General features: G+C 67.7%; 57 protein-coding genes and 3 pseudogenes (1 of these 60 only partly in view). 30 read left to right on the top strand and 30 right to left on the bottom strand.

Annotated elements, in window-relative coordinates:
- The 3 genes from ABD088_RS08395 to ABD088_RS08385 all read right to left on the bottom strand — a co-directional run.
- Positions 1 to 319: the 5' portion of a hypothetical protein gene (locus ABD088_RS08395; protein WP_343901440.1), read on the bottom strand. Its footprint begins 92 nt before the window's first position; 319 of the gene's 411 nt are visible here — the first part of the coding sequence; its start codon is at positions 317 to 319; its stop codon lies beyond the left edge, outside the window.
- A 146-nt stretch (positions 320 to 465) separates the two neighbouring features.
- Positions 466 to 966, bottom strand: coding sequence for a DUF456 domain-containing protein (locus tag ABD088_RS08390; RefSeq protein ID WP_343901438.1), 501 nt, complete (start codon positions 964 to 966; stop codon positions 466 to 468).
- Positions 967 to 1,010: 44 nt separating this feature from the next.
- Positions 1,011 to 1,784 carry a SurA N-terminal domain-containing protein gene (locus ABD088_RS08385; RefSeq protein ID WP_343901436.1) on the bottom strand — a complete coding sequence of 258 codons (774 nt, stop codon included), beginning with the start codon at positions 1,782 to 1,784 and terminating at the stop codon, positions 1,011 to 1,013.
- A 193-nt stretch (positions 1,785 to 1,977) separates the two neighbouring features.
- Between ABD088_RS08385 and ABD088_RS08380 the strand changes: the two genes are divergently transcribed.
- The 6 genes from ABD088_RS08380 (at position 1,978) to ABD088_RS08355 (ending at position 8,948) form a co-directional block, all read left to right on the top strand.
- Positions 1,978 to 2,814: a hypothetical protein gene (locus ABD088_RS08380; RefSeq protein ID WP_343901435.1), complete on the top strand. Its 837-nt coding sequence runs from the start codon at positions 1,978 to 1,980 to the stop codon at positions 2,812 to 2,814.
- Between the two features lie 73 nt (positions 2,815 to 2,887).
- Positions 2,888 to 3,646: a LamB/YcsF family protein gene (locus tag ABD088_RS08375; protein ID WP_343901433.1), complete on the top strand. Its 759-nt coding sequence runs from the start codon at positions 2,888 to 2,890 to the stop codon at positions 3,644 to 3,646.
- Entirely contained in the window at positions 3,643 to 5,262 is a 1,620-nt protein-coding gene (locus ABD088_RS08370) for a 5-oxoprolinase subunit B/C family protein (RefSeq protein ID WP_343901432.1), read from the top strand. The genes ABD088_RS08375 and ABD088_RS08370 overlap by 4 nt, the downstream gene beginning before the upstream one ends.
- The gene (locus tag ABD088_RS08365) at positions 5,259 to 7,016 is read left to right on the top strand and encodes an acetyl/propionyl/methylcrotonyl-CoA carboxylase subunit alpha (RefSeq protein WP_343901431.1); all 1,758 of its coding nucleotides are present in this window, start codon (positions 5,259 to 5,261) and stop codon (positions 7,014 to 7,016) included. Before ABD088_RS08370 ends, ABD088_RS08365 begins: the two co-directional genes overlap by 4 nt.
- Positions 7,017 to 7,063: 47 nt before the next feature.
- Positions 7,064 to 7,771 (top strand): GntR family transcriptional regulator, encoded by a 708-nt coding sequence (locus ABD088_RS08360; RefSeq protein WP_343901430.1) that lies wholly within the window; start codon positions 7,064 to 7,066, stop codon positions 7,769 to 7,771.
- A 13-nt stretch (positions 7,772 to 7,784) separates the two neighbouring features.
- On the top strand, positions 7,785 to 8,948 hold the full coding sequence (locus ABD088_RS08355) for a glucose-1-phosphate adenylyltransferase family protein (protein WP_343901427.1): 1,164 nt from the start codon (positions 7,785 to 7,787) through the stop codon (positions 8,946 to 8,948).
- A 28-nt stretch (positions 8,949 to 8,976) separates the two neighbouring features.
- On the opposite strand, the gene treZ is transcribed toward ABD088_RS08355, so the two are convergent.
- The 5 genes from treZ to ABD088_RS08330 all read right to left on the bottom strand — a co-directional run bounded on the left by treZ (position 8,977) and on the right by ABD088_RS08330 (position 17,594).
- Complete coding sequence (gene treZ, locus ABD088_RS08350) at positions 8,977 to 10,734, bottom strand: malto-oligosyltrehalose trehalohydrolase (RefSeq protein ID WP_343901426.1); 1,758 nt, start codon at positions 10,732 to 10,734, stop codon at positions 8,977 to 8,979.
- A 9-nt stretch (positions 10,735 to 10,743) separates the two neighbouring features.
- Positions 10,744 to 13,068 carry a malto-oligosyltrehalose synthase gene (gene treY, locus ABD088_RS08345; protein ID WP_343901424.1) on the bottom strand — a complete coding sequence of 775 codons (2,325 nt, stop codon included), beginning with the start codon at positions 13,066 to 13,068 and terminating at the stop codon, positions 10,744 to 10,746.
- 2 nt (positions 13,069 to 13,070) lie between these two features.
- The gene (gene glgX, locus ABD088_RS08340; protein ID WP_343901422.1) at positions 13,071 to 15,275 is read right to left on the bottom strand and encodes a glycogen debranching protein GlgX; all 2,205 of its coding nucleotides are present in this window, start codon (positions 15,273 to 15,275) and stop codon (positions 13,071 to 13,073) included.
- 253 nt (positions 15,276 to 15,528) lie between these two features.
- Entirely contained in the window at positions 15,529 to 16,371 is an 843-nt protein-coding gene (locus tag ABD088_RS08335; RefSeq protein WP_343901673.1) for a putative hydro-lyase, read from the bottom strand.
- A 5-nt stretch (positions 16,372 to 16,376) separates the two neighbouring features.
- Positions 16,377 to 17,594 (bottom strand): NRAMP family divalent metal transporter, encoded by a 1,218-nt coding sequence (locus ABD088_RS08330; protein ID WP_343901421.1) that lies wholly within the window; start codon positions 17,592 to 17,594, stop codon positions 16,377 to 16,379.
- Between the two features lie 156 nt (positions 17,595 to 17,750).
- Here ABD088_RS08330 and ABD088_RS08325 point away from each other — a divergent pair, with 156 nt between their 5' ends.
- The 5 genes and pseudogenes from ABD088_RS08325 to ABD088_RS08315 all read left to right on the top strand — a co-directional run bounded on the left by ABD088_RS08325 (position 17,751) and on the right by ABD088_RS08315 (position 20,835).
- Entirely contained in the window at positions 17,751 to 19,208 is a 1,458-nt protein-coding gene (locus tag ABD088_RS08325) for a GuaB1 family IMP dehydrogenase-related protein (protein ID WP_343901419.1), read from the top strand.
- A gap of 84 nt (positions 19,209 to 19,292) precedes the next feature.
- A pseudogene (locus tag ABD088_RS17250) lies at positions 19,293 to 19,451 on the top strand (ATP-binding cassette domain-containing protein); the annotation flags it as partial.
- Between the two features lie 19 nt (positions 19,452 to 19,470).
- A pseudogene (locus tag ABD088_RS17245) lies at positions 19,471 to 19,725 on the top strand (hypothetical protein); the annotation flags it as partial.
- A 67-nt stretch (positions 19,726 to 19,792) separates the two neighbouring features.
- The gene (locus ABD088_RS17240) at positions 19,793 to 20,104 is read left to right on the top strand and encodes an ATP-binding cassette domain-containing protein (RefSeq protein ID WP_372710945.1); all 312 of its coding nucleotides are present in this window, start codon (positions 19,793 to 19,795) and stop codon (positions 20,102 to 20,104) included.
- On the top strand, positions 20,101 to 20,835 hold the full coding sequence (locus tag ABD088_RS08315) for an ABC transporter permease (protein WP_343901418.1): 735 nt from the start codon (positions 20,101 to 20,103) through the stop codon (positions 20,833 to 20,835). Before ABD088_RS17240 ends, ABD088_RS08315 begins: the two co-directional genes overlap by 4 nt.
- Before the next feature lie 2 nt (positions 20,836 to 20,837).
- On the opposite strand, the gene ABD088_RS08310 is transcribed toward ABD088_RS08315, so the two are convergent.
- A complete protein-coding gene (locus tag ABD088_RS08310) occupies positions 20,838 to 22,259 on the bottom strand; it encodes an HNH endonuclease (protein ID WP_343901416.1) in 1,422 nt (473 codons plus the stop codon).
- 119 nt (positions 22,260 to 22,378) lie between these two features.
- Positions 22,379 to 22,870 carry an Lrp/AsnC family transcriptional regulator gene (locus tag ABD088_RS08305; RefSeq protein ID WP_343901414.1) on the bottom strand — a complete coding sequence of 164 codons (492 nt, stop codon included), beginning with the start codon at positions 22,868 to 22,870 and terminating at the stop codon, positions 22,379 to 22,381.
- A gap of 179 nt (positions 22,871 to 23,049) precedes the next feature.
- Between ABD088_RS08305 and ald the strand changes: the two genes are divergently transcribed.
- The gene (gene ald / locus ABD088_RS08300; protein ID WP_343901412.1) at positions 23,050 to 24,177 is read left to right on the top strand and encodes an alanine dehydrogenase; all 1,128 of its coding nucleotides are present in this window, start codon (positions 23,050 to 23,052) and stop codon (positions 24,175 to 24,177) included.
- 80 nt (positions 24,178 to 24,257) lie between these two features.
- Positions 24,258 to 24,809 carry a DUF421 domain-containing protein gene (locus tag ABD088_RS08295; RefSeq protein WP_343901411.1) on the top strand — a complete coding sequence of 184 codons (552 nt, stop codon included), beginning with the start codon at positions 24,258 to 24,260 and terminating at the stop codon, positions 24,807 to 24,809.
- Here the strand turns inward: ABD088_RS08295 and ABD088_RS08290 are convergent.
- A complete protein-coding gene (locus ABD088_RS08290) occupies positions 24,806 to 25,258 on the bottom strand; it encodes a DedA family protein (RefSeq protein ID WP_343901409.1) in 453 nt (150 codons plus the stop codon). The genes ABD088_RS08295 and ABD088_RS08290 overlap by 4 nt on opposite strands.
- A 62-nt stretch (positions 25,259 to 25,320) precedes the next feature.
- Entirely contained in the window at positions 25,321 to 26,559 is a 1,239-nt protein-coding gene (locus ABD088_RS08285) for an MFS transporter (protein ID WP_343901407.1), read from the bottom strand.
- Positions 26,560 to 26,727: 168 nt separating this feature from the next.
- On the opposite strand from ABD088_RS08285, the gene ABD088_RS08280 reads away from it, so the two are divergent.
- Complete coding sequence (locus tag ABD088_RS08280) at positions 26,728 to 27,648, top strand: NAD(P)H-binding protein (RefSeq protein WP_343901406.1); 921 nt, start codon at positions 26,728 to 26,730, stop codon at positions 27,646 to 27,648.
- On the opposite strand, the gene ABD088_RS08275 is transcribed toward ABD088_RS08280, so the two are convergent.
- Together ABD088_RS08275 and ABD088_RS08270 are read right to left on the bottom strand one after the other, a co-directional pair.
- The gene (locus ABD088_RS08275) at positions 27,645 to 27,902 is read right to left on the bottom strand and encodes a hypothetical protein (RefSeq protein ID WP_343901404.1); all 258 of its coding nucleotides are present in this window, start codon (positions 27,900 to 27,902) and stop codon (positions 27,645 to 27,647) included. The two genes, ABD088_RS08280 and ABD088_RS08275, sit on opposite strands and share 4 nt — an antisense overlap.
- 21 nt (positions 27,903 to 27,923) lie before the next feature.
- On the bottom strand, positions 27,924 to 28,901 hold the full coding sequence (locus ABD088_RS08270) for an aldo/keto reductase (protein ID WP_343901402.1): 978 nt from the start codon (positions 28,899 to 28,901) through the stop codon (positions 27,924 to 27,926).
- An 84-nt stretch (positions 28,902 to 28,985) separates the two neighbouring features.
- Here ABD088_RS08270 and ABD088_RS08265 point away from each other — a divergent pair, with 84 nt between their 5' ends.
- Together ABD088_RS08265 and ABD088_RS08260 are read left to right on the top strand one after the other, a co-directional pair.
- Positions 28,986 to 29,957 (top strand): D-2-hydroxyacid dehydrogenase family protein, encoded by a 972-nt coding sequence (locus ABD088_RS08265; RefSeq protein WP_343901400.1) that lies wholly within the window; start codon positions 28,986 to 28,988, stop codon positions 29,955 to 29,957.
- A 29-nt stretch (positions 29,958 to 29,986) separates the two neighbouring features.
- Positions 29,987 to 30,835: a hypothetical protein gene (locus ABD088_RS08260; RefSeq protein ID WP_343901398.1), complete on the top strand. Its 849-nt coding sequence runs from the start codon at positions 29,987 to 29,989 to the stop codon at positions 30,833 to 30,835.
- Here the strand turns inward: ABD088_RS08260 and ABD088_RS08255 are convergent.
- The 4 genes from ABD088_RS08255 to ABD088_RS08240 all read right to left on the bottom strand — a co-directional run bounded on the left by ABD088_RS08255 (position 30,818) and on the right by ABD088_RS08240 (position 34,852).
- The gene (locus tag ABD088_RS08255) at positions 30,818 to 31,162 is read right to left on the bottom strand and encodes a bifunctional 3-phenylpropionate/cinnamic acid dioxygenase ferredoxin subunit (protein WP_343901396.1); all 345 of its coding nucleotides are present in this window, start codon (positions 31,160 to 31,162) and stop codon (positions 30,818 to 30,820) included. The genes ABD088_RS08260 and ABD088_RS08255 overlap by 18 nt on opposite strands.
- 90 nt (positions 31,163 to 31,252) lie before the next feature.
- Complete coding sequence (gene solA / locus ABD088_RS08250; protein ID WP_343901394.1) at positions 31,253 to 32,410, bottom strand: N-methyl-L-tryptophan oxidase; 1,158 nt, start codon at positions 32,408 to 32,410, stop codon at positions 31,253 to 31,255.
- Between the two features lie 11 nt (positions 32,411 to 32,421).
- On the bottom strand, positions 32,422 to 34,230 hold the full coding sequence (locus tag ABD088_RS08245; protein WP_343901393.1) for an MDR family MFS transporter: 1,809 nt from the start codon (positions 34,228 to 34,230) through the stop codon (positions 32,422 to 32,424).
- Positions 34,217 to 34,852, bottom strand: a complete 636-nt coding sequence (locus ABD088_RS08240; protein ID WP_343901392.1) for a TetR/AcrR family transcriptional regulator — start codon at positions 34,850 to 34,852, stop codon at positions 34,217 to 34,219. Before ABD088_RS08240 ends, ABD088_RS08245 begins: the two co-directional genes overlap by 14 nt.
- 204 nt (positions 34,853 to 35,056) lie before the next feature.
- Between ABD088_RS08240 and ABD088_RS08235 the strand changes: the two genes are divergently transcribed.
- On the top strand, positions 35,057 to 36,820 hold the full coding sequence (locus ABD088_RS08235) for a bifunctional metallophosphatase/5'-nucleotidase (RefSeq protein ID WP_343901390.1): 1,764 nt from the start codon (positions 35,057 to 35,059) through the stop codon (positions 36,818 to 36,820).
- 42 nt (positions 36,821 to 36,862) lie between these two features.
- Here the strand turns inward: ABD088_RS08235 and ABD088_RS08230 are convergent, their stop codons facing one another.
- Positions 36,863 to 37,402 carry a flavin reductase family protein gene (locus ABD088_RS08230; RefSeq protein WP_343901388.1) on the bottom strand — a complete coding sequence of 180 codons (540 nt, stop codon included), beginning with the start codon at positions 37,400 to 37,402 and terminating at the stop codon, positions 36,863 to 36,865.
- Between the two features lie 74 nt (positions 37,403 to 37,476).
- Positions 37,477 to 37,929: a hypothetical protein gene (locus ABD088_RS08225; protein WP_343901386.1), complete on the bottom strand. Its 453-nt coding sequence runs from the start codon at positions 37,927 to 37,929 to the stop codon at positions 37,477 to 37,479.
- Positions 37,930 to 38,012: 83 nt separating this feature from the next.
- Between ABD088_RS08225 and ABD088_RS08220 the strand changes: the two genes are divergently transcribed.
- Positions 38,013 to 38,816 carry an IclR family transcriptional regulator gene (locus ABD088_RS08220; RefSeq protein ID WP_343901384.1) on the top strand — a complete coding sequence of 268 codons (804 nt, stop codon included), beginning with the start codon at positions 38,013 to 38,015 and terminating at the stop codon, positions 38,814 to 38,816.
- Between the two features lie 24 nt (positions 38,817 to 38,840).
- Here the strand turns inward: ABD088_RS08220 and ABD088_RS08215 are convergent, their stop codons facing one another.
- Positions 38,841 to 39,113 carry a recombinase family protein gene (locus ABD088_RS08215; protein ID WP_343901383.1) on the bottom strand — a complete coding sequence of 91 codons (273 nt, stop codon included), beginning with the start codon at positions 39,111 to 39,113 and terminating at the stop codon, positions 38,841 to 38,843.
- Between the two features lie 248 nt (positions 39,114 to 39,361).
- Here ABD088_RS08215 and ABD088_RS08210 point away from each other — a divergent pair, with 248 nt between their 5' ends.
- Positions 39,362 to 39,676 (top strand): hypothetical protein, encoded by a 315-nt coding sequence (locus ABD088_RS08210; RefSeq protein WP_343901381.1) that lies wholly within the window; start codon positions 39,362 to 39,364, stop codon positions 39,674 to 39,676.
- Positions 39,677 to 39,727: 51 nt separating this feature from the next.
- Here ABD088_RS08210 and ABD088_RS08205 read toward each other — a convergent pair whose 3' ends face one another.
- A complete protein-coding gene (locus ABD088_RS08205) occupies positions 39,728 to 40,099 on the bottom strand; it encodes a DUF6176 family protein (protein ID WP_343901379.1) in 372 nt (123 codons plus the stop codon).
- Positions 40,100 to 40,225: 126 nt separating this feature from the next.
- On the opposite strand from ABD088_RS08205, the gene cmtR reads away from it, so the two are divergent.
- The 3 genes from cmtR to ABD088_RS08185 all read left to right on the top strand — a co-directional run bounded on the left by cmtR (position 40,226) and on the right by ABD088_RS08185 (position 43,238).
- Positions 40,226 to 40,585, top strand: a complete 360-nt coding sequence (cmtR, locus tag ABD088_RS08200) for a Cd(II)/Pb(II)-sensing metalloregulatory transcriptional regulator CmtR (protein WP_061961091.1) — start codon at positions 40,226 to 40,228, stop codon at positions 40,583 to 40,585.
- A complete protein-coding gene (locus ABD088_RS08195) occupies positions 40,582 to 41,184 on the top strand; it encodes a cadmium resistance transporter (RefSeq protein ID WP_343901376.1) in 603 nt (200 codons plus the stop codon). The genes cmtR and ABD088_RS08195 overlap by 4 nt, the downstream gene beginning before the upstream one ends.
- A 650-nt stretch (positions 41,185 to 41,834) precedes the next feature.
- Positions 41,835 to 43,238, top strand: a complete 1,404-nt coding sequence (locus ABD088_RS08185; RefSeq protein WP_343901372.1) for an MBL fold metallo-hydrolase — start codon at positions 41,835 to 41,837, stop codon at positions 43,236 to 43,238.
- A gap of 210 nt (positions 43,239 to 43,448) precedes the next feature.
- On the opposite strand, the gene ABD088_RS08180 is transcribed toward ABD088_RS08185, so the two are convergent.
- On the bottom strand, positions 43,449 to 43,706 hold the full coding sequence (locus ABD088_RS08180; RefSeq protein ID WP_343901370.1) for a metal-sensitive transcriptional regulator: 258 nt from the start codon (positions 43,704 to 43,706) through the stop codon (positions 43,449 to 43,451).
- 122 nt (positions 43,707 to 43,828) lie between these two features.
- On the opposite strand from ABD088_RS08180, the gene ABD088_RS08175 reads away from it, so the two are divergent.
- The 3 genes from ABD088_RS08175 (at position 43,829) to ABD088_RS08165 (ending at position 45,777) form a co-directional block, all read left to right on the top strand.
- Positions 43,829 to 44,419, top strand: a complete 591-nt coding sequence (locus tag ABD088_RS08175) for a rhodanese-like domain-containing protein (protein ID WP_343901368.1) — start codon at positions 43,829 to 43,831, stop codon at positions 44,417 to 44,419.
- A gap of 116 nt (positions 44,420 to 44,535) precedes the next feature.
- Positions 44,536 to 44,832, top strand: coding sequence for a rhodanese-like domain-containing protein (locus ABD088_RS08170; protein ID WP_343901366.1), 297 nt, complete (start codon positions 44,536 to 44,538; stop codon positions 44,830 to 44,832).
- A 60-nt stretch (positions 44,833 to 44,892) separates the two neighbouring features.
- Entirely contained in the window at positions 44,893 to 45,777 is an 885-nt protein-coding gene (locus tag ABD088_RS08165; RefSeq protein WP_343901364.1) for a sulfite exporter TauE/SafE family protein, read from the top strand.
- A gap of 245 nt (positions 45,778 to 46,022) precedes the next feature.
- Here the strand turns inward: ABD088_RS08165 and ABD088_RS08160 are convergent, their stop codons facing one another.
- From ABD088_RS08160 to ABD088_RS08150, 3 genes are read right to left on the bottom strand one after another with little or no spacing between them, the layout of a single operon-like run.
- Positions 46,023 to 46,337, bottom strand: coding sequence for a carboxymuconolactone decarboxylase family protein (locus ABD088_RS08160; RefSeq protein WP_343901362.1), 315 nt, complete (start codon positions 46,335 to 46,337; stop codon positions 46,023 to 46,025).
- A 34-nt stretch (positions 46,338 to 46,371) separates the two neighbouring features.
- Complete coding sequence (locus tag ABD088_RS08155) at positions 46,372 to 46,785, bottom strand: (R)-mandelonitrile lyase (RefSeq protein ID WP_343901360.1); 414 nt, start codon at positions 46,783 to 46,785, stop codon at positions 46,372 to 46,374.
- An 8-nt stretch (positions 46,786 to 46,793) separates the two neighbouring features.
- Positions 46,794 to 47,672, bottom strand: a complete 879-nt coding sequence (locus ABD088_RS08150; RefSeq protein WP_343901358.1) for a helix-turn-helix transcriptional regulator — start codon at positions 47,670 to 47,672, stop codon at positions 46,794 to 46,796.
- Positions 47,673 to 47,772: 100 nt separating this feature from the next.
- Between ABD088_RS08150 and ABD088_RS08145 the strand changes: the two genes are divergently transcribed.
- The 4 genes from ABD088_RS08145 to ABD088_RS08130 all read left to right on the top strand — a co-directional run bounded on the left by ABD088_RS08145 (position 47,773) and on the right by ABD088_RS08130 (position 51,555).
- Complete coding sequence (locus ABD088_RS08145; RefSeq protein ID WP_343901356.1) at positions 47,773 to 49,188, top strand: MFS transporter; 1,416 nt, start codon at positions 47,773 to 47,775, stop codon at positions 49,186 to 49,188.
- A 23-nt stretch (positions 49,189 to 49,211) separates the two neighbouring features.
- Positions 49,212 to 50,060: an aldo/keto reductase gene (locus tag ABD088_RS08140; protein ID WP_343901354.1), complete on the top strand. Its 849-nt coding sequence runs from the start codon at positions 49,212 to 49,214 to the stop codon at positions 50,058 to 50,060.
- Between the two features lie 160 nt (positions 50,061 to 50,220).
- Complete coding sequence (locus ABD088_RS08135) at positions 50,221 to 50,760, top strand: flavodoxin (RefSeq protein WP_343901352.1); 540 nt, start codon at positions 50,221 to 50,223, stop codon at positions 50,758 to 50,760.
- A 66-nt stretch (positions 50,761 to 50,826) separates the two neighbouring features.
- The gene (locus ABD088_RS08130; protein WP_343901350.1) at positions 50,827 to 51,555 is read left to right on the top strand and encodes an SDR family oxidoreductase; all 729 of its coding nucleotides are present in this window, start codon (positions 50,827 to 50,829) and stop codon (positions 51,553 to 51,555) included.
- A 211-nt stretch (positions 51,556 to 51,766) separates the two neighbouring features.
- Here the strand turns inward: ABD088_RS08130 and ABD088_RS08125 are convergent, their stop codons facing one another.
- Together ABD088_RS08125 and ABD088_RS08120 are read right to left on the bottom strand one after the other, a co-directional pair.
- The gene (locus ABD088_RS08125) at positions 51,767 to 52,117 is read right to left on the bottom strand and encodes a ribbon-helix-helix protein, CopG family (RefSeq protein ID WP_343901348.1); all 351 of its coding nucleotides are present in this window, start codon (positions 52,115 to 52,117) and stop codon (positions 51,767 to 51,769) included.
- Entirely contained in the window at positions 52,117 to 52,383 is a 267-nt protein-coding gene (locus ABD088_RS08120) for a hypothetical protein (protein WP_343901347.1), read from the bottom strand. Before ABD088_RS08120 ends, ABD088_RS08125 begins: the two co-directional genes overlap by 1 nt.
- 81 nt (positions 52,384 to 52,464) lie before the next feature.
- On the opposite strand from ABD088_RS08120, the gene ABD088_RS08115 reads away from it, so the two are divergent.
- The gene (locus tag ABD088_RS08115; protein WP_343901346.1) at positions 52,465 to 53,004 is read left to right on the top strand and encodes a hypothetical protein; all 540 of its coding nucleotides are present in this window, start codon (positions 52,465 to 52,467) and stop codon (positions 53,002 to 53,004) included.
- A gap of 61 nt (positions 53,005 to 53,065) precedes the next feature.
- Here the strand turns inward: ABD088_RS08115 and ABD088_RS08110 are convergent, their stop codons facing one another.
- Both ABD088_RS08110 and ABD088_RS08105 read right to left on the bottom strand, forming a co-directional pair.
- Entirely contained in the window at positions 53,066 to 53,626 is a 561-nt protein-coding gene (locus ABD088_RS08110) for a hypothetical protein (protein ID WP_343901345.1), read from the bottom strand.
- Between the two features lie 567 nt (positions 53,627 to 54,193).
- Positions 54,194 to 54,732 (bottom strand): annotated as a pseudogene (locus tag ABD088_RS08105) (hypothetical protein); the annotation flags it as partial.

Below are 54,732 nucleotides of genomic sequence, written 5' to 3'. Positions count from 1 at the left end.
CGACTCCGCCCCACACGGCGCCGACCTTGGCCAGGAACCGGGCCTCGTCGCGCTTGATGGAGAGCTTGTCGGCCTTGAAATCGTCGCTGAGGCGCCCCAGCCGCGCGACCGGGGAATCGGTGATGCGCGGCGTCATGTCGACCAGCGAATTCGCCGCCCAGTCGGTGCGGCCACCGCGCAGGCGGGCGATGGTGATGTCGTGCTTGCGGTTCTGCAGGAGTTCGGTGATGCTCTCGCCGTGGCGCGCCAGCAGGATGTCCTCGCCCAGGTGTAGCGCCTTTTCCGACACCAGCCCCTGACGTGTAGGTGCTCCACGCATGACGACACTCCCTTCGGCGGAACCACCCGCACTTTGTGAAAACTTTCCCTTACAACCAAAATACGCCGGTTTGACGCAGTCGAACAGGGCAGGCGATGACGAAGCGGCCAATCTCACAGGGGGGTGTGGCCCGCACCGCCAGGGAATCAGCGGCTGGTGAAGTGCCAGATGACGCCGATGGTCCACACCGACCCGGCCAAGGCGGCGCACCCGAACTCGACGAGGATGCCGAGGCCCGTTGACTTCAGGGTCGCGGCACTGGCGCGCAGCGCGGAAGCCAGGTCCCGCCGTCGTGCAAATTCCGCCAGCAGCAGGCCCGCGCCGAATCCGACAAAGAGGCCCACCACGGGGATCAGGAACATGCCGGCGATGCCCGCGGCCACCGCGACGAGGATCGTTCCGCGGGGGATCTGCTGGCGTTTCATGCTGCGGCCGGTCAACACCGCGGAGGCCGACCACCCGACCACGGCCAGGGCCATGCCGATGCCGGCGCATACCCACGCCGCGGGGCTGCCCAGGATCCGCGCCCAGGCCAGCAAGGTGAGAATGGTCAGCAGGCTGCCGGGCAGCACGGGGTAGACCGTGCCAACCACGGCGACAACCAGCAAAAGGCCGGCGATGACGGAGACCAGGATCTGTGTGTCCACGACCCCAGTCTGCCAGCATCACCGGCCCCTGGAACGACGTGGGGTCAGAGGTTGACCTTGACGTCGCCTTGCTTCTTGAGCTTCTCGACCAGGGTCGCGGTGGCCTTGTTCTCCTTCTGCTGCTCGACCTGCTTCTTGAGCTGCGACTTCACTTCCTTGTACTTCGGCATGGCTGCTGCCGAACCGCCGCTGGCGCCACCCTGCTGCTTCTGGGCTTGCTCGGCCTGGGCGTAGGCGGCCTTCATTTCCTTCTCGCTGGCGGTGAAGGTGCCGAGTTCCTTCTTGATGACCCCTTCGACCTCGACCTGCTGCTTGAGCTGCTTGTCTACGGTCGCGCGATCCATGCCCTGCTTCTTCAGCGCGGCCAGGAACTCCTTGGAATTCATCTGATTGGTCTTCGCCGCGGCGGCCAGGGCCTTGTCCATATCTGCCTTGCTGGCCTTCAGCCCCGTCTTCTCGGCGTGCTGCACCAGCAGTTCGGACCCGACCATGCCCTCGACGGCCTGTTTCTTCATCTCGGTCTGGTCGGAGACGTCCTGGCCCGACATCTGGGCCTGCATCGCGGCCTGCTGGAACTGGCTCTTGTAGACGTCGGCGAACTCGTCCTTGGTGATGTCCTTGCCGTTGACCGTGGCCACCACGTCCGGGACGCCGTTCATGTCAGGCGAAGGCGCGGCGGCCTCCTGGCTACCAGCGGACTGCGAGGAGGGCGCCGGGGACGATCCGGCAGCCTCGTCGTTTCCACCGCTGCCGCATGCAGTGACCAGGGAAAGGGACCCCACCAATGCCAGTGCGGCCATCATCTTCTTCTTGTTCACGTGCTACCTCCTGAGGTATTCGAATCCCGACGAGGCTAGCAACATGACCTGAACGGAGTCTGGATACAGCACCCCAAAGCCCCGGATTACGCTCTCGGCCTACCCCGGAACCAGGTCCGGCCCCCACGAGTTGGGCAGACAAGACAGAGAGCCACGACCCGTACACCGATGGCACGATTCCAGGAGGACCACGATGGGCACGTTCAACAAGCTGGTGGACAAGGGCAAGCAGATGGCCGGGAAATACCTGCGCGAGCAGCTGGCAGAACACCAGGGCCAGCGTCCTGCCACGCCACGGGACCGGGGACCGCAGCAGGACCCGCATGCCGGGCGTCAGCGCACCCCGGATCCCCGGATGGGCACCGCCCCCGGCCGGACGGCGGGGCCCGCACCGACTGCTGACGAGGCGGCCATTGCGAAGTACAAGTACATGCTGCACACCGCGCCGCCTGAGGACATGGAGCGCGCGCACATTGAGGCCTTCTCACGCCTGACCCCGGCACAGCGCGATGCGTTGCAGGCCGGCCTGGGCGACGAACTGCCGGCCGGCGAGCGCCCGCGCTCCAACCGGCCCGAGGACCTGGCCCGTTCGGCCACCCGCGCCGAGGTGGCCCGCCCGGGTTTCATGGAACGGCTCCTCGGTGGCGGTGGGCGCTCCGGGGCACGGGGCACGAGCCGCGGCTTCGGGGGGCTGGCAGCCGGGGCCGCCGGAGGCATCGGCGCCGGGCTGATGGCCGGGGTGGCCGGCGGGTTCATCGGCAGCGCCATCGCCGGGCCGCTGCTGGACGGCTTCTCCGGGATCGGCGACGGCCTGGGCGGGGCCCTCGGCGACGTCACCGGCGGGCTCGGGGACACGGTCTCCGGCCTGGGTGACGCGGCGTCCGGACTGGGCGATACCGTGTCGGCCGGCGGAGAGGCGCTCTCCGGTGGCGGCCTGCTCGATGGGCTCCTGGGCGGCGGAGGCGAGGGCTTCCTGGGCCAGGGCGGCGACGGTTTCTTCGGCGGCGGGGCGAACGACTGGGAACTCTGACCACCACGGATTGTTGAACAATCCGCCATCTTGATGCATGCTGGGGGGACCAGCAAAAGAGACGGAGATCACGGTGAGCAGCATCGACCTGAACAGCGACGTGGGCGAGTCCTTCGGAAATTGGACCATGGGCGATGACGCGGCCATCTTCCAGTCCGTATCCAGCGCGAACGTGGCGTGCGGTTTCCACGCCGGGGACCCCTCCACCATGGGCCAGACCTGCCGCGACGCGGTGGCCGCCGGTGTGGTGATCGGCGCCCACGTGGCGTACCGCGATCTGGCAGGATTCGGCCGCCGCTTCCTGGACTGCTCCCCCACCGAGCTCGCCGACGACGTGCTGTACCAGCTCGGTGCACTCGACGCAGTGGCCCGGGCGGCCGGCGGTTCCATCCGCTACGTCAAACCCCACGGCGCGCTCTACAACACGATCGTCCACCACGAGGCACACGCCCAGGCCGTCGTCGACGCGGTGAAGGCCTTCGGCACCGACCTGCCGCTGCTGCTGCTCCCCGGCTCCGTTGCCCTGGCCCGCGCCGAGGCCGCCGGCTTGCGGGCGGTGGCCGAGGCCTTCGCCGACCGCGCCTACAACCCGGACGGCACACTGGTCTCCCGACGTGAGGAAGGCGCCGTCCTGCACGATCCCGACGTCGTGGCCGCGAACATGGTGCGCCTGGCGACCGAGGGCACGCTGCAGGCCCGTGACGGTTCCACCCTGTCCATGTCGGCCGAAAGCATCTGCCTGCACGGCGACACCGCCGGTGCGGTGGCCATGGCCGCCTCCGTCCGCCGGGGCCTGGAAGACGCAGGCGTCACCATCGGCTCCTTCGCATGAGTTCACCGGCGGTGCGCTGGGCAGGACCCCGCACCCTGCTGTTGCAGCTCGGCGCTCTCGAGGAGGTCCTCGCCCTGCACGCCCGGCTGATGCGCTCACCGCTTCCCGGGCAACTCGAGGTGCTGGCCGCCGCCGAAACCGTGATGCTCGCCTTCGATACCCGCGCCCACGCACTCGCCGCCCCGGCTGCGGTCCAACGGCTCGAGCACGCGGCGGACGCTGCTGCAGCCGGCCGCGAGATCACCCTGGATGTGGTGTACGACGGCGAGGACCTCGCCGAGGTGGGACGGCTCACCGGTCTGGGCGCCGAGGGCGTCATCGCCGCACACACCGGGCAGGTCTGGACCGCGGCGTTTGGCGGGTTCGCCCCCGGGTTCGCCTACCTCCACGGCGAGGACGAACGGCTGGCGGTGCCCCGTCGCGACAGCCCGCGCACCGCGGTGCCCGCGGGATCGGTCGCCCTGGCCGGACCGTTCTCGGCCGTCTATCCGGCCCGCTCCCCGGGCGGCTGGCAGCTGATCGGCCACACCGACGCCACCCTGTGGGATCTGGACCGCGAGCGCCCCGCCCTGGTGCGCCCCGGGGACACCGTGCGCCACCGCGCCGTCCGCGCGTTCATCGACGTGCGCACCGCCGGACAGGCCGTCGGACAGGCCACCGTCGAACAGCCCCCCGGATCCGGCACCGCACTGACCGTGGTCTCCCCCGGCCTCCAATCACTCATCCAGGACCTCGGCCGCCCCGGACTGGGCGACCTCGGGGTACCGGCGGCCGGTGCGGCCGACACGGCGTCCACCCGGCAGGCCAACCGCCTGGTCGGCAACCCGCCCGGCGATGCGGTGATCGAGACCCTCCTCGGCGGCCTGCAGGTCAGGGCCGTCGGGGCACTGGTGGCGGCCCTCACCGGTTCCGCGCAGAGCGCCTCCATCACCGGACCCCACGGCGACCGGAGCGCGCCCGCCCGCACCCCCTTCGCCCTGCACGACGGCGAAATCCTCACCCTGGATGCCCCGGGCACCGGGTTGCGCAGCTACCTCGCCGTCCGCGGCGGACTGGCAGTTCCCCCGGTACTGGGCAGCCGCTCCACCGACACGCTCTCGGGCATCGGCCCCACCCCGCTGGCCTCCGGCACCTCGCTGCCCGTCGGCCCCGCGGGCCACGGCCACGTGGTGGGCAACCCCGAACCGGAAGCCACCGGAACCCCGGTGGAGGGCACCCTCACCCTGCGCGTCACCCCCGGCCCCCGGGCCGACTGGTTCGACGACACAGCACTCACCTCCCTGTGCGATGCGCCCTGGAGGGCCGGCACGCAATCCAACCGCATCGGCGTCCGGCTCGAGGCCGGGGACGGCCAGTCCCCGCTGCAACGCACCCGCTCCGGGGAACTGGCCAGCGAGGGCACCGCGACCGGATCCCTGCAGGTCCCGCCCTCGGGCCTGCCGGTCCTCTTCCTCGCGGACCACCCGGTGACCGGCGGCTATCCGGTGATCGCCGTCGTCGTTCCCGAGGACCTCCCGGCCGCCGCCCAGGCCGCCCCCGGCACCACCCTCCACTTCCGTCTGGTCGACCCGGACACCCTCGAAACCCCAGCCACCATCGAAGGAACCCACCCATGAAAAAGGTCCTGATCGCCAACCGCGGGGAGATTGCCGTCCGCGTGGTCCGCGCCTGCGCCGACGCCTCGCTGGCCTCCGTCGCCGTCTACTCCGACCCCGACGCCGATGCCCTCCACGTCCGCCTGGCCGATGAGGCCTACGCGCTCAACGGCACCACCAGCTCCGAGTCCTACCTGGACGTGTCCAAGCTGCTCGGGGTCGCCGCTGCCTCCGGGGCCGACGCCGTGCACCCCGGCTACGGGTTCCTCTCCGAGAACGCCGACTTCGCGCAGTCGGTCATCGATGCCGGGCTGACGTGGATCGGCCCCACCCCGCAGGCCATCCGCGACCTGGGCAACAAGGTCACCGCGCGGGACATCGCCGTGCGCGCCGGGGCGCCGTTGGTCCCGGGCAGCGAGGGGACGCTTCAGGACGCGGCGGCGGTCCACGCCTTCGCCGCCGAGCACGGGGTCCCGGTGGCCATCAAGGCGGCCTTCGGCGGCGGCGGCCGCGGCATGAAGATCGCCCGCCGCATCGAGGACATCGACGACGCCTTCGAGTCGGCGGTCCGCGAATCCACCGCTGCGTTCGGCCGCGGCGAGTGCTTCGCTGAACGCTTCCTGGACCTGCCCCGCCACGTCGAGGCCCAGATCCTGGCCGACACCCACGGCAACGTCGTGGTCGTGGGCACCCGCGACTGCTCGCTGCAGCGGCGCAACCAGAAACTCGTGGAGGAGGCCCCCGCCCCGTTCCTCACCGACGACCAGCGCTCCCGCATCCACGAATCCGCCAAGGCCATCTGCCGCGAGGCCGGCTACACCGGTGCCGGGACCGTCGAATACCTGGTCTCCCCCGACGGGATCATCTCCTTCCTGGAGGTCAACACGCGCCTGCAGGTCGAGCACCCGGTCACCGAGGAGACCACCGGCGTGGACCTGGTCGCCGAGCAGTTCCGCATCGCCGACGGCCTGCCCCTCTCGTTCACGCAGGACCCGCAGCCCACCGGCCACGCCTTCGAGTTCCGGCTCAACTGCGAGGACCCCGCACGCGGCTTCCTGCCCTTCCCCGGCACCATCGACGCCTTCGAGGCACCCACCGGTGCGGGCGTCCGCGTCGACACCGGCGTCGGCTCCGGGTACACCGTGCCCACCCAGTACGACTCCCTGCTGGCCAAGCTGATCGTCCACGGCGCCGACCGCCAGCAGGCGCTGCGCCGCGCCCGGGCAGCCCTCGACGAACTGGTCATCTCCGGCCTGCCCACCGTCATCCCCTTCCACCAGGCAGTCGTCCGGCACCCCGATTTCACCGCCACCGACAGCTTCGGGGTCCACACCACCTGGATCGAGACCTCCTTCGCCGACGAACTGGCCGCCTCCCCGTACCTCGCCGCCGCCCAACCCGGCGCCGAACGCGAGCGGCTGACCATCGAACTCGACGGCAAGGCGGTCCAGCTCGGCCTGCCCGCTGCCCTGCTCGGCGCCCTGCGTGGCGGCGGAACAGTGCACGACGGCGGTGCCTCCTCCGCTGCCGCGGCACCCTCCGCCGGGGCCGGCACCGGCGACGGCACGGAACTCACGGCCCCCATGAACGGCAACCTGGTCAAGTGGGTCGCCGCCGACGGCGCCGAGGTCGCCGCAGGCGATCCGGTGCTGATCCTGGAGGCGATGAAGATGGAGACCACCGTCCCCGCCCACCGCACCGGCACCCTGCGCCGCGGGGGCACCGAGCCGGGCACCGCCGTCGTGCGCGGTGAAACGCTGGGATCCATCAACTGAACCGCACCCCGTCCGGGAGCAGCCACCCGGCCCGGTAGATTGGAGACATGTCAGTGAACGCCCTGCTGGAGGACCTCGACCCCGATATGTCGCGGCATGCCCACACCGGGGCGTGGATCGCCGCCGTGCTGCGCCGCCGGATCGCGCAGGGACTGCTGACGCCCGGCTCCAAGCTGTCCGAGCAGACACTGTCCGCCTCGCTGGGTGTCTCGCGCAATACGTTGCGCGAGGCGTTCAGCACGCTGGCCGGTGAATCGGTGGTGGAACGGATCCCCAACCGCGGGGTCTTCGTGGCCGCCCCCGGCGCGGAGGAGGTCCGCGAGATCTACCGGGTCAGGCGCCTGATCGAACCGGCAGCAGTACTCTGGGGCACCCCGAGCGAACGCGACCTCGACGAGATGGACACCATCGTCGCGCACGCCCAACAGGCGCGGGCGGCCGGCTCGGTCTCCGACATGGCCGATGCGAACCAGGCACTGCACCAGGCGGTCGTCGCGTTGACCGGCAGCTCGTCGCTCCAGGTGCTGATGGAGCAGGTGCTGGCCCAGATGCGGCTGGTCTTCCACGCCATGTCGGCAGCCCCCGACTTCCACACCCACTACGTCCAGCGCAACATCGACATCGTCGCCCGGCTCCGTGCGGGGCGGCCCGCCGAGGCCGCCGAGGTGCTGCGCAGCTACCTCGACGATGCCGAAGCCGAACTGCTCGGACACCTCGAGGCCCACGGCACGACGCCGGACCCGACCACCAACTAGCGAAGGACACCTCATGCGCATGCCCCGGATCCTGGGCCTGGTCCTCGCCGGAGGGCAGGGCTCCCGGCTGGGCGCGCTGACCGATGACCGGGCCAAACCGGTACTCCCCGTCGGTGGCACGTACCGGCTCATCGACATCGCGCTGTCCAACCTGGCGCATTCGCACATCAGCGACGTCTGGGTCATCCAGCAATACCTGCCCAACAGCCTCAACGAACACCTGGCCAACGGCCGGCCCTGGGACCTGGACCGCACCCATGGCGGGATGCGCGTCCTGCCGCCGTTCCAGGGCGCCGACGGTGCGGGATTCGCCCACGGGAACACCGATGCGCTGAACCGGCAGAAGGAACTGATCCGCGAGTTCGACCCGGAGCTGGTCCTGATGCTCAGCGCCGACCACCTGTACACCCTGGACTTCCAGGACCTCATCGACACCCATCGCGACCGGGACGCCGACCTGACCATGGTGACGACGATGGTCGATGAGAACCCCACCCGCTACAGCGTCGTGTCCACCGACGACGACGGCACCGTCACCGACTTCGCCTACAAGCCCCAGGACCCCCAGGGCCGGCTCGTGGCCACCGAGATCTTCCTCTTCGAGGCCTCCGCGCTGCTCACCGCGTTGGACGAGCTGGAAGCACGTGAGGGCGAACTGGGTGACTACGGCGAGGACCTGATGCCCTGGTTCATGGAGCACCGCCAGGTGGTGGAGCACCGCCACGAGGGCTACTGGCTGGATCTGGGCACGTTGCAGTCGTATTGGACGGCCCACCTGCAGCTGCTCGACGGCAACGGCGCCGACCTCGACAAACCCGATTGGCCGATCCTCACCGCCAAGCCCCAGCTGCTGCCCGCCCGCATCCACGCCACGGCTCAGGTGGCGGACTCCCTCATCGCTGCCGGCACCGACATCCGGGGCACCGTCGAGCACTGCGTCATCGGCCCGCGCACCGTCATCGAGGAGGGCGCCACGGTCCGCCACAGTGTGCTCCTCGACGGGGTGCATGTGGCCGCGGGCGTCACGCTGGAGAACGTCATCGTCAATGCAGGCGCCCATGTTTCCGGCGGCAACCGCCGCGGCACCAGCGGTGCCGTGACGCTCATCGACGACGATGGGCTGGTCAGCACCACCGAGGAATTCGACCGGACGGCCGTCCTGCCCCAGGGGTTCTGAGCACGACGGCGGCTGCCGGGCTCGGCGGTCAGGCCTGCGGCAACCGCAGGATCACTGCGGAAACCGCGTCCACCGTGATCCCGCCCTCCGTCCGTTCGACCCCGCCCGCGCCGGTGGACAGCAGGACCTCCCCGGGTTCCCCGGGCAGTGGCACGGTGGCATCGCGCTCCGCCAGGTTCACCGCCACGGCGATCACGCCCCGCCTCAGCAGCAGCCACCCTTCCGCCTCATGGAACTCGACCTGGGGCCAGGTGCCGGTATCGGCCAGATCCGGCTCGGCAGCGCGCAGGGCCAGCAGCCGGCGGTACAGCTCCAGCATCCGGGCGTGGACCGTTCCCGGCGCCTCCGCTTCGGACCAGTCGAGCTTCGAGTCCAGGAACGTCGACTCGGCCTGCGGGTTCGGAACCACGCCGGGGTCCCACCCCATGGCAGCGAACTCGGCCAGCCGGCCTTCCGCCGTCGCCTGCCCCAGTTCGGGCTCCGGGTGGGAGGTGAAGAACTGCCAGGGCGTCGACGCGGCGAACTCCTCGCCCATGAACAGCAGGGGGGTGAACGGGGCCGTCAGGTTCAGCACGGCCGCCAGCTCCAACCGGTCGGCCGTCAGGGTGGCGGTCAGCCGGTCCCCCGCGGCGCGGTTGCCGATCTGGTCATGGTTCTGCGTGCACACCACCAGCTGCCCGGGCGTCACCCGGTCCTGGTTGACGGGCCGCCCGTGGTGGCGTCCGCGGAACGACGAATAGCTGCCGTCGTGGAAGAACCCGCCGCGCAGGACCTGGGCGAGCGCCCCCACCGATTCGAAGTCCGCGTAATATCCGGCGGTCTCCCCCGTGAGGTTCACATGGACCGCATGGTGGAAGTCATCGCTCCACTGCCCACAGAGGCCATCGCCGTTGACATCGCGCGGCTGGATCAGCCGGTCGTTGTTCAGGTCCGATTCGGCGATGAGGAACAAGTCCTTGCCGAGCTGGTGCCCCAGCGCATCGGTGGCCGCCGCCAGCTCCTCCAGCAGCGGGGTGGCCCGCGTGTCCTTGAACGCGTGCACGGCATCCAGCCGCAGCCCATCGACGTGGTGGTCGCGCATCCACATCAGCGCGTTCTCCACGATGTAGCTGCGGACCTCATCCGAGTCCGGGCCGTCCAGGTTCACCGAGTCGCCCCACGTGTTGGCGTTGCCCGCCGTCAGGTAGGGGCCGAAACGTGGCAGGTAGTTCCCGCTGGGACCGAGGTGGTTGTAGACGACGTCCTGGATGACGCCGAGCCCGTGCTGGTGGGCGGCGTCGACGAAACGCTGGTAGGCGGCCGGACCGCCATAGGTTTCCTGGACCGCATACCAGAGCACGCCGTCATAGCCCCAGTTGTGCGTTCCGTTGAAGGCGTTGACGGGCAGCAGCTCGACGTGCTGGATCCCCAGTTCGGCCAGGTACCCCAGACGTGCCGCCGCGGCATCGAGGGTCCCCTCCGGGGTGAAGGTGCCCAGATGCAGTTCGTAGATGGCCCCACCGGCCAGCCCCGGCGATTCCCAGGACGCATCGCCCCAGCTGTGGGCACCGGGATCGAAGGTGCGCGAGAGCCCGTGGACCCCGTCGGGTTGGCGCCGCGAGCGTGGATCCGGCAGCGGGGTATCCTCGCCGTCGACCAGGTAGCCGTAGTCGAGTTCCCCGGGAGGGGGAACGACGGCGGGAGCCCACCACCCGCCGTCGTGCTGGTGCATGGCCACCCGCTGGCCCGCTACCAGCAGCTCCAGTGCGTGGGCCCGCGGGGCCCAGACGGCGAACGGCTTGTCCATGGTGTTCCCCTATTCCCCCGTGGGCACGAGCACGGCGCCCGGGTAGTCCGCGAAGACGTCGGCGGCCCGCAGGTGGCCGTCGCTGCTGTGCAGACGGCCGGTGATTTCGTCCCGGTAGGAGCCGGGGGCGACGTGCAGTTCGGTGTCCCGCCAGCCTCCGTCGGCACCAAGGCGGATGGGAAGGCGCGTCACCGCGGCGATGGCCCCGCCACGGTCGAAGGCGAAGAGGTGGTCGGCGGCCACCCCGGTGACGGCGACTGCCTCGTAGCCGGTGAACAGTTCCGGACGGTCACGGCGCAGCCGCAGGGTCCGGGAAACCATCAGCAGTTTCGCGGCACCGTCGGCGTCCAGCGGGGGGACCGACGCGGCCCCGTCCCCGCGGTGAAGTCCGGCCAGCACGGTGCGCCGTAGGGCGAAGTCCACCGGACGGCGGTTGTCCGGGTCCACCAGCGAGCGGTTCCAGAACTCGGTGCCCTGGTAGACGTCGGGAACGCCCGGCATGGCCAGTTGGAGCAGCTTGGCGCAGAAGCCGTTGGACCAGCCGGCCGCCCGGATGTGCCCGTCGACGCCGCGGACCATCCCGAGCAGCTCCGGGTGGTCGTACGCGGCATCCACCGCGGCGTGCAGGCGGGCCTCGAATTCCTCGTCGGGATCCGTCCACGTGGTGCTGTTTCCCGCCTCCCTGGCCGCCTTCTCGGCGTAGGCGTGCGCCCGCTCCCGGCTCGCCGGGTACGAGCCCACGGCCGCCTGCCACAACAGGTCGGCAAACGGCTCGTCGCCGAGCGGGACCAGCGCGTCGAGTCGTGCCATGGTCTGGGCCCAATATCCGGGCAGCTCCGAGAGCACGCTGATGCGGGCCCGGGTGTCCTCGCCCCGCTTGGTGTCGTGGGTGCTCAGCGTGGTCATCGCGTCGGGGGCCTCCAGTTGACGGGCGGCCAGCCGGGTGTGGAGTTCGAACGGTTCCACCGCGAAGATCGAGGGGTCTGCCCCGACCTCGTTCAAGGAGGTCAACCGGGTGAACCGGTAGAAGGCGGTGTCCTCCACGCCCTTGGCCATGACCATGCCGGAGGTCTGCTGGAAGCGGGTGGCCAGTTCGCCCAGCCCGCCCTCGCCTGCCGGATGGAGCAGCGGGTGCAGTGCAGTGATGGCCTCCGCGATGTCGGGTCGGTGGATGCGGGCGGCGATGACTGCCGCCTCCAGGTGGTCTGCGCCGTCGGGCAGGTAGCTGCGGTAGACCGGGAAGCAACTGAGGATCTCGGCGAGCGCGTCGATGGCGGCTTCCGCGTCCACCGCGGCATCCGCGGGGACCAGCCGCGCGAGCCGGAGGACCTCGGAGTGCAGCAGGCCGTCGGCGATGGCACGCTTCGTGTCGTGGATCATCGGGTGGTAGCCCTCCACGGGTGCCACCTCGCTGAGCACCTTCCGGCCCTCCGGGTCGACAAAGAGGCGGTCGATGTCCGCGAGGGCGTCATAGCCGGTGGTGCCTTCGCATTCCCAGCGCGCCGGCAGTTTCTCGCCGGGTTCGAGGATCTTCTCGACCAGCAGGTAGGCCCCTCCGGTGATCGCGCGCAGGCGTTCCAGGTAGCCGGCGGGATCGGCGAGGCCGTCGGGATGGTCGATGCGCAGCCCGTCGACCAGGCCGTCGTCGAACCAGCTGCGGATCTGGGCGTGGGATTCGTCGAAGACCCACGGCACCTCCACGCGCAGGCCGGCCAACGAGTTCACCCCGAAGAAGCGGCGGTAGTTCAGTTCGTTGTCGGCACGGCGCCAGTTGACCAGTTCATAGTGCTGGCGGTCGTGGACCGTGCGGGCATCCTCCCCGGCGGCGGCGGTTCCGGCTGCGACGGGGAAGGCATGTTCGTAATAGTGCAGCTCAAGCCCGTCCTCGGCCGGGACGAGCTGGAGCTGATCCAGTCCGTCGTCGCCCAGCACGGGTAGGCGGATCCGCCCGTTGGCCGCGTCCCAATCGACGTCGAAGGCCTCGGCATAGCGGGAGGACCGGCCCTCGCCGAGCAGCGAGAACCACCAGCGGTTGAGCTTCGGGGTGGCCACGCCCATGTGGTTGGGCACGATGTCCACCAGCACTCCCATTCCGGCGTCGTGGGCTGCCCGGGACAGCGCCTCGAGCCCCTCACGGCCACCGCGGGAGGCATCGACGGTCGCCGGATCCACGACGTCGTAGCCGTGGTCGGAACCCGTCTCCGCGGTGAGGATCGGGGACAGGTAGACCCAGTCGACCCCGAGGTCCCGCAGGTACGGGACCAGCTCGGCGGCGTCGTACAGGGTGAATCCGGGACGGATCTGCAGGCGGTAGGTCGAGCGCGGGATCCTCATGGCTATTCCACCGGCTCCCCTGCGTCCCCGCTGCCCGGTTCCCCGCGCGGCCCGGCCAACGCGGCCAGCGAGGCGGCCACCGAATGGTCCGTCTCCGCGGCCTTTTCGTAGGCGCGCAACACCAGCAGGGAGCGGGCCATCACCGTCGCGGTGCTGCCGGCCGCCACCTGGTCGGTGCTGGCATACTCGCCCGAGGTGTCCAGCACCGGTTCCCACTGGGTGCCATGCTCCTCGGCGGGAACGGTGAAGTCCACATCCTCGTGGTACGGGTTGAAGTACAGCAGGAAGTTCCGGTCACGGATCGCCTGGCCTCGTTCGTCGGCTCCGGCGATCCCGTACCCGTTGAGGAAGACCCCGAAGGATTGCGCCAGGTCGGCGTCCCAGTCCTTGGGGCTCATCGGCGTCCCGTCCTCGCGGAGCCACTCGATGTCCGGCAGGTCCTCGCCATCGGCGCGTTCGACCGGGCGGCCGTCGAAGAAGCGGCGGCGCCGGAACGTCGGATGTTCGGCGCGGAGCCGGTTGACGGCTGCGGTGAATTCCAACAGCGGCGCATCCGCGTGCTCCCAGTCGACCCAGGACAGCTCCGAGTCCTGCGCGTACGTGTTGTTGTTGCCCTGCTGGGTCCTGCCGAGCTCGTCGCCGTGGGAGATCATCGGCACCCCCTGCGAGAGCAGCAGGGTGGCGAGGTAGTTGCGTTGCTGGCGGGCCCGCAGGGTCTGGATCGCCGGGTCATCCGTGGGGCCCTCGACGCCACAGTTCCAGGACCGGTTGTTCGATTCGCCGTCGTTGTTGTCCTCGCCGTTGGCGTCGTTGTGCTTGTCGTTGTAGGAGACCAGGTCCCGCAGCGTGAACCCGTCGTGTGCGGTGACGAAGTTGATCGATGCCACGGGACGTCGGCCGGAATGCTCGTACAGGTCGGCCGAGCCGGAGAGCCGTGCGGCGAACTCGCCCAGGGTGGAGGGCACCCCCCGCCAGAAGTCGCGCACGGTGTCGCGGTATTGCCCGTTCCATTCGGTCCACTGCGGCGGGAAATTGCCGACCTGGTAACCACCGGGGCCGATGTCCCAGGGCTCGGCGATGAGCTTGACCTGCGAGACCACGGGGTCCTGCTGGATGAGCTCGAAGAAGGTCGAGAGCTTGTCGACGTCGTAGAATTCGCGGGCCAGCGTGGAGGCCAGGTCGAAGCGGAACCCATCGACATGCATCTCGGTGACCCAGTAGCGCAGCGAATCCATCAGCAGCTGCAGCGGGTGCGGGTTGCGCACGTTCAGCGAGTTTCCCGTGCCGGTGTAGTCCATGTAGTACTGCGGGTCGTCCTCGACCAGACGGTAGTAGGCGGCGTTGTCGATGCCGCGGAAGGACAGCGTGGGGCCCAGGTGGTTGCCTTCGGCGGTGTGGTTGTACACGACGTCGAGGATCACCTCGATGCCGGCCAGGTGCATGGCCTTGACCATCGCCTTGAACTCCTGGACCTGCTGGCCCTCGTCGCCGGTGGAGCAGTAGGTGTTCTGCGGGGCGAAGAAGCCGATGGTGTTGTAGCCCCAGTAGTTGGACAGGCCCTGGTCCTGCAACGTGGAATCGTTGACGAATTGGTGCACCGGCATCAGTTCGATGGCCGTGGCGCCGATCTTCTGCAGGTGGCTGATGATGGCCGGATGGGCCAGGCCGGCGTAGGTCCCACGTTGTTCCTCGGGGACCTCGGGATGTGACTGGGTGAGCCCCTTGACGTGGGCTTCGTAGATGACGCTCTGGTGGTAGGGCCGCTGGGGGCGCCGATCCCCGGCCCAGTCGAAGTAGGGGTTCACCACGACCCCGAGCATCATGTGGGCTGCGGAATCATCGTCGTTGACGGATTCCTCGTCGCCGAAGACATACCCGAAGAGCGAGGGATCCCAGTCGACCTCGCCGTGGACTGCCTTGGCATAGGGGTCCAACAGGAGCTTGTTCGGATTGCACCGCAGTCCGGCGGCAGGATCCGAGGGGCCGTGCACCCGGTAACCGTACTTCTGCCCCGGCATCGCCTGCGGCAGGTAGCAGTGCCAGACGAAACCATCCACCTCGGTGAGGTCGATGCGGGTCTCTGCACCGTCGTCGTCCAGCAGGCACAACTGCACCGCGTCGGCGACCTCGCTGTAGAGCGCGAAGTTGGTGCCGTTGCCGTCGTAGGTGGCGCCCAACGGGTAGGCGCTTCCGGGCCAAACGTCCATGTGTGCTCCTCCGAACGGGGTCGGACACCCGGTGCGGTGCCCTGCCGCTCACGATATAGGCAGCCGGGTCATTCCGCATCGTGTTCCGCGTCTCGTGACGACGCCGCCGGCACGCGGTGATGTGGCGGCCACTCCCCCCTGGGAGGGAGTAGCCGCCACATCACGGGAACCGGAACTGGGGATTCCTGTTCCCGCGGCGTGCGGGGAGACCCTGGGGAGGCCTCGGTCCGCACGGGGTGCACCATCGCGCCGGTCAGGGCACGAGGTAGTCGATGTCCCGGGCGTCGGTGACGAGCATGTGCCCGGGCGCATGTCCGATGGCGAGCGGCGGACGCGATTCCATGACCGCTGCCTGCGGGGTGACCCCACAGGCCCAGAACACGGGCAGGTGGCCGTCGGGGACGTCCACCGGGTCGCCGAAGTCCGGCCGGGACAGGTCATCGATGCCCAGCTCCGCGGGGTTGCCGATGTGGACCGGTGCTCCGTGGACGGCCGGGTAGCGGGAGGTGATCCGCACCGCGTCGGCGACCTGGGAGGCCGGGAAGGGCCGCATCGAGACGACCAGCGGGCCGGACAGGGTCCCGGCTCCCGCGCAGCGCACCGTCGTCCGGTACATCGGCACGTTCACGCCCTGCTCGATGTGGGCCACCGGGAGACCGCCGTCCAGCAGCGCCGCTTCGAAGGTGAAGGAGCAGCCGACGATGAACGTCACCAGGTCATCGCGCCAGTGGGCGGTGAGGTCGGTGGGCTCGGCCACGGGTCGTCCATCCTCGTAGACGATGTACTTCGGCACGTCGGTGCGGATGTCCCCGCCGGCCAGCAGCGGTCCCGTGGTCTCCCCGGCGTCGAGGACGCCCAGGATCGGGCAGGACTTGGGGTTCCGTTGGGCGAAGAGCAGCACGTCGAAGGCCTGGGCCTTCGGGACGATGATCAGGTTCGCCTGGGCATAACCGCGGGACATGCCGGCCGTCGGTGCCACCAGCCCGTCGCGGAAAGCGGCCCGGGCCTGCGCGGGGGTCCAGGCTCCCCGCGCCACGGTGGGATCCGGGCCAGGCCCGGGCACCGCCGTCGTGCCCTGTCCTGCGGTCGGGGTCATCGCACTCACGCCCACAGCTGGCCGAGGCCGGAGAGCGACATCCAGCCCAGGTAGAGGGTCAGCAACCAGGCCAGCACGCCGACGATGAGCAGCCAGAGGGGATACTTGTAGCCCTGCAGCAGGTCCCTGCGGCGCCAGGCGACCCACAGGATGACCGCGAACCCGATGGGCAGGATCAGCCCGTTGAAGGCCCCGGCGAAGATCAGCAGCGTCTGCGGGGCCTGCCCGAGCAGCAGGAACGCGGCGGCACAGAAGGCGATGAACGCGACGGTGATGAGGTTGCGGGTGCGCTCGGAGGTCCTGGAGGTGGTGATGAAGGAGACCGAGGTGTAGGCGGCGCCGACCACCGAGGTCAGCGCGGCGCTCCAGAGCACGACGCCGAACATGCGCAGGCCGATTTCGCCTGCCGCGTGCTGGAAGGCCTCGGCTGCCATGTTGTTTCCGGCGAGGGTGACGCCGCCGGCGACGACGCCGAAGATCGCCAGGAAGAGCAGCACGCGCATGATCCCGGTGACGATGACGCCGAGCACCGAGCTCTGCGTGATGGCCTTGACGTTGTCCGGTCCGGTGGCGCCGGAGTCCAGCATGCGGTGGGCGCCGGCATAGGTGATGTAGCCGCCGACGGTGCCGCCGATGAGCGTGGTGATGATCAGGAAGTCGACCTTTTCCGGCAGGACCGTGTTCTTCAACGCCTCGCCGATCGGCGGTGCGGCGACGATGGCCACGTAGATCATCAGCAGGATCATGACGGCCCCGAGGAGCACGACGATCCGGTCCAGTGCCATGCCGGCGCGCTTGGAGAGGAAGATCAGGATGGCCACGACGGCGGAAATGGCACCACCGATCTTCGGGTCCAGGCCGAGCATCGCGTTCATGCCCAGGCCGGTTCCGGCGATGTTGCCGATATTGAACACCACCCCGCCGATGAAGACCAGGACGGCCAAGACCCATCCGACACCGGGGAGGACCTTGTTGCCCAGTTCCTGGGCGCGCATCCCGGAGATCCCGACGACTCGCCAGACGTTGAGCTGGACGGCGATGTCAACGAGGATGGAAATCAGGATCGCGAAGGCGAACGCGGCGCGCAGCTGGACCGTGAAGACGGTGGTCTGCGTGATGAAGCCGGGGCCGATGGCGCTGGTGGCCATCAGGAACATGGCTCCCAGCAGGGCGGTCCGCCGGGCGGCCGGGCTCAAGCCCTTCTTGGTGGGTGTCTCGGACATGGGATGGTCCATCCTGTCGACGGTGACCGGGGTCACATGAGCGGTTGCTGTCTCGAAGCCTACAGGTTGTTGAACAATCCTGACAAGATATTGTTCAACAATTCTTGGCCGGAGGTCCCGGCCTAGGGACAAGTGACGCACGCTACCCTGAGGTACGTGAAGTTTCTCAATGACGTGACCCCGCAATATGACCTGACCTACAACGACACCTTCATGGTGCCGTCCCGCTCCGCGGTGGCCTCCAGGACGAGCGTCGACCTGACGACGCCCGACGGCATCGGCACCTCGATCCCCTTGGTGGTCTCCAACATGACCGCCGTGGCCGGCCGGCGCATGGCGGAGACCGTCGCCCGTCGGGGCGGCATCACCATCCTGCCGCAGGACATCAGCAGGGACGCCGTCAACGACATGGTGGGGCAGGTCAAGCGCGCCCACCCCGTGCTGGAAACCCCCATCACCGTCCAGACCACGGACGCCGTGGCGACCGCCCTGTCACTGCTGGGGAAGCGCTCCCATGGAGCCGCCGTCGTCCTCAACGGCGACGAGCCGGTCGGGATCGTGACCCTGGGGGATTGCCAGGAGGTCGACCGCTTCGCCCGCATCTCCGAGGTCATGAGCGAGAACATCGTCACCGCATCGGTGGACGACGAGTCGCGCTCGGTCTTCGAGACCATCGCCGAACGCCACCTGACCATGGTGCCGGTGCTCGACGGCGGACACCTCGCCGGGGTGCTCACGCGCAAGGGCATCCTGCGCTCCGCCATCTATTCCCCCGCCGTCGATCCCCAGGGCCGGCTCATGGTCGGCGGTGCCGTGGGCATCAACGGCGATGTCCGCGCCAAGACCACCGGGCTGCTCGAGGCGGGCGTGGACGTCCTCGTCGTCGACACGGCACATGGCCACCAGGAAAAGATGATCGAGGCGCTGCCGCTGGTGAGAGCCGCACGCGACGAATTCGCCCAGCGCACCGGACGCCGCCTGCAGGTGGTCGCCGGAAACGTCGTCTCCCCCGCAGGCGTCACGGATCTGGTCGCGGCAGGCGCGGACATCCTCAAGGTAGGCGTCGGCCCGGGGGCCATGTGCACCACGCGCATGATGACCGGTGTGGGACGCCCCCAATTCTCCGCGGTCCTCGAATGCGCCGCCGCGGCCCACGAGTCCGGCGCGGAGGTCTGGGCCGATGGCGGCGTGAAGTACCCGCGCGACGTGGCCCTGGCCCTGGCCGCCGGTGCCGCCAGCGTGATGATCGGTTCCTGGTTCGCCGGAACCCACGAATCCGCTGGCGACCTGGTACTCGATTCGGACGGCCGCGCCTACAAGGAGAGCTTCGGCATGGCCTCGGCGCGCGCCGTGCAGAACCGCACGAAGCACCAATCCGCCTTTGACCGGGCGCGCTCCGCGCTGTTCGAGGAGGGCATTTCGCACTCGCGCATGTACCTGGATCCCGCACGTCCGGGCGTCGAGGACCTCCTCGACTCGATCATCTCCGGCGTGCGCTCCTCCTTCACCTACGCGGGCGCCAATTCGATCGCCGAGTTCCGCGATCGGGCTGTTGTCGGCGTGCAGTCCAGTGCCGGCTACGAAGAAGGCCGCCCGCGCGAGACCTCCTGGTAGGACGAAGGTGGCCCGGTCAGCCGGCCGGTCCACCTGGACTGGAGGCAGTTGACCCGACGCCGCGACGGGTCTTTGATTCATCACATGGTGAATGAATCGATGGCCCTTGAAGTCGACGGGCTGACGGTCCGCCGGGGCAAGGCCACAGTGCTGGAGGATCTGTCCTTCGGCGTGCGCGCCGGCGCCGTCGTGGGGCTACTGGGGCCCAGCGGTTGCGGCAAATCGACGCTGATGCGCAGCATCGTCGGCACGCAGGTGGTCCATGGCGGCTCGATCCGGGTGTTCGGCGAACCGGCCGGGTCTGCGGCGCTCCGTCGCCGGGTCTGCGGCGCTCCGTCGCCGGGTCGGCTACATGACCCAGTCCGTCAGCGTCTACGACGACTTGACCGTTCGCCAGAACCTCGACTACTTCCGCAAGGTCCTCGGGGCACGGCCCCAGATGGTCGACCGCGTCCTGGAGCTGACGGATCTCTCAGCTACCGCGGCACAACTGGTGGAGAACCTATCCGGGGGCCAGCGCAGCCGCGTCTCCCTGGCGGTCGCGCTGTTGGGCGAGCCGGATCTGCTGGTGCTCGACGCCGACAGTGGGGCTGGACCCCGTCCTGCGGGCAGACCTCTGGGCGCTCTTTCGTCGACTCGCTGCCGCGGGAGCCACACTCCTGGTATCCAGCCACGTCATGGACGAGGCCACGCGTTGCGACCGTCTGCTCTTGATGCGCGAAGGCGAAATCATCGCCGATGATTCCCCCGACGGCCTGCTCGCCTCGACGGGAACACACACTGCGGAGGAGGCGTTCCTGGTCCTGATCTCCTGTCGGGCAATGGCGGCCACCCCCACGTCCACCCGCGCCCGCCATCGACGGGGACCGGATGCCGGGGGCGGGGAAAAACCATGAACGCCGTAGCGACTTTCGCCACTGCCGGGCGGGTCCTGGCCCAGATCAGGCATGATCCGCGGACCGTCGCCCTGTTGTTGATCGTTCCCAGCCTGCTCATCGGCCTGGTGGCGTGGATCTTCACCGAAACCCCGGTCTTCGCCACCATCGGTCCCGCAATCATCGCCCTGTTCCCGTTCATCGTCATGTTCCTGGTGGCCAGCATCAGTACCTTGCGGGAGCGACGGTCCGGGACCCTCGAACGACTCCTGACCATGCCCCTGGGTAAGGGATCGTTCATCCTGGGCTATGCGCTGGCCTTCGGGCTGCTGTCGATCGTGCAGACGGCCATCGCGGTGACGTTCTCGGTCTGGGCATGCGGCTTGGAGATCTCGGGGCAGTTCTGGCAACTTTTTCTGGTTGCGGTCGCCGACGCGCTACTGGGGACGGCCTTGGGCCTGCTGGCGAGCGCGTTTGCGCGCAGCGAGTTCCAGGTGGTCCAGTTCATGCCGGCCTTCGTCTTCCCGCAGATCCTCCTGGGTGGCCTTTTCCTGCCACGCGATCAACTGCCGGATGTCCTGCGGACGATCGGTGACTGGCTTCCGCTCTCGCATGCCATGGATGCCCTCAATGCCGTCGCCACGGGACAGGAGGACAGTTCCTACATCATGCTGCGCATCATGTTCATCTGCGCCTGGATCGTCGGGGCGATCGCTCTGGGGTCGGTCACGTTGCGTCGCCGGACCCCCTGAGGTCAGGGTGCGGTACCGGGGAGGGCTGGAGCCTGGGACCGGTAGGTGTGGCCCGTAGGTGTGGTGACTTCGATGGCATGCCGGTCACCGGGAACCACCCGCGAGTTCCACCCACGGGCTTCCTTCGTGTGATTGCAGGCCGAACACGTACCTGCACCGTTATCCGCCGAGGTCTGCCCGCCGGCGGCATAGGCGACCACGTGGTCCCGCTCCCTGATGGGGGCGTCGCACCATGGACGGGAACACACCTGGTCCCTCACGCCGATGAATCGGCGCAACCCGTCGGGAAACAACCGGGCCTTCGAGTCCATCCCGACCAATGCCCCGGTGCCGGGAGCGGTATACAACCGACGCAGCCACACCAGTTCCTGGTCGGTGCCACCGTCAGGCCATCCACGCCCGACTGCGGCGGGGCCGCCAACGTCCTGGGATGGTTCGAGATCCGGGGGACGGGTTGCGTCCCGAATCAGATCCCGGGCAATCTGCGCGGGAACCACTCCGTACCCTTGGAGGTAGGCCGGCTCGACGTCCCCCTTGAACAAGGTCCGGTCCGTCATCACCAGCTCGACCTCAACGCGCACATTCGCAGCCCGCGCCTGTCCCGTCACCCGTTCGACCAGGGTGTCGGCCATGACCTGCCCCCGACTGCGCACGTCCCCCTGGGAAGTGGCAAGGTCAGCGGCACGCGATAGCGCCTTGAAGACGGACACCGCCTGGGCCACGGGAAGGACCCCGGTCAGGACGGCCATCGTGTCGGGGGCGGGGCGCAGACTCACGTGACGGTCGCCCACGGCCTTCCGAGCGCGCCGCACGAGTGCTGCTGCATCGAATTGGTCGGCGAGCTGGCGGGCCATCGCGGCCACACGCCGGTCCCCCGCCCCCTCGGTGGTACGCGGGTCGGCCATCAACGCTTCGTCGACCTTCTGGCGGTCCTCCAAGGACAGGCACGCCGTCTCCTTGACCAGGACCATTGCCCGCGATTCGCTGATATGTCCCGCCCTGAAAGCCTGGTGAGTGTGGGGCATCTCGGTGACCACCGCACGGCAGAACCCCATCCATTGCCCGCCCCGGGATGGCGCTTCGCGGCGCGCCAAGGCCAGTTGGGCGCCGGCCGCCGCCCCCAGATCGGCCTCCGCGACCCCGGAAGCACGTTCCCGCTCGACGATGCGCGCCCGCAATTGGACGGCGGCCCGCGCTTGGTACGCCGCCGCAGCAGCCTTGGCGCCCTCCAGCTCACGCAGCAGGTCCACCAGCGCATCCTCCGACAGGTCCGAGCGCCCAAACGCGAATTGGCCCACTATTGAAGACACCGCGGCGATGACCCCGGCATCCGATTCCACCGCGCCCCGGGCATCCGGCGCAGTCGGAACCACGCCGGGAGGATCACCTGCCTCGACGCCCGTCTCCACAAATTCTTCGAACATGTATTCGAGTCTAGTTTCATGCAAGGACGGACCGGGAGGTTGCCGCCCACCTGTGGATGACCACCCCGGCCAGCCCCGCACGAGCCGCCTGTGGAGGGGAAGTCGGGCTCGGGCACCGGCTAGAGCCAGGGCACCGCTCCGCGCGTGTGCTCGAAGACCAGCGACGTCTGCGTCGAGGCCACCGCGGGGTTTGCCGAAAGGTTGTCCAGGACGAACTGGCGCACGTCATTGGAATCCTTGACCGCAACATGGATCAGGAAGTCGTCGGTGCCGCCCAGGAAGAACAGCTGGACAACACCCGTCTTGCCGCGGATCTCGTCGGCGAAGCTTGACATCAGGTGCCGCGCACCCGGGCGGATGCGCACAAAGATCAGCGCCTCCAGCGCATGGCCCAGCACTTCCGGGTCCAGGTCCAGGGTGAACTTGCGGATGACCCCGGACTCCCGCAGCGCATTCATGCGTGCCAGGCAGGTCGAGGGGGCGATCCCCAGTTCCTCGGCCAGCGAGTTGTTGGTGCGTCGGGCGTTTTCCGTGAGCATCCGCAGCAACCCGCGGTCAATGTCGTCGAGCTCATACGGCCGCTTGCCCCGAAGATCTTTCGCTGTGGCCACGATCACACCTTTATGGATTGATGGAAACTGCAGATATTCGCGATCCTACCGGAGAAAATTCTGCAGAACGCGCAGACCTCCGCAGAAAAACTACGCTTTAATCACCACAGCTCATCTGGCTGGAACCGGGAATGGGAGCCCGGCGCCGGCACACTGACATCAACACCAAGGAGTACCCCATGATCATCGGCGTTCCCCGCGAAATCAAGAACAACGAATTCCGCGTTGCCATCACCCCGGCCGGTGTGTCCGAGTTCGTCGAGCGCGGCCATGACGTCGTGGTCGAAACCGGCGCGGGCGTGGGTTCCGGCATTCCCGACAACGAGTATGTCGCTGCAGGTGCCCGCATCGGTGCAGATGCCGACGCCACCTGGGCCGAAGCCGACATGATCCTGAAGGTCAAGGAACCCATCGCGGACGAGTACCACCGCATCCGTCGTGGCCAGATCCTGTTCACCTATCTCCACCTGGCAGCCTCCCGCGAGTGCACCCAGGCCATTCTCGACGCGGGTGCCACGGCCATCGCCTACGAGACCGTCACCAGCGGACGCAGCCTGCCACTGCTCGCCCCGATGTCCGAGGTCGCCGGTCGGCTCGCGGCCCAGGTCGGCGCCTACCAGCTCCAGCAGCCCAACGGCGGATCCGGCGTGCTCATGGGCGGCGTCCCCGGGACCCGGCCGGCCAAGGTCGTCGTCATCGGTGGCGGTGTCGCCGGGGAGAACGCCGCGGCGATCTCCGCGGGCATGGGCGCCGACGTCACCATCATCGACATCAACCTGGCCCGGTTGAAGGACATCGACGTCGCCTACAACGGACGCATCAAGACCCTCGCCTCCTCCAAGTTCACCATCGCCGGCGAGGTCGCCGCCGCGGATCTGGTCATCGGGTCCGTGCTGATCCCCGGGGCAGCTGCGCCGAAGCTGGTCACCCAGGACATGGTCGCCCACATGCGTCCCGGCTCCGTGCTCGTGGACATCGCCATCGACCAGGGCGGCTGCTTCGAGGGCTCGCACGCCACCACGCACGCCGACCCCACCTTCACGGTCCACGACGCCGTCTACTACTGCGTGGCGAACATGCCCGGAGCGGTCCCCCAGACCTCGACGGCGGCCCTGACCAACGCGACCCTGCCCTACGCCCTGCGCATCGCCAGCCAGGGCTGGCGCGCGGCACTGCAAGCGGATCCGGGGCTGGCCAACGGCCTGAACGTGCACGATGGCCGCGTGACCTTCGCGCCGGTCGCCGAGGCACTGGGCCTCGAGTACACCCCGACGGCCGCGGTGCTCAACGGCACCCCCGTCGGCTGAGCCCGCCCGTCGCATGGCCCGGCCCGCCCCGGCTGAAACCAGGGCGGGTCTAGGCTGGGTCCAGACAGAAAGGGGCCCGAATGTGGCATGAATACGGCCTGAGCTGGGCGGATGCAGGGCGGGTCATCGTCTCTGCCGTCGTGCTCTATGTCCTGGTCCTGGCGCTGATCCGCGTCATGGGGCAACGGACCATGGCCAGCCTCTCCAGCTTCGACCTGGCGGCTGCCGTGGCACTCGGCGCCGTCGTCGGACGCGCCATCCTCGGCTACACACCCACCCTCGCCGCAGGAGCCCTGGGACTGGTGACGCTGCTGGTCCTGCAGGCGTTGACGGGGCAGCTACGGCGTTTTCGCCCAGCCGCGGGAGTGATCAGCAACCGCCCTTACCTGCTCATGGCGGGGACCGAGGCGATCCACGAGAACCTTCGACGCACCCACGTCTCGGTCCCGGAACTGACTGCGCGCTTGCGCCTGGCCGGAGTGCGCGACCGCACCGAAGTAGCATGCGTGATCCTGGAGTCGACCGGCCAGATCAGCGTGTTGCGTGCCGGCGTTCCGATCGAGCCGGCCCTGTTGGACGGCGTCGTCGGAGCCGAGCAGCTCCCGTCGTCGTACCGTCGCCCGGACAACTAGCCGTTGCGCCGCCGGTAACGGATCCACAGCAGCGCCGCGGCCACGATGAGGACCACCCCCAGCGCGATCCACCACCAGCCCACGGCCAGCGCCGCGTAGACCACTGCCATGCCGACAGTCGCGTAGATCAGCGCCCACATCAGGCAGCCGGCCACCACGGCGGGCAGATAGCGGGACAGCGGCATCCGGGACATCCCGGCGCTGGCGTTCACCGCGGTCTGGATGCCGACGGTCAGGAAGGACAGCGGCACGGCCAGGATCCCCCAGCGGGCCACGAACCTGCGGGCGCGCAGGTAGATCGGGCCCTCGAGGAAACGCTCGAACCGCGAATGGCTGACCCCGGCAACCACGCCGCGGCCGATCCAATACGTCGTGTTGGCGCGCGCCATCGCCAGCAGGAAAAGGAACAGGTACGCCCAGCCAAAGGGTGCATCGCGTAACCAGTCCATTCCGCCAGATTACCGCGTGCGCGGGACCGGGTACGACGACGGGGCAGGACCGGGCGCCCGGGCTACGGCACCGATTTGATGCGGTAGACCAGCACCGCTGCCGCCAGCCCGATGATGGCCGCGAGGACGAACAGGGCCATGTACCCGCCCAGGAACTTCACCGCGACCAGCGCCAGCGCGGGGGCGATCATCTGGGGCAATGCCGCGGCGATGTTCACCACCCCCATGTCCTTGCCGCGTGCGGCGGCGGAGGGCAGCACCTGGGTGAGCAGGGCGAAGTCGACGGCCAGGTAGGCGCCGAATCCGACGCCCAGGACGGCGGCCCCGACCATCGCCGCGGGCCAGACCTGGAAGAACGCCATGATCAGCGCGGCACACGCGATGATCGCCGAGGCCCCGGCAACGAAGACCTTGCGCTTGCCCACCCGGTCGCTCCACCGGCCGGCGATGACGCTGGTGATGACCACCATGATGGCGTAGAGCCCGGTGAGCACCAGGACCCCGCCGGCTGGGTTCGGGTGGTGGATCACGTCGGTCAGGAAGAACAACAGGTACACGATGACCAGCTGGTTGCCCACGAACATCAGGAACCGGGTCAGCCACGCCCACCCGAAGTCCGGATGGAGGGCCGGGTTGATCCAGAATCCGCGCACGAAGACGCCGATCCTGAAGGGTTCGTGGCTTCCGCCGGGCAGGACCGGGTCGTTGCGGTGGGTGAGGTAGGGGATGACGCCCACCGCCAGGGCCGCGGCGCAGATCCAATAGCCGACGGCGACGTTGCCGGAGATCACGAACCCGACCACCGAGCCACCGAGGATGCCGAGGGTCTGCCCCATGGCGGCCAGCCCGCCGACGGTGGCACGCTGGGCCAGCGGCACCCGGTCGGGAACTGCTGCGGTGATGGTCGAATACATGGCGTTGCAGCCGGCCTGGACCAGGCACCAGCCGATGACCAGGGCGGCGATCGTCGTCGCCCCGGAGAGGAAGAGCATGGCAGCGGTACCCAGCACCGCCCCGCCGAGGATCCACGGCGAACGACGCCCCCAGCGGGAGGTGGTGCGGTCCGAGAGCGCGCCGGTCACCGGGTTCGCCACCAGCGCCACGCCGGCCCCGCACGCTGTCACGAGCGTGAGGATGGCCTCCTTGTTGGCGGGGTCGATCCCGGTGGCCTGCAACCCGATGAGGATGTTGATCGGCGCGAAGAACGCGACGTTGATGACGACGTTGACCAGGACGGCGCCCAGGACCCAGCGCCCCCTGACCTGCCGGGTCGGCTCGGCCAGCGCCTCGACGGCGCTCACAGGATCCCCTGGAGCAGACCGGCCCCCGCGGTGCCGATGAGGGCGATGATCAGCAGCCACGTCAGCGGCTTGGCAAGGGCGCGGGTTTTGTCCATGATGCGACCATCGTATTCCGCCGCGGGCCAAAGTCCTTCACGGTCGGCCGCACCCGCGGCGTACGGTGGTCATATGAACCCTGCAGAAACGCCCAGCACCCCCCTGATCGCGATCACCGGAGCGACCGGCGCAGTGGGTTCGCGGGTGGCCCGCCGGCTGGCCGGCACCGCCCGGCTGCGGCTGTTCTCCCGCGACGCTGCGCGTGCCGCTGCCGTGGCCGCCGACCTGCCCAGCACGACGGCGGCTTCCGCAGTCCAGTCCGCGGCCCTGGACTTTGCCGATGAAGCAGGTGCCGCGGGCGCCCTGGCGGGCGCCGACGTCGTGCTCATGGTCTCCGCTGCCGAGACGGATCACCGGCTGGCCGACCATGCTTCCTTCATCCGGGCCGCAGCTGCCGCCGGGGCGGGGCATCTGGTGTACACGTCGTTCTTGGCCGCTGCGCCGGATGCCGTGTTCACCCTGGCGCGCGACCACCACGCCACCGAGGAACTGCTGGCGGCATCGGGGTTGTCCTACACAATCCTGCGCGACAACTTCTACCAGGACGTCTTCCCGCTCTTCACCGGCGGGGACGGCGTGCTGCGCGGCCCCGCCGGGGACGGCCGGGTCTCCGCGGTGGCGCGTGACGACGTGGCAGCGGTGGCAGCCGTCGTACTGGCCGAGGCCGCCGTGGCCCTCGTCGCCGGGCGGGCGTCTGGGCATGCAGGAGCCACCTACGACCTGACCGGCCCCGAGGCGTTCAGCCTCGAGGAGGCGGCCGCGACGATCACCGAGGTGACCGGCCGCGACGTGAGGTTTCTCGACGAGACAGTGGCCGAGGCGCGCGCCTCCCGGGCCGGATACGGGGCGCCCGACTGGCAGTTGGATGCCTGGGTGAGCACCTACACGGCCATCGCCTCGGGCGATCTGGCCGCGGTCTCCGAGGACGTGCCGCAGCTGCTCGGCCGTCCCGCGCAGACGTTGCGGCAGACCCTGGAGCGGTTGGCCCGCTAGGCAGCGGCGGCCGGGCGCCGCATCCGCCCCACGAGGAGGACCAGGCTGGAGAACCACCAGTAGGGGGCCACGTGGGCGCGGATGCTGCGCAGGCCCAGGAGCGCGAGCGTGATGGAGGCCGCGGCGATGACGCCCAGGGTGAGCAGGTGCCGGCCGAATCCCGACTCGGGGTCCGCGGGGCCCAGCTCGAACAGCCGCCATCCCCCGGCCATGAGGGCCAGTGCCGCGAGCTGGAGTACATATCCCCTGCGCACAGCCTACGGCCGGCCGGGCGTTTACGGCAGGGGTTCCCCGCGGGCGGTGATCCAGAGGGCATACCAGTCGTCGGAGTCCATCCGGGCGGCGACTGCCTCCGCGTCCGCACAGGCCGCGATGCGTGCGGGGTTCGTGGTGCCGACGACCGGCCGGATGCCCGCCGGGTGGCGCATCAGCCAGCCCAGCACGATCGCCTCCGGTGTGGCCTGGAGGTCCCGGGCCAACCGGGCGACCAGCGCCGCCGCCTCCCGGTCGGCGTCCGGGGCCGCGTCGACCCCAGACGTGTAGCGCCCGCGGTCCATCGACCCCCAGGCCTGCAGTTCCACCTGGTGCTCGGCGCAGTATTCCAGCGTGCCATGGGGGAAGGAAGCGGCGTCGGCTCCCGGCCCGCCGGGCTCTGCGCCGGGGGCGACGTTGACCAGGACCGAGGATTCCAGCCAGCCGCGGTGCCCCAGGCTGAGCTGCAGCTGGTTCACCGCCAGCGGTTCGTCCAGCACCGATTGCAGCCGGGCCATCTGCGCCGCCGAATGGTTGGAGACCCCGAAACGGCCAACCTTGCCCGCGGAGTGCAAAGCGGCCAACGCGGCGGCGATGCCTTCCGGGGGTGCCAGCGGGTCGGGACGGTGGATGAGCAGCGTGTCGATCCGCTCGACGCCGAGCCGGGCCAGCGAGTCCTCGACCCGGGCGGTGAGGGTGGTGGCCGCTGAGTCGTAACGGCCCGGGGCCTGGTCGGTGCCGAGCACGATCCCGCATTTGGTCTGCAGGTGCAGCGCATCGGCCAATTCCGGGCGGTCGGCCAGTACCCTTCCGAAGACCTCCTCGGCCTTGCCGTGGCGGTAGATGTCGGCGTGGTCGAACACGGTGATGCCGGCGTGAAGTGCAGCGTCGATGGCCGCGTGGGCCGCCGCGACATCGGCTGCCTCGATCGGGCCGCGGTCCCAGCCACCGCCCAATCCCATGCATCCGAACAACAGGCGGGATCCGGCGTCGTGCATCATCGGTGGGCTCCTTCTCGGTGCTGTTGCAACCCAGCCTACGGGCATAGGGTTCAGGGGACACGACCCGCACCGGAAGGGGCCCCCATGGCCAGCACCGACCGACCGGCCCACCGGCTGGCCATCCTCGACGACTACCAGGATGTGGCGCTCGATTTCGCGCCCTGGGACACGCTGGGCGACGTGGAGGTGGTGGTCTTCCACGACCCGCTGCCGGGCTCCGAGGAGGCAGTGCGGGCGCTGGCCGGGTTCGACATCATCGTGGCGATGCGCGAGCGCACGGTCTTCGGCGCCGACGTGCTCGCCGGGCTGCCGGGATTGCGGCTGCTGGTCACCACGGGCATGGCCAACGCGTCGATCGACCTCGCCGCGGCGTCGGCGGCGGGCATCACGGTGTGCGGGACCCCGGGTTCACCCACCGCAGCACCGGAGCTGACGTGGGCGCTGCTGATGGCGTGGATGCGCGACATCCCGGCGCAGCAGGCGTCGCTGCGGGCCGGGACGTGGCAGACGGGCGTGGGGACGGAGCTGGCCGGCAAGACCCTCGGCGTGCTGGGGCTGGGCAGGATCGGCACGCGGATCGCCGGGTACGGCGCTGCGTTCGGGATGGACGTCATCGCGTGGAGCCAGAACCTGGAAGCGGACCGCGCCGCCGCTGCCGGGGCCCGGCTGGTGGGCCGGGAGGAGCTGTTCGCCGCCGCCGATGTGCTCAGCGTGCACCTGCGCCTGTCGGATCGCACGCGCGGGCTGGTCGATGAGGCCGAACTGCGGCTGCTGGGCCCCCACGGCCTGCTGGTCAACACGTCGCGCGCGCCCATCGTGGACCAGGAGGCGATGTTGCGCGGGCTGCACGAGGGCTGGCTCGGCGGGGCGGCGCTGGACGTCTTCGACACCGAACCGCTGCCCGCCGGCCACCCGCTGCTGGCCGCGCCCCGCACCGTGTTGACCCCGCACCTGGGGTACGTCTCCGATGCCAGCTACCGCCAATTCCACGGCGGGGCGTTCGAGGATGTCGCCGCGTGGCTCGCCGGCGCCCCGCTGCGCGTGCTGACCAGTTGAAATGCAACGTCCACCGATAAGCTGAAGCCATGTCAGCCGCCCCGTCCCCCGCGCCCCGCTGGGCTCCCCGGCACCGGGGGTGGAAGCTGGCGCACCATCTGGTTCCGGCCCTCGTCATGGCGGCGTTCCTCATCGGGTTGGGCGTCGGGGCGCTGGTGTTGCAGTCGTGGCTGTTCGGCATCCCACTGCTCGCGTTCGGCATCGGCACCGTCGTGTCGCTGGTGCGCGAATTCCGGCTTGACCCCGACCCCCTGGACCCCGATCTGGCGCCGGTGACCACCAGCAACGGGGTGCGCGCCGCCACCCGTTTTGCCGTCCGGCGCAATTCACCGGCGTTCGCCGCGGGCACCGTCGGGCTCGGGGTGATCGGGCTGGTGGCCGCGCTGGCCGCCGTGGGGCGGTTCGTGCTGCTGCACTCCGGGTTCGAACGGTACTGGACCATCGCCGGGGCGCTGGCCCTGGGAGTCATCGGGTTCCTCATCCTGCGCGAGGGGTTGCGCCTGCTGCGCATCGCCTCCGCCGACCAGGCGCCGGGCGTCTACCTGACACGCAGCCGGGTGGTAGTCTTCGGGCCGCTGGGCCTGGATGAGATGTACTGGCGCGACCTGGAATCGATCAGTGCGGCCAACCCGCGCGGAAGGACCCCGCTGGGACGCCGGGGTCCGGCCCTGATCATCCTCCGCGGCCGACGCCGGCAGGAGGTCGAGGCACCCGGGAACGACGGCGATGCCCCCCACGAGATGCTGGTGCAGGTCGCGTTCCTGCTCGCGGACCCGAATGTCCTGCACGCCGCGCTGCTGCATTACCTGGCAGAGGCCGCCGACCGTCCGGAGTTGGGAACGGTGGCGGCGCTGGAACGGCTAGGCGCCGGCCGGTGAAACGCCGGGGTACAACAGGACCTCGCCGTCGCGGACCTCGACCTTGTGGGTCCGCGCGTTGACGGTCGCCGGAAGGCACAGCGCCTCCCCGGTCTTCAGGCAGAAACGCGCCGAGTGGACGGGGCATTCGACCTCGTTGCCCTCGATCCAGCCGTCCGCCAGCGACGCGGTCTCGTGCGTGCATTCGTCGTCGAGCGCGTAGAAGCCACCCTCTTCGCTGTGGAAGACAGCGATATCCGATCCGGTGCCGGTATCGTCGGCGTCGATGACCTTGGCCTCGCCCGCTTCGATCTCGTCGGCCGGGCCCACATGGATGGGTTCGCTCACGGTGTCACTCCTTGGTTGGCGCAGCGGGACTCCGGACGGGTCCCTGCCTTCCAGTGTTGTGCACGGTGCGACGGCGTGCAATTCCGTGCCTCACACCCCGAAGCGGGAGGGCCTGACGAAGTCCAGCGCGTAGGGCTGCGGTTCCCCGGCGACGTCACGCGCCAGGATCTCACCGATGGCCAGGCAGTGCTTGAACGCATGCCCGCTGTCTCCCCCGGCCACCAGCACCCGCGGCGAGGCGGCGGTGGGTCCGATGACGAACTGGTGGTCCGGGGACAACGTGATCATGCACGGTTCCACGCGGGCCGGCGTGGGGTCCAGCCCGGGGACGGCCTGCCGGACCACGGCCGAGAGCCTGCGCCATTCGGCGGAGTCGATCCCGCGGTCCACCGTGGACGGATCGATGCGCGGCGGCCGCTCACCCCAGATGTCCCCCAGGCCGAGCTTGACCAGCCCGGAGTCAATGGCCCCGTGGCCCCACAACACGGTGTCCGGATCGATCTGGCGCACGACGACGGGGAATTCCTCCACGCCGAATCCGGCTTCCGCGCTCCTTTCCTGGGCGGGGGCGAACCAGTGCAGGGGCGTGCGGATGGGCACCAGTTCGAGCTCGGGGATGAACGGTGGCAGCCAGGCCCCGGCGGCGATGATGACCGTGTCGGCCACGTAGTCGCGCCCACCGGCGGTGATCGCCACGCCGTCGCCTGAGGCCACCACGGATTCGACCCGTGTGTCCGCGTGGACGTCGGCGCCGATCCGCGCCGCCTCGGTGACGGCAGCGGTCACGGTGGCCTCGGGGTTGATGGCACCAGATCCGGGATCGAAGACGCCCACGTCGGCGGCCGTCAGCCCGGAGAGCTGCGGGAGCCGGTTGGTCAGCTCCCGGTGGTCGAGCAGCTCATGGGGCAAGCCGTTGGCCTCGGCAGCCCGGATGGTGCCGGCAACGACGTCGGAGTCCGCGGCGCCGACCAGGTAGCCACCCGTGATCCGCAGCAGGCCATCCCCCGAAACCTGCTCCAGCTGACGGAACAGCGCACGGCTTTCGGCGGCCATCGGCCCCAGTCCCGAGTGCTCCAGGCAGGCCTCGCGGAACAGCCGGGTTTGCCCGTGGGAGGACCCCAGGGCGTGGCCGATCCCGAATTGTTCGAAGCCGATGACCTCGACGCCGCAGGCGGCCAGCCGCCACAGGGCTGCGGAACCAAGGGCCCCCAACCCGATGACGGCGGCCTGTATGCGACGCGGTGCCATGTGGTGTCCTCCTACAGGGCCGGGCCGTCGGCGCGGTGTGCTGCCCGGCGGGGGCGTACTTCCGCGGCGGTCTCCGGATCGGATACGGCGTCCCGGGCGGGGACCGGGTCCATCGAGGGAACGCTGCCGCGTTCGGCAGCGGCGTCCACCGAAGATCCCGCGGCGGAAACGCTCACCGTTTCACGCGCTGCCTCCGCTGGGGTCCGGTGTGCCGCGGAAGCCCGGCCGGTGGAGTGGTCATCGACGTGGGCCATCTGGCCGGTTCCCAGCGACTCGGAGGGGATGTCGCGCTCGATCTTGGTGGCCAGCGCCTTCTCGGTCATGAAGCACAGGGCAACGGCCGCGGCAATCGCCAGCGGAACCATCCAGAGGAAGAGCGGCACCAGCGCCTCGTTGTAGGAGCCGACGATGATGTTGCGGATCGGATCCGGCAACGAGGTGACCAGTTGCGGTGTCAGCGAGTTGGCGCTCGGACCGCCCGAGGACGCGGCCCCGGCCGGCATCCTGTCCTTGAGCAGGTCGGTCAAACGGCTGGCAAAGAGCGAACCGACGACGGCGGAGCCCAGGGTGGCGCCGACCTGGCGGAAGTAGTTCTGTCCGGCGGTTGCGGTGCCCACGTAGCGCAGCGGGAAGGAGTTCTGGGCGACCAGCGTGAGCATCTGCATGCACATACCCAGGCCCAGGCCCATCACGCCGAGGAAGATGCAGATCAGGTAGACCGGTGAATCGGCGTGGATGGTGGAGAGCAGGAACAGCCCGAGGCCGAGCACCAGGGTGCCGACGATCATGACGATCTTGTAGCGGCCGGACGCTGAGACCTGGCGGCCGACGATGACCGAGGTGATGAGCAGGCAGCCCATCATCGGGATCATCAGCAGGCCGGCCTCGGTGGGTCCGTACCCGGTGACCATCTGCAGGTAGGTCGGCATGTAGCCGATGGCACCGAACATGGCGATGCCGATCATCAACCCGGAGAACGTGGTCAGCACGAAGTTGCGGTTCTTGAACAGCATCAGCGGCAGGACCGGCTCCGAGGCCTTCGATTCCACCAGGACGAAGAAGGCAGCGGCGACGACGGCCGTCGCGAACAATCCGAGGATGGTCGGCGAATCCCAGGCGTAGGTGTTGCCGCCCCAGGTTCCGGCCAGCACCAGCGCGGTGGTGGCGATGGCCAGCAGGGCCATGCCCAGCACGTCGATCCTGGGCCGGGTCTCGTTGGTCTTCTTCGGGATGTGCAGCAGGAAGATGACCGCCAGTACGGCGATCAAGCCCAGCGGCAGGTTCAGCCAGAAGGCATAGCGCCAGCCGGGGCCCTCGGTCAGCCAGCCGCCCAGCAGCGGGCCGGCGACGGAGGAAACGGCGAAGACGCCGCCCATGACGCCCATGTACTTGCCACGCTCACGGGCGGGGATGACGTCCGCGATGATGGCCTGCGAGAGGATCATCAGGCCGCCGCCACCGAGCCCCTGGATGACACGGGCGATGATGACCGCGTTCATGGTGCCGGACAGCGCCCCCCAGATGGAGCCGGTCATGAAGACGAGGATCGCGAAGATCAGCAGCGGCTTGCGGCCGAACATGTCGCCGAGCTTGCCGTAGACGGGCATCATCACGGTGGAGGCCAGGATGAACGACGTGATGATCCACGCCATGTGCTCGACGCCATTGAGCTCACCGACCATGGTCGGCAGGGCGGCCGAGAGGACCGTCTGGTTCAGCGACGCCATGAGCATCGTGACCATCAGTGCGGAGAAGAGCAACAGGATGTGGCTCTTGCTGCCGTGCTCCGGCTTGGTTCGGGTGGGTTTAAACGTTGTCATGGGTGGTGTGCATTACCTCTCGGAAGATGGTGACGGCTGAGTCGATGTGCCCGTCGATGTCGGCGACGGTTCCCTCGGGGTCGGAACTGTAGGCGAAGCGGGTGATGGTCCCGGCGAGCATGAGCAGGGCCCGTGCGGAGTCCTCCCCCGCGGGAAGCTGGCCGAGGGCCTCCTCGGCTTCGCCGCCCTGCATCCGCTCGCGCAGGATCTCGTCCACGAGTTTCTCGGCGTCGGTGATGTGCTGCATGACGCGGCCCTTGAGCTCGGGATAGCGGGTGACGATCCTGCGGCGCATCTGGTAGGAGTCCCCACGCCCCAGGCTGGTGCGCATCACGCCGGTGAGGATCCGGACGATGCGGGTCAGCAGGTCGGCCTCGCTGGTGCGGAACTGCTCCAGCAGTTCTTCCGGCACGCACGGTGCGCGGGTGCCCAGGATCGCGTCTTCCTTCGTGGGGAAGTAGTTGAAGAACGTCCGCTTCGAGACCCCGGCCCGGGTGACGATGGCTTCGATGGTGACCGCAACGGGTCCGTCCTCCAGCGCCATGGCGGCCGCGGCATCGTGCACGGCGTTCCAGGTGTCGAGTCGATTCCGCTCGCGTTGGGACATGGGGACTTCTTGCATGGGTACAGTTTATGCACTCGTGCAATTCTTGCACAACTGCAAATATTGTCGGATGGGCCGCAAGCGCAAACCCGGGACATTCACGCAGATGTCGCCCGGACGCCATGCCCCAGCCATTGACACCGCTTCGGCGCTCGGTAGGATCGCCGATGTGCCGCGCCGTGGATGTGCGGCATATCACTCATTGCACCCGGGAGTCATGACATGAACCCACAAAAACACCGGATCCAGCGGGCCGGCCTCGTTGCAGCGGGAATCGCACTTGCCGCCACGTCGCTGGCGGGCCCAGCGCAGGCCGCTCCGCCCACCGTCCCGCAGGGCAAGCACCAGGGCGGTGGCCATCACGGAGGAGGGCACCAACAGCCGCACACCAGCACGATCCAGTTGCTGGGCATCAACGACTTCCACGGGCGGCTGGAGGCGAACGGCACCTCAGCGGGGGCAGCGGTGCTGGCCGGCGCCGTGGACGAGCTCAGCGGGAAGAAGAAGGACAACACGCTGTTCGTCTCGGCAGGCGACAACATCGGCGCCTCGACCTTCACCTCGTTCTCGCAGCAGGACACCCCCACCATCGATGCGCTCCGGGCCGGGGGGCTGGATGTATCGGCAGTGGGCAACCACGAATTCGACCGCGGTTTCGCTGACCTGAAGGATCGCGTCATCCCGCGCTACGGCAACGGCAGCGCGAAGCGTGGAGCCGATTACGCCCTGGGCGCCAACGTCTACTACCAGGGCACCCAGAAGCCGGCCCTGAAGGAATACGCGCTGCGCAAGGTCCAGGGCGTGACCGTCGGCTTCATCGGCGTCGTCACCGAGCAGACCGAGTCCCTGGTCACCCCGGCGGGCATCAGCCAGCTGGACTTCGGCAACCAGCTCGAGGCGGCCAACCGGGTTGCCAAGAAGCTCTCCGACGGCAGGAAGTCCAACGGCGAGGCGGACGTCATCGTCCTGTTGGCCCACGACGGCTCAGCCGGGACCGATTGCTCGGCCATCGCCACCGAGGACACAGCCTACGGCGAGCTGGTCCGCGGGGCATCGGCCAACATCGACGCCATCTACTCCGGCCACACCCACCAGGGCTACGCCTGCTCGTACCCGGTGAAGGGATGGCCGAAGTCCATGAAGCGCCCGGTCGTGCAGGCCCATGAGTACGGGACCACACTGGACCGCGTGCAGATCACCGTCGACCGCCGGACCAAGTCACCGGTCGCGTTGGCGGGCTCGCTGCTGCCGTTGACCACCACGGACGACGCCGGTGCCACGGTTCCTGCCTTCGGCGCGGATCCGCGGGTGGCCAGCATCGTGACGAAGGCCGCCGAACAGGCAGAGGTCGTCGGTGCCCAACCCATCGGCAAGATCAGCGCTGACATCCTGCGCGGCGGGGCCGAGCCGGGCTCCGATCGCGGCGTCGAGTCCTCCCTGGGCAACCTCGTGGCCGACATGCAGTTGTGGGCGACCTCCAACGAGGACTTCGGCGGTGAGCCGGCGCAGATCGCGCTGATGAACCCGGGCGGCCTGCGGGCGGACCTGCTCTACGGGGCCGATGGCACCGTCACCTACAAGGATGTGGCGAGCGTGCAGCCGTTCGGCAACACGCTGTGGACCGAGGATCTCACGGGAGCGCAGCTCAAGGCGGTCCTGGAGGAACAGTGGCAGCCGGAGGGCTCCAGTCGTCCGAAACTGCACTTGGGCATCTCCCAAGGCCTGAGCTACACCTACACCGAGAACGCGGCCCGTGGCTCGCACATCACGTCGATGTCATTCAACGGCGAACCCATTGCCGATTCCGACGTGTTCAAGGTGGCGATGAACTCGTTCCTTGCCGCCGGTGGTGACAACTTCACCACCCTGGCCGAGGGAACGAACGCCGCGGACACGGGCCAGAGCGACCTGGTCGCGGCGATCAACTACTTCGAGGCACACGACGTCGTTGATCCCGCACCGCTTGGACGCGCGATCGTCCAGTAACCCGCTCGTCGCACCGGGGGAGCTCCCCGGTGCGGCGACGGCTCAACCCTCGATGCGGTGGTATCCGCGGAGGTAGTGCACCAGTGGCACCGGCCGGGGTTCCGCCGACGTGCCCGGATTGAGGATGTCGGTGACCTGCGCCGCCACGAGCGTCGACCCGGCCACCGGGGTGCGTGAGAGGACCCGGCAGCGCAGGATGGGACCTTGCATGGCGAGCAACGGCTCGCCCGTCGGCGCCGCGCTCCACCCGATGCCGGGACCAAAACGGTCGACTCCTGCGGCGCTGAAGCGACGGGCCAGCTCCTCGTCGGCGGACGTCAGCAGGTGAACCGCCACTTGGCTGGAGGCGAGCAGTGCGCCGACCGATCCACGGGACGAGGACAGCGAGAAGGCCAGCACCGGCGGTGACACGGCCACGGAGATCACCGAGGACGCCGTCAGGCCCACGGGGCCGCGCGGACCGGCACCGGTGATCACCGCGACTCCCGATGGATGCGCGGCGAAGGCCTCGCGGAACGCATCCGCCAGATCGGCACGGCCCCGTGCGCCCCGGGCCGCCTGGGCACCCACGATTCGGTCCACCGCTGCCCTCCTGTCGGATGCGGCTGTTGCCTTCCACCGTAGGTCTGCCGCGCGATGGGCACCACCCCCTGCGCTCAGCCCATCCGCGCATGCGCCAGCACGATGCCGATCGGCGCCGAGACCAGCAGGAAGACGATCATGGCCCGGAACAGGTAGAGCAGCCACTGGTGCCGACTTCCGCAGCCGCGGGACGCCCAGATGAACAGCGTCATGGCCACGACGATCAGGGCGGCGCCGATCCAGGTCAGCACCACCATCGAGGTCAGTGAGCCGACCAGGACCGCGGCGTTGGCCAGATTGAAGGCCAGCACCTCGGCGGCCACCAGGCCGGCACCCGGGCGGCGGACCGCCAGCTGGTCCTGGCCGATGCCCAGCAGCAGCTGGGCGAATCCGACGACGAGCACCAGATAGGCAACGGCCCAGGAGGCCAGGTAACTGGGCGCGGAGGCGCTGACGGCCGAAAGGAAGCCACCGGCCAGGATGCCCAGGGACCCGATGATGAGGAAGGGTGCTGCCGTTCTGTTCACTCTCCCAGTTTAAGGAACCGGGATGGCCGGGGAACAGCGTCGGGGGTTGGACGGGATCGGGGCTTGCGCATAGCGTAAGTCCCATGTCAGCCGCGCCCGCCGTCCCGAAGACCACCGGCAACACCCTGTTGGTGCTCGGGAAGATCACCGCCATCCTCGATGCGTTTTCCCTCACCCGCCCGGTCCTCACGCTCGGCGACATCCGGGAGGCCACCGACCTGCCGATGTCGACTGTCCAGCGGCTCGTGGCCAACCTGGCAGGCCAGGGTTTCCTCGACCGCGAAGGCGACGGCTACCGGATCGGACTGAAAATGGCGTACTGGGCGGCACCGGCCACCCGCGGCAAGGCCATGCTCGACGTCGTTGCTCCCTTGTTGGCGGATCTGCGAGACACCGTCGGCGAGACCGCCTGCTTCTTCACCGCCGAACAGAACCACCGCGTCTGCGTGGCGATGGCCGAGACCCGCCACGCGCTGCGTCGCGAAATGCACGTCGGCAAGATCCTGCCCTTGCATGCCGGTTCCGCCAGCCGCGTGCTGTTGGCCTGGGACGCCGAACTGCTCCAGTCGCTGCTGCGCAACCCGCTGGAATCGATCACCGACTTCACCATCACCGAATCCGAGGCGCTGCAGCAGGCGGTCCGCCAGACCCGGAACGACGGGTTCGCCATCACCACCGGCGAGCGCGAATCCGGCGCCTCGGGGCTCTCGGCCCCGGTCTTCGACGCCTCCGCCGCCGTGCTGGGCGCGGTGACGATCAGCGGCCCGACGTTCCGGATGTCCGAGGAGGTCTGCCGCAGCTGGGTCGAGCCGCTACTGCAGGCTGCCGAACGCATGACGCGCATGGTCGGCGGCCGCTTCCCGGGGGAACCGGGCGCACCCGCCTGACCTGTCATCCGCCGTCGCGTTCGTTCACAGCACGACGACCGTGCGCACCGCCCTTTCGAGCAGCTTGGGCCGCAGCGTGTCGCTCAGCTCCTGGTTTGGGTCAGAATCCGGTACGTGGCCCCCGATGGGAGCCCTGGAGCCCAGGCCGTCCCGATTTGCTCCCGTCAGCCCGTGGTCGACGAAGATCTGGGTCTCCTCCACTCCCAGCGCCACGTGCGCGTTGCGTTGGGAGGTAAGGTCCTGATCTCTCGTTGAGACCCGGGCATAGCCGATCTTCACTGCAGTTATAGAGAACATCGTTGCAGTAGTCTCCCCGTCACCGTGCATTTCATCGTTCGGGTCTTACGTACATGTACGATCTCAGCAACCACGGGAAACACGACAGCGGGCTCCAGAGGCACGATGATCGACCGGCTTACGGGCGCCATAATTGCGAGGCATCCGACTCATGTCGACGACGCTCGAAAACCGGACACTATCGACGCGGCGAAAGTGATCAACATTTAGGCGTCGTCGACAAATTGTTCGGATGAGAAAATCCATTCATGGAACGCTTCTATACCGCTGCGATAATTGCGCCGTTTCCCCTTGGCCTGCTGTCGGCAGGATCAATGTGGTTGGCCGTACTTCTGGACGCGCGGAACAGCTCCTGGGTTCCATTTCTGGTTGTCGCCGCATTTTGCTTGGGCGCTATTGCGTTGGGTGGGATTGTTGCGAGTGGGAAGCTTTCATCTCAGCCCTATGCAATGCGAGTCCTCAACTCTGGTTCCCGGAAGGTGCAGGTCGGGATCGTTTCCATGTTCAGCACAGGTGCAATCATGACGACGCTGGGAATTTATCTAACTGCCTTTGGGGTCTGACCGAGCGAGGCCGTTCACTGGGCGTTCCTCATGTGGCATCCCAAAATCTCGCTAGCTGGCTTTGTATGGGACCGATAGCGGCTTCATGGCCGCTGCAACTCGTTCTGGGATCATCGTTACGCGAGGGCTGAGATCTTCAGGTGGGAAGGCATCGTCAATGCAAGCATGCCAGTAGTCCTTGTGCTTCTCATCAAGCCAGTGGTCTGATTGCTCCACATCAGAGCCAGCTTCTCCCTGGACGCTGTACCAATACAGGTACCCAACTCCGTCAACAATTTCAGAGAAGATGGTCTCCACATACATCTGCTCAGGTTCCAAGGTTTCCCGAACTGCAGCAGCGTTATCAAGCAGGAACTGAAGCCATTCGTCGACGAGAGCCTGTGCTCCTTCGCGGACCCGAAACCGGGTCAATTCAATCCTCATGGCTCCACAATGCAGTTTTCGATCGTCAGAACCAAATGATGTCCCGTTCAAGGTTCCCCTTACGGACATGCGATCTAGCCTGGCGCCTGCGCGAGAGGGTTCAGTGCGCGCTGTATAGTTCAGTACATGCTGACTATTGCTTCGCGTCTCGACGTGATGAACCGCCTGGGTCGCGCACTGGCCGACCCCACTCGATCCCGGATTATCCTGACCCTGCTCGACCATCCCGCTTACCCGGCGGAACTGGCCCGAGATCTGGACCTGACACGCCCGAACGTGTCCAACCACCTGGCATGCCTGCGCGATTGCGGGATCGTCGTCTCCGAGCCCGAGGGTCGCCGGACACGGTATGAAATCGCCGATTCGCACCTGGCGCAGGCGCTGACGGCGCTGGTCGATGCCACCCTGGCAGTGGACGAAGACGCCCCGTGCATCGATCCCGCCTGCTCGCTTCCCGGATGCGACGCAACTGGGGAGGGCGCATGATCCTCACCTCGGTCTTGCAGGCGATAGGCCTGTTCGCAGCGACCAATATCGACGACATCATCGTGCTCTCCCTCTTCTTCGCTCGAGGGGCCGGCCAGCGCGGCACCACCGCCCGCATTCTGGCCGGTCAGTACCTCGGGTTCGCCGGCATCCTCGGTGCCGCGGTCCTGGTGACCATCGGCGCCGGAGCATTCCTGCCCTCGGCAGCCATCCCTTACTTCGGTCTCATCCCTCTGGGCCTCGGCCTCTGGGCCGCATGGCAGGCCTGGCGCGGAGACGATGACGACGATGACGACGAGGCCAAGGCTGCCGGCAAGAAGGTCGGCGTGTGGACAGTCGCAGGCGTCACCCTTGCCAACGGCGGCGACAACATCGGTGTCTACACCCCCGTCTTCCTCAGCGTGGAGCCTCTCGCAGTAGTCGCCTACTGCATCGTCTTCCTCGCGCTCGTCGCGGTTCTGGTAGTCCTGGCAAAGTTCGTCACCACCCGCCCACCGATCGCCGAAGTGCTCGAACGCTGGGAGCATATCCTCTTCCCCATCGTTCTCATCGGCCTCGGCGTCGTGATCCTCGTCGGCGGCGGAGCCTTCGGACTCTGACGTAGCGGCAGCGAGCCAAACGGCGCCGACCGGGCACACCCGTCTCGGCTCAGATCGCGACACCTACCCGCAGCCAGTCCTGCGTGATCGCGGCGACAAAGCCGCCACGGAGCGCTGAAAAAACCCCGCCACCAAGTGAACGAAGCCACAGACAAGGCGCGCACAAGGGTCGGGCAAAAAATTGTTGAGCCGCCGCAGATTTCGGCGGTGCCCCTACCGGCGCTACTCCAGCCCGCCTCGCGTCTCATCAAACGAACATTTTTTGAGACATCACTTCGTCGAATACCAGCTCAGCCCCGATTGAAGAGCTTGCCGAGCCATCCCACCCCGGTGGATTGTGTCACCTTAGATGGGGCGGCAGGTGCACCGCACGTGCAACGGCTGGTCTTCGGCACGTTGCGCATGACCTGCTCGACATGGTTGCCGCACCCGGCCCACGTCGTCTTTCCGCATCTCTTGCATGTCACTGCCCTGCACATCGCGCATCCTCTTTCTGTCGGTTTTCGCGGCACCTGCCATCTCGAGACTACTATACCCCCATGGGTATTTATTTCACTTCGCACACTTCTTGCAAGATACCCCCCTAGGTATTATCGTGATTAGAGAACGGATACCCCACGGGGTGTCGAAGCGATCACCAAGGAGATCAAATGCTGCTCGAACGGATCTACGACGAGGACCTGGCCCAGGCGAGCTACTTCATCGGCTGCCAGTCCAAGGGCGAGGCGATCGTGGTCGATGCCCGCCGCGACATCGCCCCCTACCTGGATTTGGCCGCAGCCAACGGGATGAAGATCGTCGCGGTAACCGAGACCCACATACATGCCGATTACCTCTCCGGGACCCGCGAGCTGGCTGCGGCCACTGGCGCGCAGATGCATGTCTCCGGCGAAGGCGGCGAAGACTGGCAGTACGGATTCGAGGCCAATCGGCTGCACGACGGCGAGGCCCTGGCCATCGGCAACATCAGCCTCAAGGCCATCCACACCCCCGGGCACACCCCCGAGCACCTGGCCTTCCTGGTCACCGATGGGGCCTTTGCCGACCAGCCCGGGTTCCTGCTTTCGGGCGATTTCGTCTTCGTTGGCGACCTCGGCCGACCGGACCTGCTCGACGAGGCGGCAGGCGGGGTCGACACACGCTTCGAGGGGGCCGGCCTGATTTTCAAGAGCCTGCGCGAGAAGTTCCTGTCGCTGCCGGATTACGTCCAGGTGCTGCCGGCGCACGGATCCGGCAGCGCCTGCGGGAAGGCCCTCGGTGCAGTCCCGTCCACCACGGTGGGCTACGAGCGGCTCTACTCCTGGTGGGGGCCGTTCGTGGCTGCCAACGACGAGCAGGGTTTCACCGACGAACTGCTCAACGGCCAACCCGACGCCCATGCATACTTCTCCCGCATGAAACGCCAAAACCGCCAGGGCCCTGCAGTCATCGGCGAACGCGAAACCCTGCAGGAGCTACCCAACGACCAGGTCGCCCGCGATATAGACAACGACACGATCACCTTCGTGGACACGCGACCGAACAACGAGGTCCACGAGGGAACCGTCGCGTGTTCGGTGAACATCCCGGCCGGGAACAAGGTCGCCAGCTTCGGCGCATGGGCCATCGACCCCGAAACCGACGAACGCCCCCTGGTGCTGCTGGCCAAGGACCAGGAACACGCGCAGCAGCTGTGGGACCACCTCCTCAGGGTCGGGATCGACAAGGTCGCCGGCTACGTCACCGGCTTGCAGGGCTTGCCGACGGCACTCCCGCGCCTGATCCAGCCCGAGGAACTCGAGGGGTTCGACGCGGCGCTGGTGCTGGACGTGCGCAACAAGACCGAGCACGCCGAAGGGCACATCCCCGGTTCCCGTCAGCTGAACGCCGGGCGGGTGCTCTGGCACCAGGACGAACTGCCCGAATCCGGCCCGATCGTGACCTACTGCCAGAGCGGGGTGCGCAACTCCGTGGCCGCCAGCGCGCTGCGCCGCGCAGGACACGAGGTCGTCGAACTCGACGGAAGCTACGCCGCCTGGGCCAACTGGAAGGCCTCGCAGCCAAACAGCGTCTGACCTGCGGATAGGCCGGACACAGGTCAAGGGCCGACCCGCGAAACGCGGGCCGGCCCTTGACCTTGAATGGCAGCAGTGGCACAGGCGTCCTGGATGGGCCCTGCCCCGCGCCCCTTCCGCGGGTATTGCTCTGGATACAGCCAAGGGCGCCCCGCATTGCGCGGGGCGCCCTCGTTCGCATGGGGGTCCGCAGGTCCGGAACCGCGACGATCAGGCCAGGGACAGGAAGAGCTTCTCCATGTCCTTCTTGTCCATCGAGTTGTCCTCGCTGGCCAGGCACTGCTCCAGCCCGGAGGCGATGATCGCGAAGCCGGCCTTGTCCAGCGCCTTGGAGACCGCCGAGAGCTGCGTGATGACCTCCTTGCAGTCCCGACCCTCCTCCAGCATGCGGGTGACGGCGGCCAGCTGCCCCTGGGCTCGCTTGAGCCGGTTGACGACGGGCCTGAGTTCGGTGGTGTCGAGCTGCATGGGAATCCTCCTCGGAATGGTCTTACGCTGGCCCAATCATATACCCCCCTGGGTTTATTGCATACCCCCTGGGGTATGTGCGAGACTTTTGGGGACACATTCATTCGACAGGAAGGCCGCTCTTGGCACCCGCAACCCCCACCGTCACCGACCTCGACGCCGCGACCCTGCGCCAATGGATCGACCAGCACGAGGATCTGGTGGTCATCGACGTCCGCTCCGGCGCGGAGTTCGAATCCATGCACATCCGCGGCTCCTATAACGTTCCGCTGGCGCTCTTGTCCGAACACGCCGACAAGCTCGCCGAACGCCTGGGCAGCCGCGTGGTCCTGGTTTGCCAGTCCGGCGTCCGGGCTGAACAAGCCCGCACGCGCCTGGACGGCGCGGGAATCGGCAACGCACTGGTCCTTACCGGTGGCGTTCCGGGTTTCGCCTCCGCAGGCGGCGACGTCGTCCGCGGGGCCCAGCGCTGGGATCTCGAGCGACAGGTGCGCATGGTTGCTGGCTCCCTTGTGGTCGGTGGCCTCCTCGCCGGCAAGCTCGTTTCCCCGAAATTGCGCCTGCTCGCCGGCGCCATCGGCGCCGGGTTGACGTTCTCGGCCGCAACCAACACCTGCGCCATGGGCCAGGCACTATCCAAGATGCCCTGGAACAAGACCGGGGACGAGCCCACCGCCCGAACCGCGATCGGCCAGCTGCCGGCCCCGAAGTAAACCCCAGCCCGGGGCGTCCCCTCGGGACGCCCACCGGGGCTGGCCCATGAACCGGGGTCGTGCGGCATCCCCCCTGGCCGCACGGCCCCACCCGCCGAATTCGAAGGGAAAGACACATGAACGAGATCGACATTCAACACGCTGCGACCCGCCGGGACAGCGACCAGATCCTCGACGTCCGCGAGGACTTCGAGATCGCCGAGGGCATGATCCCCGGCGCCCTCCACATCCCCATGGGAGACCTTGATGCCCGCCTGGGCGAACTCGACAAGAACCGACCGGTCATCGTCGTCTGCCGCAGCGGAAACCGAAGCGCGCGCGTCGCCGAGGCCCTGAACGCCGTGGGATTCTCGGCGGAGACCATGGCCGGCGGGATGACTGCCTGGCAGCAAGCCGGCCTGCCCACCACCTAGGCATCCTGCCCGCAACCCCCCCTGCTTCCCGCCTGCTCCCTTTCCCGACAAGGACCACCCATGACCGTCATGCTCGCCGCGACACTGTTGCTCTCAGTGCTGATCGGCATCTCCCTCGGCCTCCTGGGCGGCGGGGGGTCCATCCTCACCGTCCCGATCCTCACCTACGTGGCCGGGCTCGAACCACAACAGGCGATCTCCACGTCCTTGTTCGTCGTCGGCGTGACCTCATTGTTCAGCGCGGGAACCCACGCCCGGAAGGGCAGGGTGAAATGGAAGACCGGATTCCTCTTCGGCTCCGCGGGCATGGCCGGAGCCTTCGCCGGAGGGACGGTGGGAAATCTCATCCCGGGGACGGTCCTCATGGTGGCTTTCGCGGCCATGATGCTGACCACCTCGGCGGCCATGATCCGGGGGCGGCGCGGACGCACCACGACCGAGCAGACACAGGACATGCCGATCGCGAAGACGCTCGGGGCCGGCGTGGCCGTGGGACTGCTGACCGGCCTCGTCGGTGCCGGCGGAGGATTCCTGATCGTTCCAGCGCTCGCGCTGCTCGGCGGCTTGCCGATGGCCACAGCCGTCGCCACGTCCCTGCTGGTCATCGCGATGAACTCCATGGCCGGATTCGCCGGACACCTGACCAGCCTGCAGATCAACTGGCCCCTCACCCTCGGCGTGACCGCCGCAGCAATCATCGGCTCCCTCATAGGAGCGCGCCTGGCCGGACGCATCCCCGAGACGGCCCTTCGCCGGGGATTCGGCATCTTCGTCCTCGCCATGGGCCTCTTCGTCCTGATGCAGGAGCTGCCCCCGCCAGCCAACCTCGCCGTCGGCATCACCGCCGCAGCACTTGCCGCCGCCGCAGCACTATGCCGGTTCGCCATCCCCGCCTGTCCACTGCGCAAATCACTTGCCTCTCCCGCACCGACCGAGACCCGCTAGCCGACCAACCACCGACGGACCGAAGGAGCACTCGAAGACATCACCAGCAGGTGACCCCCCCACGTGGGCGCACCAGCACCAAAAGAGCGTTCGATCCAGCGAACCATGCGCTGAAAATCTCATCAAACGAACGAATTTTGAGACACACAAATGGCCCGCCGTTCTATTTGTGCCCGAGGAGCAGCGTTGATGCCGGATGCTGTTCGTTTACCCGTGAGCCAGTCCGGTGGATCGGCGTGCCGCCACTATTCGGCGAAAACGGTCTTGGCGACTTGCATCGCCGACATGGCCTTGGGCCACCCTGCGTAGAACGCGAGGTGGATAATCGCCTCCTTGAGTTCCTCCTCGGTAAGTCCATTTTGTTTGGCCAGCCGCAGGTGGTTGGTGAGCTGTTCAAAACTGCTCGAAGTGATCAGGCTGCTGACCACCACGAGACTTCGATCCCGTTTCGACAGCCCGGGGCGTCCCCAGATGTCGCCGAAGAGGACGTCATCGGTCAGTTCGGCGAGCTTGGGAGCGAAGTCGCCGATGGATTTCTGGGCAGGGCTTTGTCCCGTCATGGAGATACTGCTTTCTACTGGGTGCGGAAAGGTGTCAGACGGACTTGGCGTTCGCCCGTTGGTAGTCGGCATCCGTGACGTGTTCGCCCCAGATGACAGCTGGCCCTTTCTCGTCGGGCACGCTCTCGGATAGGGCCAGGTGCGTCATGGGCTGGACCGTGGTTGCGCCGTGCCAATGCCACTGACCGGGCGGCGTGTATACGGTGTCACCGACCCTCGCGAGAAGTGCCTCCCCGTCCCGAGTTTGGACGATGGCGGCCCCCTCGGTGATATGCAAGGTCTGCCCTTGGGTGTGCACGTGCCACGCTGTCCGGCTGCCGGGAGCGAACCTGACGAACCCGGCAGTCGTTCCCGATGGCGGAGGGGACGCCACCATCTCGACCCACACGTCGCCGGTGAATCGTTCGGGCGGGCCCTTGCTGGCGGATTTGGCCGGGTGGAGTTCCATGGATGGTCCTATCGGTCTTCGGACGCGGACATTTTGGTTTTGACGTGGGTGGCTGCGAGGCTGCCCAGCAGGGCAACGCGTTCCTCGGTGGGCGAGCCCGCAACGGTGGTGTAGGCGAAGAGGGCCAGGCCCGGATTGTCGGGGAATTCGAAGGCCTCAAAGTTGAATTCGAGATCCCCGACAGCAGGGTGGTGGATGCGTTTGGTGCCTCCACGATGGAATCTCACATCGTGCCTGGCCCACCGTTGCCGGAAGTCGTCGCTGCGGGTGACGAGTTCACCAATCAGGTCGGTGAGGCCCTTGTCGCGGGGATTGCGGCCGGCTGCACTACGGAGCGAAGCGACGATGCTGTCTGCACCCGCTTCCCAGTCCGGGTAATACAGCCGTGCTGCAGGGCTGAGGAATGTCCACAACGCATTGTTCCCCCGCGATGCGGGGTCATCGAGCATCGGGGCAAGCAGGGCACGTCCGAGGTCGTTGCTGGCGATGTGGTCCATACGCTGGTTGCGCACCCAAACAGGGGTCCCGGTAATTGCCTCAAGGAAGCGTTGCAGGGTCGGGTGTACGACATTTTGCTGACCGCGTGGTTGGCGCCGCCGCGAGGCAGGCGCCGCCGTGCGTGCCAGATCGTGCAGATGCTCGGTCTCGGCCTCGTCCAGCTGCAATGCGCGGGCGAGTGCATCGAGTAGTTCCGGTGACACGCCGGTGAGGTTCCCGCGTTCCATCTTGGCGACGTAGTCCACGCTCATCCCGGCGAGCATGGCGACCTCTTCGCGGCGCAGGCCGGGGACCCGGCGGCGTCCGCCCCCGATGATCCCGGCTTGCTCCGGGGTGATCCGGTCACGACGCGTGCGCAGGAACTCGCTGACCTCGGCTTGGTTGTCCATGTCGCAACCGTACGACGGGATATCCGCCGATGGGAGTTACTGCCAGTACACGGATAGACCGTCACTGGTACCAGCTGCTGGTCCGCGGTGGACTGGATGCATGACAACGACCACCCCAGGCGCGAACAGCTCCACGACGAACGTGGCACAGCATGCAACGGTGATCCTGGCGATCGTGCTGGTCAGCTACTTCATGATCGTGCTCGACAACTCGATCATCTTCACCGGCCTGCCCCGGATCCAGGAATCTATGGACCTGTCCCCGACGGCCCTGTCATGGGTGCAGAACGCGTACACACTCGTCTTCGGGGGCCTGCTGCTCCTGGGGGCCGGTACCGGGGACCTGCTCGGCCGCCGACGGGTATTCGTTATCGGACTCGCCTTGTTCGGCCTGGCGTCCCTGCTGGTCGGAACTGCTCAATCCGGGGCCTGGATCATCGCAGCCCGCGCGTTCCAGGGCATCGGCGCGGCAATCGTCGCCCCGTCCTCCTTGTCGTTGCTCACGGCAACATTCCCCGCCGGCCCCGCACGCACCCGTGCCGTGGCCGCATACGGCACGACGGCGGGCATCGGCGCGAGCCTAGGCCTCGTCGCCGGCGGGGCCCTGGCGGAACTGGTGTCCTGGCGTGCCGGGTTCTTCATCAACGTGCCCATCGCCGCTGTGATGATCGTCCTGGCCCTGCGATTCCTTCCCGGGGCGCAAGCCGCCCGCGGTCGCTTCGACCTCGCCGGGGCCCTCACCTCTACCGTCGGGATGGGTGCCCTGGTCTACGGCATCGTCAACGGCGGCGACCACGGCTGGGGCACACCATCAGCCCTGGTGCCGGTCTTCGTCGGGGCCGTGGTGCTGACGGTGTTCGTGCTCAACGAATGGAAGGCGCAGCAGCCGATCATGCCGTTGCGCCTGTTCGCCAGTCGGGAACGCAGCGGGGCAGCGGTCGCCCGGCTCCTGTTTGCCGGCACAGGGATCGCATTCTTCTTCTTCACCGCCCAGTTCCTGCAAGGCGTCTACGGCTGGACCCCGCTGCAGGCCGGGGCCGCCTTCCTTCCCATGAGCCTGCTGCAATTCGGCGCCTCCCTGTTCGTGGCACGCCTGACGCGGCGTTTCGGCAACGCGCTACTGGTCGTCGTCGGGATCGCGATCGTCCTCGCCGGCCTGCTCTGGTTGGGTCAGATCACCCCCGATACCAGCTATCTCGCCGGTTTCGCCGGGCCGCTCGCCCTCTTCGGGATCGGCCAAGGGCTGTGTTTCGGGCCGCTGACCGCCGCCGGCATCACCGGGGCACCGGCCGAGGATGCCGGCGCGGCATCCGGACTGGTGAACACGGCGCACCAATTGGGCAGCACCTTGGGCGTCGCGATCCTCACCGCCGCCGGGGCCGGTGCGGCAACGCTGGCCGGCCGCGTCGTCGACGCGTATAGAGGAGGTGCGGTCATGATCGCGATCGCCCTCGTCGTGGCCCTGGCCTTCATCCTCCCCGCAGACCTCGCGGCACGCCGTCAAAAGATCCACTGATCCACCACCGAAAGGAAACACCCATGAAAACCGTGACCCTGAACAACGGCGTCGAGATGCCGATCCTCGGCTTCGGCGTCTACCAGGTCGAGGCCGACCAGACGCAACAGGCCGTCGAGGCGGCCCTCGCCGCCGGATACCGGCAGCTCGACACCGCCGCCGCCTACGGCAACGAAGAGGCCGTGGGCGCCGCCATCAAGGCAAGCGGCATCGCCCGCGAGGAGCTGTTCGTCACCACCAAGCTCTGGATCCAGGACGCCCCGGCCGAGGAGAACACCACCCGCGCGTTCGAGGACTCCCTGGGCAAGCTCGGCCTGGAGCACATCGACCTGTACCTGATCCACCAGCCCTTCGGCGACTACTACGGCCAGTGGCGCGCCATGGAGAAGATCAACATAGAAGGCCGCGCCCGGGCCATCGGGGTCTCGAACTTCGCACCCGACCAGCTGCTGGACCTCATCATCAACAACGAGATCGTCCCGGCCGTGAACCAGATCGAGACCCACCCGTTCCGGCAGAACACCGACTACCAGGAACTGATGAAGCAGGAGGGCGTGCAGATCGAATCGTGGGGCCCCTTCGCCGAAGGCAAGAACGGACTGTTCACCAACGAAGTCTTGGCCGGAATCGGGGTCGCGCACGGAAAGTCCGTCGCCCAGGTCGTGCTGCGGTGGATGATCCAGCGCGGGGTCGTCGTGATCCCCAAATCGGTCAACCCCGACCGGATGGCGCAGAACATCGACGTGTTCGACTTCGAGCTCACCGATGAACAGATGACGCGCATCGCCGAACTGCACACCGGTCAGTCGCAGTTCTTCGACCACGCCGACCCCGATATGGTGCGTTTCCTCAGCGCCCGCCGCCTCGACTGAGGTCCCCCTGATGCCGAGCCCACCACCCGGACGCCGGCCGACCCGCCGCACGCTACTACGCGTGGGGGTCGGCGGAGCCGGTCTCGCTGCCAGCGCCGTCCTCGCCGGCTGTACGCCGGCGCGAACCCCAGACCCAACCGCCGAGGCAACGGAGAGCCCCTTGGACACGACCACGCATGCCGGCAAGACCCTGCTGGCCTACTTCTCCCGTGCCGGGGAGAACTGGTGGAACGGCGGGCGCCGGAACCTGGAAACCGGCAACACCGAGATCCTCGCCCGCATGATCGCCGAGCGCACCGGCTGCGACCTGTACCGGATCGAGGCAACCGATGCATACCCGGCCGGTTACGACGAGACAGTGGCCCGCAACGTGCGCGAACAAGACACCGACGCCCGGCCCGACATAGCCCAACCCCTCCCCGATTTCGGCGCATACGACAAGCTCGTCCTTGCCTCCCCCATCTGGAATGTCCGGCCACCGATGATCATGAACACCTTCCTTGACGGAATCGACCCTGCAGGGAAAACCATCCTGCCCGCCGTCACCTACGCAGTCAGCGGGCTCGGCGACACCTTGGACGTCTACACCTCCGCGGCGCCCACCGCGGACATCGGTGCCGGCCTAGCCCTCCGCGGGGAAACCGTCCCCGACTCCACTGCCCAGATCCAAGACTGGCTCAACGACGTCGGTCTCGACTAGGCAGAGGCACCAGCCTCCCCACGCTGGCTGGCGAATCCAACCAGAGCAAACACGATCGGAAAAACCATGACCAACATCGAAAACCCCGTCGCCGTCATCACCGGCGCCTCATCCGGCATCGGCGAAGCCACCGCCCGCGCCCTCGCCGCCAAAGGCCACGCCGTGGTGCTGTTGGCCCGTCGCCTCGACCGCATCACCGCCCTCGCCGACGAACTCGGAAACGGTTCAATCGCCATCGAAGCCGACGTCACGGACCGGGACTCGCTCGTGGCCGCCGCCGAACGCGTCCACACCGAACTGGGCCGCGTCGACGTGCTCGTGAACAACGCCGGCATCATGCTCCTGGGCCCCTTCGACACCGGCCAACGCGAGGACTACCGCAACATGATCGAGGTCAACCTCCTCGGGGCCATCACCACCACCGAGGTATTCCTCGACCAGCTCAAGGACGGTGGCGGGGACCTCGTCAACATCTCCTCCGTCGCCGGCCGCACCGCGCGGGCCGGCAACGGCGTGTACGCCGCGACCAAGTGGGGCATCAACGGATGGTCCGAATCCATGCGGAAGGAACTGCTGCCCGACGTGCGCGTCACGCTCATCGAACCCGGGGCCGTGGCCACCGAACTGCCCGGGCACATCACCCACGCGGACACGAGGAAAGGCGTGCAGGAGGCATACGACCAGGTCGATGTCACCGCGGAGGACATTGCCGAGGTCATCGAGTTCGCAGTCAGCCGGCCCAAACGGCTCGCCATCCACGAAATCCTGCTCCGGCCAGCTGGCCAAGAGCTCTAGGAACCGCTTGGCGTACCGAAATAGCCCAGTCTGGTGGAACTCCCGTGGGATCCACCTATCCGCATGAATGCGGTTCCTCGCACACTACCGATGCCGCGCCTTGTGGTGTCAGTGAAGCGCGATGCACGGCAAGGTACCGATTGAGAATGCGACTGGAGTCTCAGCAAACGATCGTTTCTTGGGACATGCGTGGCGCTGGTTTGCTCCGGACCTAGACGAGTTGGCGGGTGGAAACGTATTCCGACAGGGCCTCACGCACGATGTCGGATTCCTTGAGGTGCTCCCGCGCGGCCAGGGCGGTCACGCGGGCCTTGAGCTCCTCGGGAACCCGCGCCCGGACCACGGGCGACGGGCCGGCGCCGGCACCGACCTTCGGGCGGCCCACACCAACCCTGATGGCCTCCTGCACGTCCTCGGTGCCGGTGGCACCCATCAGCAGGCGCGCGGCCTCGGCCCGGGATTCGGCGGTTCCGCGCCACGCCGTGCCTGGGACGGCCGGCAGCTCGCCGCGTTCGGCGCGGTCGGCAAGGGCCTCGTATGCCTCGTTCGCGTTACTGGTCATCATTCTTTCCCTTCATGGAGCAGGTGCCGGTACAGGTCGGTGAGTTCCATCGCGTGGAACACCACCACCGTGCGCGGCTCGCTGTGGGCCGCGATCACCTCGATATAGCGGTCGGTCTGGCCGTGGGGGTGTCCCACGTAGACGATTGTCCGCTCCCCCGACCGGCCCTCGATCTCCTCCAGGGCCTCGTGGTTCGCAATCGCATACAGTGCGTCCCTGCGGGGAATTCCGTGCCTGTCTGCGCTTGTGGTCCACTCGACTGCCATGTTAATAGTGTAGCACACAATCAGGCTACAATATTTGTTTCCCTCTTCACCGGCGCGCCCCAGGGCCAAGAGACAAATCTCATGGAGAAGCTCAAGCGTGGCGATAGGACCGACGCCTCATCATTTGCCGAGCCGACCAGGACGGAAGACCTTGATCTGGATGGCATGCGCGAGACCGTCTCCGTCTATGACGACGGTTCCATCACCGTTGTCGGTACCGAGATTCCAGAGCTGGCTTCGGACGGGCAGATGGGGACGATGGCAGCGGGGATCTCGGGGTGTTCGACCACTGCGGGTGCCGGGTGGGCGACATACAAAAACTGCAAGGTCAACGTGACCACGGATTCCATCACAATGAACTTCAGGGCCACTTACGAGCGATATTCCGGTGCGGCGGCGAAGATCCTGAGCACGTCATCCCCGGCGGCTTCCTCCCGAAACGGCACGAAGCTCACCGGCGTTCCCAAGCGAATTCGCTTCGTCAAGATTGCCGGCGCATACCAGGACGCTGTGGCCACGTACCGGACTGGGCTCGTGAGCCACAACAACAACTACAGCGAAACCATTGACCTGAGCATCAGGGTCACTTATTCGGGCTCTGCACGCGCCACGAATTTCTAGCGCAGCCTAGAACCCACTAAAGGTCAGGGGAACCGTCCGCTCGCGGCGGTTCCCCTGACCTTTAGTTGTTGCCAAGTCTTGGACCGTTGGTGGCGGCATGAGGGCGTTGCCGCTTCTTGTTGGCCATCCAACGCAAGACCAATGCCAGCGCCAGGCCAGCCGTTGCCGAGTACGAGACTGCGGGTGCCTCGCCCGGACCAAACGAATAAAAGTGGTTGTAGACGACCACCCCCAGTGCAACAACTGAAGCAGCCGCGAAATACGAATCACGAAGCCTGAACGCCCACACGGCTAGGCCAAGGCCGAAATACAGGGAATAGGGCGGGTTCGAGGAATCCTCAAGTAGCACCACGGCGAACGCCAACACCACTTGGATCAGTGCGACACCCTTTAGGCCGGAACCGCCGGGAACGAATGCCAGCACCGCAAGGGCAAGCACAATGTTCAGCCCCCAGGCTGCCAGTAGCTGCACCATGTAGAACGGTCCAATCGGCCCGGACCACGCCAAGTGGAGCAGGACCGCTGAGATAAGACTTCCGACCACGAAGCACAGGAGCACCACGAAACCGGCGTCAATGGAGCGATCCTGTTTGGTCATATGTCCCCCGGAATTTTCAGTCACCCCCTCAGAATACAAGGCACCATGATGTCCGCTTGAGCCACAGCCTCGTCACGATGTCATGCGGTGGCGCAGAAACGACCTGTAGAGAAACCGCGGGTGCCGCACAAGCCGCGAACCACATCCATTTAGCGGCCCTCTCTAATGCGGGCGTGTCGAAAAGGGCTCCTTGAAAAACCGCGACACGCCTTCCATCCCACAAAGCCGGCTCGCACAACGCGAGTCTGTCACCACCACCGGCCGCAGACCGCGGCCAGCAGACTCTACAGGAAGGTCCGAAATGGAAACCATTTATCGCGAAGAAGACAACCGCCAGGACAGCAGCACGCGGGCAACTTGGATCATGTGGGCCATCGGCCTGCTGGTGAACGCTTCCTTGGCCGTCTACCTTCGCTAACCAGCCTGGTGCCGGCAGGGGGTTCCGGCTCCCCTGTCGGCACCCTGCCACTGACTGCCGGCGTGGCTCACCTATTCATCGGTTCGATCGCGTCCTGGATGCCGAAGTTTGAAACCAGGTCGCTATCGGTGTTGGTGGAAGTCATATATTCCAGTTTGCCCTAATCGAATAGTTCACGTCCGGAGACCGGGGTAGTCCTTCCAGGTTCCACCAGAGAGTCTTGCCCAGGTGGTCGCTGTTCCGGCTGATATTCCCAGTGCGTCGGCCGCGATGCGCGCTGGCAAGGCGACAGTTAGGTGGCGTAGGGCCGCTCCCCGTGCCCGGAGCGGCTCCAGACCCGCATTATGCAGCAGCAAGCGCATGTTCGCCTCGCTCATGTGCGTACCCGCCATCAGGCCTTCGAAGAACCACTGGTGCTCAGGGCTCCTGTAGATGGCCCGCTGTGTGGGCGACTGCAGGTAGCGCTTGACCAGTTGGGCTACGGGAGGTGGCATTTCTATGGCCGTCGAGGCGAAGCGGATTGCCACCGAGGTCTGCGTGCAGACAATGTTGGAATGCTGCAACCGGACGCAGGTGGTGACGGGCTGGGCGTAGAGCAGGACGAATAGCCCGGCCAGGCGGACAGTCAACGAAAGGGATTCATCGTTGACGAGACGGTTGATGGCCGTCCAGCGGGCCTCGTCGCTGATGGCTTGTTGTGCGCGCCCCGTTC

The sequence above is a fragment of the Arthrobacter rhombi genome (assembly GCF_039526245.1).
Taxonomy (GTDB): domain Bacteria; phylum Actinomycetota; class Actinomycetes; order Actinomycetales; family Micrococcaceae; genus Arthrobacter_H; species Arthrobacter_H rhombi.
This window is presented reverse-complemented; position numbering and strand designations above follow the sequence as displayed.

What these genes read in the sequence shown, in the direction of transcription:
- ABD088_RS08115 (WP_343901346.1), top strand. Translation starts at nt 52,465, where the DNA reads ATGGAGAAGCTCAAGCGTGGCGATAGGACCGACGCCTCATCATTTGCC.
- ABD088_RS08210 (WP_343901381.1), top strand. Translation starts at nt 39,362, where the DNA reads ATGGAACGCTTCTATACCGCTGCGATAATTGCGCCGTTTCCCCTTGGC.
- ABD088_RS08185 (WP_343901372.1), top strand. Translation starts at nt 41,835, where the DNA reads ATGCTGCTCGAACGGATCTACGACGAGGACCTGGCCCAGGCGAGCTAC.
- ABD088_RS08265 (WP_343901400.1), top strand. Translation starts at nt 28,986, where the DNA reads ATGGCCAGCACCGACCGACCGGCCCACCGGCTGGCCATCCTCGACGAC.
- ABD088_RS08240 (WP_343901392.1), bottom strand. Translation starts at nt 34,852, where the DNA reads ATGCAAGAAGTCCCCATGTCCCAACGCGAGCGGAATCGACTCGACACC.
- ABD088_RS08155 (WP_343901360.1), bottom strand. Translation starts at nt 46,785, where the DNA reads ATGGAACTCCACCCGGCCAAATCCGCCAGCAAGGGCCCGCCCGAACGA.
- ABD088_RS08290 (WP_343901409.1), bottom strand. Translation starts at nt 25,258, where the DNA reads ATGGACTGGTTACGCGATGCACCCTTTGGCTGGGCGTACCTGTTCCTT.
- ABD088_RS08355 (WP_343901427.1), top strand. Translation starts at nt 7,785, where the DNA reads ATGCGCATGCCCCGGATCCTGGGCCTGGTCCTCGCCGGAGGGCAGGGC.
- ABD088_RS08280 (WP_343901406.1), top strand. Translation starts at nt 26,728, where the DNA reads ATGAACCCTGCAGAAACGCCCAGCACCCCCCTGATCGCGATCACCGGA.
- ABD088_RS08245 (WP_343901393.1), bottom strand. Translation starts at nt 34,230, where the DNA reads ATGACAACGTTTAAACCCACCCGAACCAAGCCGGAGCACGGCAGCAAG.
- ABD088_RS08195 (WP_343901376.1), top strand. Translation starts at nt 40,582, where the DNA reads ATGATCCTCACCTCGGTCTTGCAGGCGATAGGCCTGTTCGCAGCGACC.
- ABD088_RS08360 (WP_343901430.1), top strand. Translation starts at nt 7,064, where the DNA reads ATGTCAGTGAACGCCCTGCTGGAGGACCTCGACCCCGATATGTCGCGG.
- ABD088_RS08365 (WP_343901431.1), top strand. Translation starts at nt 5,259, where the DNA reads ATGAAAAAGGTCCTGATCGCCAACCGCGGGGAGATTGCCGTCCGCGTG.
- ABD088_RS08310 (WP_343901416.1), bottom strand. Translation starts at nt 22,259, where the DNA reads ATGTTCGAAGAATTTGTGGAGACGGGCGTCGAGGCAGGTGATCCTCCC.
- ABD088_RS08170 (WP_343901366.1), top strand. Translation starts at nt 44,536, where the DNA reads ATGAACGAGATCGACATTCAACACGCTGCGACCCGCCGGGACAGCGAC.
- ABD088_RS08205 (WP_343901379.1), bottom strand. Translation starts at nt 40,099, where the DNA reads ATGAGGATTGAATTGACCCGGTTTCGGGTCCGCGAAGGAGCACAGGCT.
- ABD088_RS08220 (WP_343901384.1), top strand. Translation starts at nt 38,013, where the DNA reads ATGTCAGCCGCGCCCGCCGTCCCGAAGACCACCGGCAACACCCTGTTG.
- ABD088_RS08130 (WP_343901350.1), top strand. Translation starts at nt 50,827, where the DNA reads ATGACCAACATCGAAAACCCCGTCGCCGTCATCACCGGCGCCTCATCC.
- ABD088_RS08215 (WP_343901383.1), bottom strand. Translation starts at nt 39,113, where the DNA reads ATGTTCTCTATAACTGCAGTGAAGATCGGCTATGCCCGGGTCTCAACG.
- ABD088_RS08145 (WP_343901356.1), top strand. Translation starts at nt 47,773, where the DNA reads ATGACAACGACCACCCCAGGCGCGAACAGCTCCACGACGAACGTGGCA.
- ABD088_RS08260 (WP_343901398.1), top strand. Translation starts at nt 29,987, where the DNA reads ATGTCAGCCGCCCCGTCCCCCGCGCCCCGCTGGGCTCCCCGGCACCGG.
- ald (WP_343901412.1), top strand. Translation starts at nt 23,050, where the DNA reads ATGATCATCGGCGTTCCCCGCGAAATCAAGAACAACGAATTCCGCGTT.
- ABD088_RS08335 (WP_343901673.1), bottom strand. Translation starts at nt 16,371, where the DNA reads ATGACCCCGACCGCAGGACAGGGCACGACGGCGGTGCCCGGGCCTGGC.
- ABD088_RS08180 (WP_343901370.1), bottom strand. Translation starts at nt 43,706, where the DNA reads ATGCAGCTCGACACCACCGAACTCAGGCCCGTCGTCAACCGGCTCAAG.
- cmtR (WP_061961091.1), top strand. Translation starts at nt 40,226, where the DNA reads ATGCTGACTATTGCTTCGCGTCTCGACGTGATGAACCGCCTGGGTCGC.
- ABD088_RS08140 (WP_343901354.1), top strand. Translation starts at nt 49,212, where the DNA reads ATGAAAACCGTGACCCTGAACAACGGCGTCGAGATGCCGATCCTCGGC.
- ABD088_RS08165 (WP_343901364.1), top strand. Translation starts at nt 44,893, where the DNA reads ATGACCGTCATGCTCGCCGCGACACTGTTGCTCTCAGTGCTGATCGGC.
- solA (WP_343901394.1), bottom strand. Translation starts at nt 32,410, where the DNA reads ATGGCACCGCGTCGCATACAGGCCGCCGTCATCGGGTTGGGGGCCCTT.
- treZ (WP_343901426.1), bottom strand. Translation starts at nt 10,734, where the DNA reads ATGGACAAGCCGTTCGCCGTCTGGGCCCCGCGGGCCCACGCACTGGAG.
- ABD088_RS08120 (WP_343901347.1), bottom strand. Translation starts at nt 52,383, where the DNA reads ATGGCAGTCGAGTGGACCACAAGCGCAGACAGGCACGGAATTCCCCGC.
- ABD088_RS08235 (WP_343901390.1), top strand. Translation starts at nt 35,057, where the DNA reads ATGAACCCACAAAAACACCGGATCCAGCGGGCCGGCCTCGTTGCAGCG.
- glgX (WP_343901422.1), bottom strand. Translation starts at nt 15,275, where the DNA reads ATGGACGTTTGGCCCGGAAGCGCCTACCCGTTGGGCGCCACCTACGAC.
- ABD088_RS08150 (WP_343901358.1), bottom strand. Translation starts at nt 47,672, where the DNA reads ATGGACAACCAAGCCGAGGTCAGCGAGTTCCTGCGCACGCGTCGTGAC.
- treY (WP_343901424.1), bottom strand. Translation starts at nt 13,068, where the DNA reads ATGAGGATCCCGCGCTCGACCTACCGCCTGCAGATCCGTCCCGGATTC.
- ABD088_RS08315 (WP_343901418.1), top strand. Translation starts at nt 20,101, where the DNA reads ATGAACGCCGTAGCGACTTTCGCCACTGCCGGGCGGGTCCTGGCCCAG.
- ABD088_RS08160 (WP_343901362.1), bottom strand. Translation starts at nt 46,337, where the DNA reads ATGACGGGACAAAGCCCTGCCCAGAAATCCATCGGCGACTTCGCTCCC.
- ABD088_RS08330 (WP_343901421.1), bottom strand. Translation starts at nt 17,594, where the DNA reads ATGTCCGAGACACCCACCAAGAAGGGCTTGAGCCCGGCCGCCCGGCGG.
- ABD088_RS08295 (WP_343901411.1), top strand. Translation starts at nt 24,258, where the DNA reads ATGTGGCATGAATACGGCCTGAGCTGGGCGGATGCAGGGCGGGTCATC.
- ABD088_RS08380 (WP_343901435.1), top strand. Translation starts at nt 1,978, where the DNA reads ATGGGCACGTTCAACAAGCTGGTGGACAAGGGCAAGCAGATGGCCGGG.
- ABD088_RS08270 (WP_343901402.1), bottom strand. Translation starts at nt 28,901, where the DNA reads ATGATGCACGACGCCGGATCCCGCCTGTTGTTCGGATGCATGGGATTG.
- ABD088_RS08125 (WP_343901348.1), bottom strand. Translation starts at nt 52,117, where the DNA reads ATGACCAGTAACGCGAACGAGGCATACGAGGCCCTTGCCGACCGCGCC.
- ABD088_RS08370 (WP_343901432.1), top strand. Translation starts at nt 3,643, where the DNA reads ATGAGTTCACCGGCGGTGCGCTGGGCAGGACCCCGCACCCTGCTGTTG.